Raw genomic sequence first — 41,825 nt, forward strand, 5'->3', positions numbered from 1 at the left:
GACTATTACGGAAACAATGACAGAGACGGTAACAGAGACAATTACAGAGACAATGACAGAAACCGTAACAGAGACGGTAACCGAGACGATAACGGAGACAGTAACCGAGACGATGACAGAAACCGTCACTGAAACAATTACCGAAACAGTAACCGAAACGATGACAGAAACTGTAACTGAAACAATTACCGAAACCGTCACGGAGACTGTAACAGAAACTATTACAGAAACTATGACGGAGACAGTAACTGAAACGATAACGGAAACTACAACTCCGTCCGTAACCGAAACAATTACAGAGACGGTAACAGAGACAGTAACCGAAACTGTTACTGAAACGGTAACTGAGACGATTACCGAGACAGTAACAGAGACAATAACAGAAACAATAACCGAGACTGTAACTGAAACGATGACAGAAACTGTAACGGAGACGATAACGGAAACGGCGACAGAAACGGTAACGGAGACAATTACAGAAACAATGACTGAAACTGTAACAGAAACAATCACAGAGACGATGACAGAGACGGTTACAGAAACGATAACGGAAACAGCAACTGAAACGGTAACGGAGACAATTACAGAAACTATGACTGAAACTGTAACAGAGACAATTACCGAGACGATAACGGAAACTGTTACAGAGACTGTGACAGAGACGATTACCGAGACGGTGACTGAAACTGTAACGGAGACTATTACCGAGACGATGACGGAGACAGTAACAGAGACGATTACGGAAACGGCAACTGAAACAATTACGGAGACTATAACTGAAACGGCTACGGAGACTGTCACAGAGACTATTACAGAAACGGCCACCGAAACTGTAACCGAGACAATTACCGAGACGATGACCGAAACTGTAACAGAAACGATAACCGAAACAGCTACTGAAACTGTAACGGAGACTATTACAGAAACGGCCACCGAGACTGTAACCGAGACGATTACAGAAACGATGACTGAAACTGTAACAGAAACGATAACCGAAACAGCTACTGAAACTGTAACGGAGACGATTACCGAAACGGCCACTGAAACTGTGACTGAAACGATAACAGAGACGATGACTGAAACTGTAACAGAGACGATTACAGAAACGGCCACAGAGACTGTGACCGAGACGATTACAGAGACGATTACCGAAACTGTAACAGAAACGATAACCGAAACAGCTACTGAAACTGTAACGGAGACTATTACAGAAACAGACACCGAGACTGTAACCGAGACGATTACCGAGACGATTACTGAAACTGTAACAGAAACGATAACCGAAACAGCTACTGAAACTGTAACGGAGACGATTACCGAAACGGCCACTGAGACTGTAACAGAAAGTATTACCGAGACTATGACGGAGACAGTAACAGAGACGATTACAGAAACGGCAACTGAAACAATTACGGAGACAGTAACAGAAACAGTCACGGAAACAGTAACGGAGACAGCCACTGAGACTGTGACAGAGACTATGACAGAAACGGTAACTGAGACTGTAACGGAAACAATTACAGAGACAATGACAGAAACGGTTACGGAAACGGTAACTGAAACAGCCACTGAGACTGTGACAGAGACGGTAACTGAGACTGTGACAGAAACAATTACAGAGACAATGACGGAAACAGTGACAGAGACTATGACAGAAACGGTAACTGAGACTGTAACAGAAACAATTACAGAGACAATTACAGAAACGGTTACGGAAACAATAACTGAAACAGCAACTGAGACTATAACTGAGACAATTACAGAGACTATGACGGAGACTGTAACAGAAACTGTAACTGAGACTGTAACAGAAACAATTACAGAGACTATAACAGAAACTGCTACTGAAACGGTGACTGAGACAATTACAGAAACGGCCACAGAAACTGTAACCGAGACAATAACAGAAACGGCTACGGAAACTGTAACAGAGACAATAACAGAGACTGCTACGGAGACTGTAACAGAAACAATAACTGAAACGATGACTGAAACCGTAACCGAGACGATTACAGAGACTATGACTGAAACTGTAACGGAGACAATAACCGAAACCGTAACCGAAACAGTAACTGAAACTATTACGGAAACGGCCACGGAGACGGTAACCGAAACTATTACAGAGACATCTACAGAGACTATAACCGAGACAGTTACGGAGACAATGACCGAAACAGTTACTGAAACAGCAACAGAAACGATAACAGAAACGGCAACGGAGACTGTTACAGAGACGATGACAGAAACAGCCACTGAAACGATTACAGAAACTGTAACTGAGACTATGACGGAAACAATGACCGAAACAGTAACTGAAACAGCAACTGAAACGATAACAGAAACGGCAACAGAGACCGTTACAGAGACGATAACAGAAACAGCCACTGAAACGATTACAGAAACTGTAACTGAGACCATGACGGAAACAGTTACAGAAACAGTAACAGAGACGGTCACGGAAACAATTACGGAGACTGCGACAGAAACCGTAACGGAAACAATGACAGAGACGTCCACGGAAACAGTAACAGAGACGGTCACGGAAACAATTACTGAGACTGCGACAGAAACCGTAACAGAAACAATGACAGAGACGTCCACGGAAACAGTAACAGAGACGGTCACGGAAACGATGACTGAGACTGCGACAGAAACCGTAACAGAAACAATGACAGAGACGTCCACGGAAACAGTAACAGAGACGGTTACGGAAACAATGACTGAGACTGCGACAGAAACCGTAACAGAAACAATGACAGAGACGTCCACGGAAACAGTAACAGAGACGGTTACGGAAACGATGACTGAGACGGCCACCGAAACCGTAACAGAAACCATGACGGAAACGGCCACTGAAACGGTAACCGAGACGGTCACGGAAACAATGACGGAGACAGCCACCGAAACAGTGACGGAGACGATGACAGAGACTGTTACGGAAACTGTTACAGAGACTGTCACAGAAACAATGACAGAGACGGCAACGGAGACTGTTACGGAAACTGCTACTGAAACTATGACTGAAACGATAACTGAAACTGCAACTGAAACAGCAACAGAGACGATAACTGAAACCGCGACTGAAACAGTAACCGAAACAATTACAGAAACTGCTACAGAGACAATAACAGAGACAGTAACAGAGACTTCCACGGCGACGCCTACAAATACTCTGTCCCCGACATTCACTGAAACTTCAACGCCTACAGTGACAGAGACGGATACGCCGTCTGCCACGCAGACAAATACAGAAACTGTTACTGCGACTTCCACGGAAACTAATACGCAGACAGTTACTGAAACGGTTACAGATACTGTAACGGCAACGAATACGCCGACCATAATGCTGTCGCCGACATCAACTCCTACGGCAACATCTACAAACACAATGTCAACTACGCCTACTCTTACGGCTACGGCCACTGCTACAGGTACTGCCACGGCGTCAAGAACTATGACCTTTACAGCCACGGCTTCGCCTACTGTAACGCTTACGCCGGCATTCTCGGCAACGGCCACGGTTACTTCGTCGGCAACTCTTACTGCTACAGCCACAGTGACAGAAACTAATACGCCGACATCAACGCCGACAGAGTCAGAGACATCAACTATTACCTCCACTTGGACCGCCTCGCCGACTATTACGGTAACGCCTACGGTAACACCTCTGCCGAATTATCAGATTACTATTAAGGTTTATAATTCCGCGGGTGAAGTGGTAAGAGAGCTTTCCAGAGAAGTTGAATACGGAACATATAATATGTTTAAAGACTTTACGGTGGAAAACCCGGTATTCAGCCCGGATGACGGCGGAACGGTAAGGCTTAATATTGAAGGTATGATAGTGGAATGGGACGGCAAGAACGAGCAGGAAAAGAGTGTTGAAAACGGCGTCTATTACATACATGTGGAATGCAAGGATGAATATGGTTTTGTCCACTCGGTCACAAAAGATGTCACTGTGCTTACCAACAGCGTGAAAATGCAGGTTAGAATATACAGCAGCGCAGGCGAAATTGTAAAAATAATACCTGTTGATATGACATATACGGCAACGGAAGATACTATTAAAATAGTTCCGGAGCCTCCACAGGCTTTTGTGCCGGGCGATAACAATCAGGTAAACTATGTGCAGATTGTATATAACGGGCAGACGATTCTCTGGGATGGAACCAATGATTTTGGCGTGATTGTGGGCAACGGCGTTTATACAGTGCAGATAGTAAACGTCAACACCAAAGGTTATAAGATTGTGGCTTCGACAAATCTGACGGTTCTTCATAACGGTTATGAAATACTGTCAAATATCAGAATTATACCCAATCCTATTGACCTTGCACAATACAGGACACTTACCATAAGATATGACGCTATGGCAGGCACACGCATAAAAGCTAAACTGTATAATATTGCGGGTGAACTGATAAAGACCCTTGAACCTTCTGCGGGCGCGCTGGAGATTAAGTGGAATATTATGGAATTTGATAAGCCGCTTCCTGCCGGCGTATATATAGTGGTTATAGAGGCAAGGTCCAATAATGGAATGACAAAGAATGCAGTGGAAAAATTTACCATGATCAGGTAATGTTTTCCGGTTTTAACCTGAGTAATTCATAACATTACAAAATCTAAAAAACAAATTCTGTAATTTGTCAGATTTGTTAAGGAAAATTATGCTTAGAAGAAAGGTGAGTGAGTTATCCGGAGGGGAAATAAATGCTTTAATGGTATATACGCACGACGGCAGAGAACTTGTAAAACGGGGTGTTGAAATAACCCCCTTGATAGCGGAAAAACTGAAAGAACAAAGAATAAGTTTTATTTACACGGAGAGTCCGGTAAAGGTATCTGAAATTTATGAACGAAATATTATAGCCGGTCTGCAAAAAGTTGTTAATTGTTTTGTTGAAACCGGCGGTAATAGCGCTGAAATTCTAAAACGTTATAATGACGCCGATATAAAAATATTTCTATCTACCAATAACGAATTGGGCAGGGCGATAGCTTATGGCCATATTTTAAAGTTTTACGCGGAAAAAATGTATGCGATGCTTTGCGGAAAATCTGATATTATTTATGATTTTATAGATTATAGAGGAAAAGAAAACTATTTTGTTTTTCATATGGTTAACACATGCTGCATGTGCATGGCGGCTGCAAAAAATTTTGGAATGGATAAAAGTGCGGTAATAGATCTGGGCATAGGAACGATGCTGTATGATTATCAGATGAAAAACATGACTTTTTCCTTAAAAAACAGTGTTTTAAAACCCGGCGAGATGGAAAAAATTCAGGAGCATACGGAAAAAGCTTATGAGTATTTAAGGTCTGTTTACGGAATGCCTTCAAGTTCTTCGGCGATAGCCCTTCAGCATCACGAAAGGTATAACGGAACCGGGTATCCGAAAAAATTGTCCGGCGATAACATCCTTATTTTAAGCAGAATAGCATCGGTGTGTGATGTCTATGATTCAATGGTTACAGAAAGGTTTCACAGGCCGGCTTATAATCCCGAAGAGGTTTGGGATTATATAAAAATGAATTCAGGAGTTATATTTGATCCTGAAATTACAGCGGTTTTTTTACGCACGATTCCCAGGTATATGCCTGGCGATACAGTGGAGCTTATCTGCGGGAAATATGGTGTTGTGGCGGAAAATCATTTTGAGAGGCCTGAAAATCCAGATATAATATTAATTGAAAAAACGGGTGAAAATGATATAATCGGGATGAAAACCGAAAAAAAATCAGGTACGGTTGCTGCTGAAGGTAATTTTCAGATAATCAGGACAGCCGGAAGAATAAGGTGAAAAGTTTTATGGGAAAGACTATAGCAATTGTTAACCAGAAAGGCGGCGTGGGCAAAACCACCACCACAGTCAATTTATCCGCTTATCTGGCGGCAAAAGGAAGAAAAGTTTTGCTTGTAGATATTGACCCGCAGGGCAATGCCACAATTGGGCTTGGCATAAATAAACACGCTGAAGAATCAAATATAAATGATGTGCTTATGGGCGATGAAAATATCGCCGCGGTTATAAAAAAAACATCGGTTGACGGCTTGTTTCTTGCCGCGTCAAATGTAAATCTTGCCGGCGCTGAAATACAGCTTGTGGAAATGCAGGAGCGCGAATACAGGCTGAAACAGGCGCTTGCTGAAATTAAAGAAGATTATGATTACATTTTTATAGATTGTCCCCCGGCGCTTGGGCTTTTAACCTTGAATTCCCTTGTTGCCGCGGATTCGGTGCTTATTCCGATACAGTGCGAATTCTATGCTTTAGAAGGACTTGCCAGGCTGCTTGAAACTGTGGAGCTGGTTAAGGACAGCCTTAACCCGGACCTTATGATAGAAGGGGCTCTTATCACAATGTTTGATTCCCGAACAAGCCTTTCGGTCCAGGTGCTGGAAGAAATAAAGAAAAAATTTAAAAACCGTGCCTATGACACCATAATTCCAAGAAATGTAAGGCTGTCTGAAGCGCCGGGTTTTGGCCAGACGATACTTCAATATGATAAAGGTTCCAGAGGCGCAAAAGCATACGAAAATCTTGCCGAAGAAATAATTAAAGGTGAAAAACACGCATCAAAAGAGAGGTTGGTAAAATGAGTTCAGGAAAAAGCAGGCTTGGAAAAGGCCTTGACGCGTTAATTCCGGGTTCAAGGGCCAAATTAAGCGGGCAGGCGCCTGTAGTTCTGTCCTCGGGATTGTCAGAAATAAATGTTTCTGATATTAAACCGAATACACTGCAGCCCAGGAAGACTTTTACGGCTGATAAAATGGAAGAATTAATACAGTCAATAAAAGAAAACGGCATTATAGAACCCATTATTCTTAATGAAACAGGTTCGGGTAAATATGAAATTATTGCCGGTGAAAGGCGTTTTATAGCCGCACAGAGGGCGGGTTTAAGAAAGGTACCCGCGGTTATAAAAAATGTCACCGCAATGAAAAAACTTGAATGGGCGGTTGTGGAAAATATAATAAGAGAAGATTTAAATCCCATAGAAGAAGCGATGGCTTACAAGCAGCTTATGGAAGGTTACAGGATGACCCAGGAGCAGCTTGCCGCAAAACTTGGGCGCGTAAGGGCGACTGTGGCCAACACGTTAAGGCTTCTTATGCTTCCGGAATCCGTACAGCAGTATGTGAAAACCGGGCGTTTAAATGAAGGTCACGGTAAAGTACTTCTGGGTATCGATGATAAAAGCAGGCAGAAAGCCCTTGCGGAACAGGCTGTAAAAAAAGACCTTTCTGTAAGGGAACTTGAAGAACTGGTTGCGGATATGCCCGGAAAAAGAACCAGAAGCGCTTCTAAGCCGGCAGACAATTCCGCGGAAATGAAGGATATTGAAAAGGAAATGAAGTTTAAGCTTGGAACCAAGGTGAATATTAAGGGCAGTTATAAAAGGGGTAAAATAGAAATAGAGTATTATAATAAGGAAGACTTTGAAAGGATACTGCAGGTTTTTAAAGATTAATTTAATAAGCCGAAAATTAAAAACGCACCCGATGGGGTGCGTTTTTTTATTTAATTGGGTTTCTTTTTATAGCCGGCGGCTTCTATCTCTTTTTGAAGCTGTTGAACCCAGGCGTTATATTCCGGTTCAATTTCCTTAAGCCTTTCGCGGGACTTTTTTACCCATTTGCTCTCAGGCGGAGTAAAAAGGTCCGTGACGGTCTGATACTGTACATAAGCGTTTTTCAGGGAATTGTCCTCCATCAGCATTCTGTACTGAGGTTCGGATATTTTCTTTTTTGACAGCTGTTCATCGTAATACTGTTTTTTTGCTTCCGCGTTTTTATAGAAAGAAAGGTGGCGTTCGCCTTCAAGGAATTCGCGTTTTGCCCTGCGTACCACTTCCAGCGGCGCCATTACAAAAAAGGCAATTATGAAAACTGAAAGCGCAAGGCCTGTGTTTATAAGAACTTTCTTTGTATTTTCTGTCATTTTAATGCTCCTTTGCTTATTTATGCCTTAATTTTAAGGTTAAACACGCTGTTTGTCAACATTATAAAAGTAGGCAGGGGCCTGAAATTTGACGGATGTGTTATCCTGTTGCGCCGGGCACCGGGGTATTATATAATAAAAATTCAAACTTTGAAAAGAGGTATAATATGGATAAAAGTTATGAGAAAGCCCTGAAATATTGCCTGAACCTGCTGTCAAAACAGGATTATCCGGAACTTGAACTTATAAAGAAACTTGAAAAAAAAGGCAATGATTCTCAGATAACAGAAAAGGTAATTAACTTTCTGAAGTCAAAGAATTACCTGAATGACAGGGCGTTTATGGAAAGGATTATTGAGAAATATACGCTGATAGAGCCGGCGGGCAGGCTTTTTATAGCGGCAAAACTGGAAGCCAGGGGTTTCGCGGAGAAGGATTATACCGGAATACTAAGCGGGCTTGATGAAACAAAGCTTGCAAAAGCGGCGATGGCATATAGAAAAAAGAGCAGGCCTAAAGATAAAGATAAGTTCAATAATGCCCAATATTGGGGCAAATATCTTGCTTTAAGGGGCTTTGAGTATGATATAATTGAAAAAATCACAGATGGAATGAAGGAGGAATTTTAATTGAAAAGCGCTGAATTAAGAGAATTATACCTGCAGTTTTTTGCGTCCAAAGGGCATCAGATAAAACCAAGCTGGTCTTTAATACCTGAAGATCCGTCACTGTTATTTACGGTGGCCGGAATGGTGCCTTTTAAAAATTATTTCCTTGGCAAAGTTCCGCTGACGTTTACAAGGGCTACCACGGCACAAAAATGCATAAGGACCAATGATATAGACAATGTGGGGCGCACCAGAAGGCATCACACTTTCTTTGAAATGCTTGGGCATTTTTCATTCGGCGATTATTTTAAAGAAGACGCCATAAAATGGATATGGGAGTTTTTAACCGAAGCCGTAAAATTACCTAAAGACAGGCTTTATATAACTATATATCTTGATGACGATGACGCTTATGATATCTGGGTGAAAAAGATGAAAATTCCCGAAGACCGTATTTTCAGGCTTGGGAAAGACACTAATTTCTGGGAAATGGGGCCTGTGGGCCCGTGCGGCTACTGCAGTGAAATATATTTTGATTTTGAACCGGATAATAAATCTAAAGTGACGGCGCAGGATATAGAGACTAACGATAACCGTTTTCTTGAAATATGCAACAGCGTTTTTACGGAATTTGACAAGCAGCCGGACGGAAAGCTTCTGCCGCTGGCACAGAAGAATATTGATTTTGGAATGGGGCTTGAAAGGCTTGCGGTGGTTTCCCAGGGCGTGCTATCCAATTTTGAAACCGACCTGTTTATGCCTATAATAACACAGTGTGAAGAGATTGCCGGCGCCAAATACGGCAAAGATGAAAAGACAAACATATCCCTGCGCGTAATTGCGGATCACGCCAGGGGTGTTTCTTTTCTTATCGGCGACGGCGTACTTCCGTCAAACGAAGGGCGCGGTTATGTATTAAGAAGGATAATAAGGCGCGCCGTCAGGCACGGCAGGCTGCTGGGAATTAAAGAAGCTTTTCTTCATACGCTTGTACCGACTGTGGCTGAAATTATGAACGGCGCGTACCCGGAAATTTCACAGAGAAAAGATTACATTATGCAGATTATAAAAATGGAAGAAGATAAATTCGCGGAGACAATGGATAAGGGAATTGAACTTCTTAACCATGAAATAAAAGGCCTTAAAGATAAAGGCGAAAAGCATTTATCGGGCGAAGCCGCATTTAAACTTTATGATACTTTTGGCTTTCCTATTGAAATAACAGAGGAGATTCTGGCGGAAAACGGCATGAACGTCGATAAAGACGGTTTTAAATCTTCAATGGAAGCGCAGAGAGCAATGGCAAAAAAAGCGTGGAAGGGAATTAATTCCGAGCTTGGCGAAAAAATGCCAAAAGGGACCCTTGAAAAACTTAATGTAACAAAGTTCACCGGTTATGAAACCATAAATGAAGACGGGTGCAAAGTTCTGCTGCTTGCCGCGAAGAAAGAAAAAGTGCAGTCAGTTGCCGCGGGTCAGGAAGCATTTGTGGTGCTTGATAAAACCCCTTTTTACGCCGAAGGCGGAGGCCAGGTGGGCGATAGCGGAATGCTTTATTTTGACGGCGGCGAAGCAAAGGTAAAAGACACGCAGAAAATGGATGAAAAATTCATTCACATCATAAAGGTAATAAAAGGCGAAATTAAAGAGGGAATGACAGTTAAGGCGCAGGTTGATAAAAATGAAAGAGACGCAACGATGAAAAATCATACATGCACCCACCTTCTTCAGGCGGCTTTAAGGCTTGTATTGGGATTACATGTAGAGCAGGCAGGTTCGTATGTGGGACCCGACAGGTTAAGGTTCGACTTTACGCATTTCGCGCCGCTTACCGAAGATGAAATAAAAAAAGTGCAGTTTATCATGAACGGCTGGATACAGGAAAGCTATGACGTAAATGTTGAACTGCTTGATTTTCATCAGGCAAAAGCAAAAGGGGCCATGGCGCTTTTTGATGATAAATATAAAGATAAAGTCAGAATGGTTACAGTCGGTGATGTCTCGCTTGAGCTGTGCGCCGGGACGCATATAAGCAATTCCGGAGAGATTGGTATGGTTAAGATAATCTCGTATGGTTCCACGGCGGCGGGAGTGCGCAGGATAGAAGCCGTAACCGGAAGGGGCGCTGAGGCGCTTTTTGGGGAATATGATGATTTTATAAACGGCTTAAAAGAGCAGTTTAAGGTATCGTCTATAGATGATATAAAGGAAAGGCTGAAAAAACTTGCATCTGAAAATAGAGAGATGGAAAAAAGTATTTCTGAATACAAAAAAGCTGATGTGTTAAAAAATGTGGAAAGTTACCTTGATTCTGCCGTGGAGATAAACGGATATAAGCTAATAACTGTTAAGTTCGCGGATGCCGATAAAAAGGCTGTAAGGGACCTTGGCGATATTTTAAAGGCAAGGGTAAAAAAAGGAGCGGCTTTAATAGCGAATTCCGTAGAAGGAAAAATTTCTTTCCTGTGCGTTGTTTCTGATGACGCATCAGGAAAACTTGATGCCGGAAAGATAGTTAAAGAGGCGGCTGCCGTATGCGGCGGCGGCGGCGGCGGAAGAAAAGACATGGCCGAAGCCGGAGGCAAGGACCCTTCAAAAGTGGATGAAGCCATAAATAAAGTAATAGAATTAATAAAAACTTTGACGGCATAAAACAACAGGAGAATCACATTGAGAATAATGGCATTTGATTCAGGTACGAAAAGGATAGGCGTGGCATCAAGCGATGAAACCGCTTTAATAGCGGCGGGAATAGGCTACATAGAAGTAAACGAGAAAACGGATGAAGAAATTAAAAAAGTGGTGGAAGAAAGAAAACCGGGCAGGCTTGTAGTCGGCAGGCCTTTAAATATGAACGGGACGGATAATCCCAAGACAACGTTTGCCAATGAACTTGCGGAAAGGTTAAAAACGCTTTTTCCGGAAATGGAAATAGTGATGTGGGATGAAAGGCTTACTTCTATGCAGGCTAATAAAATGCTTATTGCCGGCGGTATGAGGCGCGACAAAAGAAAAGAAACCGTGGATAAAGTGGCTGCGGCTCTTATTCTGCAGAATTACCTTGATTTTCTTAAAATGAGGGAGCGCAATGTCTGAACGCAAAAAAACTTTAACGGCGGCGGTTAAATTTGTGACTGTTTTTTTTATGGCGTTATTATCAGCCGTAATTTTCTGTTTTTTTATACCGGTTCATCCGCTGTCTGATGATAAGGTAAATGTATATATAAATTACGGTTCAGGAATAAGGGCTATTTCCAGGGAATTAAAAAATGCCGGTGTTATAAGAAACAGGACGGTTTTCAGGGTATATTCAATTATTTCAGGCAATACCACAAACCTGAAAGCCGGAGAGTATGAATTTGGCTATAATGAAAACATAGCGGGTATTATAAAAAGAATGGCAATAGGGGATGTTATCAAACACCCTGTTACCGTGACCGAAGGCATGGATGTATCCGAAATAGCCGCGGCGCTTGCGTCAAAAAGTATGGCTGACCCCGCGCGCTTTATGGCTTTGTGCAGGGATCCGGAATTCCTTAAGAAAAACGGATTTCCAAGAAACAATGCGGAAGGTTTTCTTTTTCCTGACACTTATAGCTTTGTAAAAGGGGAGACAGAAGAGCGCGTTATAGCGGCCATGTACGCGCGGTTTAAGCAGAAAGTTGCCCTGAATATAGATGAAAATTATGTAATCAACGGTTATAAAATAAACGGATACGGAATTTTAAAACTTGCCTCTATAATAGAAAAAGAAGCGCAGCTGGATTCTGAAAGGCCCAAAGTGGCTTCTGTATTCTATAACAGGTTAAAGTCGGAAGAAGCATACCTGCAGAGGCTTGAATCCTGCGCCACGGTAAGGTACGCTAAAAATAAGAAAAAAGGCGCGCTTTTATACAAGGATCTCAGATTCAATTCTCCCTATAACACATATATAACTATCGGATTACCCCCCGGGCCGATATGCAATCCGGGAATTAAAAGTATAGAAGCCGCAATGGCTCCGGCAGACACAAAATACAGGTACTTTGTGGTAAAGGCTGACGGGGCGCATACTTTTTCTGAAACTTTAAATCAGCATAACGCGGCCAAACAGCAGTACAAGGACAATAAATGAAAAAATCACTGTTTGCCGCAGCCCTGTTTTTAATTCAGGCCGCGTGTGTCTGCGCTTTTACCGCGGATTCTGGCGCGCCCGTATATACACAACCCTATTACCTGCAGGCCGAATATACGGAAAAATATTTTGAATATAAAAGTTTTTATATTATTCAGGGTGAAGACAGTTACTATAACAGGCTTCTTGAAGGGCTTACCACGCAGGTGATGACCGGAATGTCGCAGTCTTTCAGGCTTTCAATAAACCTTCCGGAAGATTATTCCGCGGGGATAAGTGTTCTGCATGTCCTGCAGAAAATGGGTGATTATAATTTAAATAATTTTCAGTCGCTTACAGTGGCAGCGGACAGGAAAATAGGGGATATGTTCAGCGTGGGCGCCGGAATAAGGGTGCCTTTAATTGAAAATCTGCCTGACGATCCAAGGCTTCTGGATTATAGCGATAAACTGAATCTGATATTAAGGGCGCAGGCGCGTATGCCTTTATGGCTGCTTAGGTTTTACGCGGATGTAATATTTGAACAGAACCTTAAAAATGTAATGTATAAAAATGAAATTACGGCAATGGCGGGGATGGGTGTTGAAGTGTTTAATGACCCGGAAAAACAGAAAATTACGCTTCTGTGTGAAGCCGGCGCGCAGTATTGGATATATGGCGAATATTTCTCATATATATGGAAAGCTGTGCCGCAGGCTGTACTTTCTTTTAACGGCGGATTTGACCTTGTGTTTTCCGTGGATTTTTTACTGGATGCTTACAGGGTGTATGCAAATGAACCGGATGATATTTTATTTTCCGTAAAAGCCAATTATTCTTTTGACCCGCTGCCTCATCCCAAAGAAGGACAGGAAGGCGGCGATGACAATTCGGGAGGCACCACAATTTATTACCCGGAGCCGGAAAAAGAGCTAGAGTAATTGTTTAATACCATATGGGGGAATAGTGAAAAGGAAAAATGACAGGCGCAAGGAAGTAACCGTTGAATCAGTTCTGTCGGTTATCAAAGAAAAAGGCATTTCTGTTAACGTGAAAAGTGTCTTAATTGCTCTTGGGGCGCCAAAGACGGAACGTTCCAAAATAAAAAAAATATTAAAACAGCTTGCCAGGGAAGGCAGCATAGAAAAATCAAGAAACAGGTTTGCCGTATCCGGCGCTTTTGAACGGTCTAATACGGTGCAGGGCAAAGTTGACCTTAAAGCGGATTTTGGTTTTCTTCTTGTGGAAGGCGGCGAGGATATTTTTCTTGGAAGGCGCACTGTGGCGGAATTATTGCCCGGCGATGAAGTGGAAATCTATGTGAAAAAGAGCAGGGTAGGCGCGAGGGAAGGGACGTTAAAACGGATAATTAAACGCGGGGATGGTCCTTTTATGTGCAGGGTAAAAATGGTAGGCACGCGCCTTTATGCCTCTCTTGTATTTAAAGAAACGCCCTTCATCAAACTTAAAAAAAGCGATTTTGAGCTGAAAATTAATGATATTGTGCTTATTGAAATTTCAGAGACGCCGGACGGATTAGCGGGTGAAGTAATTTCCCATCTTGATGATACGGATAATGTGGAAATGCATAAACTGTTTATTCTGAATAAGCGCGATATAAGGCAGAAATTTCCGGACGAAGTCCTGGCAGAAGCGGACAAACTTGAAATTCCTAAAGATGTAATTGCCGGAAGGGTGGATTTAAGAAAAGACACCATAATTACAATAGACCCTTTTGACGCCAAGGATTTTGATGACGCCATATCTTTATACACCGAAAACGGGAATTATATGCTTGGGGTGCACATAGCCGATGTCACGCATTTTCTGCACGAAGGCACCGCAATGGATGAAGAGGCTTATGAACGTTCGGTAAGCACTTACCTTCCGGGCGAGGTAATTCCAATGCTTCCGGAACGTCTTTCCAATGACATGTGTTCGCTTGTGGAAGGCAAAGACAGGCTTACTTTTTCCGTCTTTATGGAAATCAGCCCTGAAGGCGAAGTTATAAAGTATGATATTAAGGAAAGTGTTATTAGAAACAGCAAAAGATTCGCGTATGAACAGGTGGAAGATATAATAAAAGGAAGATTGGAAATTAAAGACAGGAATATCAAAGAAATGGTTTTTTTAATGGCTGAATTAAAGGACGTGCTGCGCAAAAAGATGTTTGAAGGCGGCATGGTCGATTTTGATCTTGGCGAACCCATTCTGCTTATGGGCGACGGATTTCAGGTCAGGGACATAAGAAGAAAGATGGGCCTTGATTCCCATAAACTTATAGAGTATTGCATGATATACGCAAATGTCTGCGCAGCTGATTTTATTACAAAAAATTACTCCGCGGGTATGTTCAGGATACACCCTCAGCCGGTGGAGAAAGATATTATGGAATTTAATGATTTTGCCGCTGCCATGGGGTATACGGTAAGGATAAAAAAACCGGAAAGTAAAGAGTTTCAGGCTGCCGCTGAAAAAATTAAAGGGACGGAAAAAAGCATATTCCTGGAGCGTAAACTGCTGCGTGCCATGCAGCTGGCAAGGTATTCAGAGGTTAATCAGGGCCATTTCGGGCTGGCGCTTAAAAAATACACTCATTTTACGTCTCCTATCCGCCGTTATGCCGATGTTGTCGTCCATAGGCTTATAAAAAATAAACTTGGGACACAGTTTATGAAGGATACGGATAAGGCATATTTAAAAGGTTCGGCGTATGATATTTCCACGCACGAAGAAAATTCGGAAAAAGCGGAAAATGATATTTTTAGATTGTACGCGCTTAATTTTTTAAAGGAAAAGCTTGGTGATACGCTTGAAGTTATTATCACCAGAATAACCAAGAACGGTTTTGTGGTGGAACTTTCGCAGTACCCTGTGGAAGGGTTCATGAATTTTGACGCGATGCGCGATGATTATTATTTGTACGATGAAACAAGGCAGATGGCTGTCGGCAGAAGGACAAAGAAAATATTCAGGCTTGGCGATAAAATATCTGCTATAATAGTAAAAATAACGCTTGAAACCCTTAAAATGGAGCTTGAAATTGATGATGAAGACCGCGCTTAAGGTATTTTTGCTGTTTGTGCTGCCTGTGTCGTCTTTTGCCACAAGCGCCGGAGTCACTTCTTTATTTGACATCGGCATGGGTGTAAGGGCGCAGTCAATGGGATGCGCGTTTATAGGCGGCGAAGGCGACAGCAGCAGTATAAAAGCAAATCCGGCAGCCCTTTTTACATTGGAACGGCTGGAGATACAGGCAGCTTACACGCCTATGTATTTTGATACTGCGTATAATTATATCTCGGCGGCATTACCTACAACCGATTTTGGCGCTTTTGGAGTCTCCGCGGCTATGATGTCAACGGAAGATATAATTCAGCGCGATGAAGACGGGGCAGAGGCCGGTAAAACATCACAGCTGCTTGCTGAATTCACGGCGGCGTATTCCAATAAACTGTATTTTGAAGGGCTTCTTGGAGGCATATCTTTTAAAGTGGACCACCATGGAATTGCAGGGTATTCGGATACTTCGTTCGGCATTGATGCCGGGCTGCAGTATTCAATTAAACCTGATGATAAAAGCACGGTAACTGCAGGGCTGCTGTTTAGAAATCTGCTGGAACCCTCAATAAATCTTGACGGCAATGCGGATATTTACCCGCGCCAGGTTCTGCTGGGGGCGGGTTATTCACGCAAGTTTAAAAATGTAGTGGTTTCAATTTTTGCCGACGGGTCGGTGCCGGTAGGCACGGAATTTGAATTCATGGCAGGGGCGGAACTGGGAATACTGGAAATATTTTTTGTAAGGGGCGGATATAATTCTTACGGCATAATTTCTTTTGGCGCAGGAATATCGGTGATGGAAAACTACATGCTGGATTACGGTTATTTTATGAATGATATAGAAGGGCAGCACAGGGTATCCGTCAGGGCAAGATTTGGTGAAAATGTAAGCGATTTACGGGCAAGAAAAGAGGAAATTGAGAATAAAAAAGTTGAAGAAAAGGCCAAAGCAATGGCTTCAAAAGAACTTCAGGAAATGAAAAAGACAATTGAGTCCATTAAAAAAGACTCTGCCAAACTGGAATATTTTAAGGCGTCGCATTATACCAAAGGGCTTGAGGCCTACTATGAAAATGATTATCAGAGGGCGGTCCTTGAATTTGAAACGGTTTACAGGGCTGACATAAATTACCTTAATACCGCGTATTATGTATCCATGGTAAAGACTATTTTAAGAAAGTCCAAGGAAGAAATGTACAGCGACGCCGTGCTTAAGCTTTACAAGTCCGGCGTTGATAAATACATGAATGAGGATTACACGGGCGCTAAAAAAGAATGGGAAAAGATACTTGCCATTGACCCGTATAATAAACTGGCGCTTGATAACTTAAAAGAAGTTAATTCAATGCTGCTTGGCATTGAAAAAATAGAAAAATAGGCGGGAAAGATGCTTTTTAGTAATAAGGTGATTTCAGAAGAGAAGTTCACATTTCCGGCTAAAGCGCCGGCAGTTGCCGACATAAAGCTGAAGCTTGGAGCTATATTTAAACAACATAACTTTTCCTACAAGGACATGAACAATATGATGGTTGTCCTTGATGAAGCGTGTTCCAATATAATCAAACATGCCTATAAAGGCGCGGAAGGCGTAATTGATTTTGAAGTTCAGATAAAAGAAAAAGGGATTTATATAACCATAATTGACCACGGGCAGAGTTTCAACTGGAAATCTTTCCGCACGCCCAACCTTAACCACTACGTGGACATAGGCAAGAAGGGCGGCCTAGGCGTGTGGATTATCAGAAAACTTACGGATAAAAGCGATTATAACATAACTCCGCGCGGCAACGAACTTACGCTTGTTAAATACCATTCCAAACCCTCTATTCTTAACAGGTTTCTTGCAATTTTCTCCACGGGCCGAGGGATAAAGGAAAAATTCGCGCTTGCAACCACCATGTTTATAATAATTCTAATGGGCGGAATTTACTGGTATTTTCTTCAGCACGAAAGGCAGGTGCTTAAAGAAAAGTACATACTGAATTCAGCGGAAACGGTAAGAAGCGTGGGGCAGTATGCTAAAGACAGGATGATAAAAGGCAACGCCCTTCCTATAATAAAACTTGTACAGCAGATAAAGAAAAACACTGAAAATGTCAGGGAAGTAATGGTAATAGATAATACCGGAAAAATAATTGCCCACAGCGACGTGCAGAAATTGTACACAAAGTTTGAAATGAAGGACACGGTAACGGGTTCCCGCGCGGTTTCGGATGTGCAGCTTGTCACTTTTAAGGATGTGCGCGGCGAAGGTTACCGGCTTATAGAGCCTATTACCTATCAGAATATTGATATAGGCGAAGTGCATATTGTTATAGGCGCGGAAGACGCAAGGCGTGTAATGGAAGGCAAGAAAGCCAATATAATTTTTGTCACTCTTGTGGTATTTGCCTTGTCTGTGCTGGGTATTTATATGCTTCTGGGTGTTATTATGAAACCGTTAATGCAGTTAAAGGACGGTGTTATTGCAATAGGCGAAGGGCGGCTTGATCATAAGATAGAACTGGACGGCAAGGATGAATTTACGGATATTGCCAATGCCTTTAATGATATGGCCAAAAAGTTTAAGGGTGTTCAGGCCGAACTTGTGGAACAGGAAAAGGTGCAAAAGGAAATACAGGTGGCAAAAGAGATACAGACCACCCTTCTTCCAAAAGACCTGCCCGAAACCGAAGGGTTTGATATCGCCTCTTTTTACAGGGCGGCGCGTGATGTGGGCGGGGACTATTATGACGTGATGAAAGTGGGCCCCGGCCTTATAGGCGTAATTGTTGCGGACGTATCCGGAAAGGGTGTTCCGGGGTCGCTGGTTATGACCATTACAAGGACGGTAGTTAGGCTTGTGGCAAATCAGAACCGTTCCGCGAAAAACGTGCTTGTCAAAGTGAACAATTTTGTCAAAGAAGATATGAAAAAAGGGATGTTTGTGACCGCTTTTTACCTTGTGCTTGATTCGTTAAGCAGAAAAATCAATTTCGCATGCGCGGGGCATGACCCGCTTCTGATATACAGGGCAAAAGAAGATAAAGTGTACTGGGTAAAACCAAAAGGTTTCCCTCTTGGCATAAGCCTGCCGGATGACGACCTTTTTCGCACGGTTATGGCGGAAGAAACCATAAAACTGCAGAAAGATGATTTACTGCTGATTTATACCGACGGGGTCACGGAAGCCATGAACGGAAAAAGGGAGCAGTTTGGCGAACAGCGTTTTGTTGAGGCGGTAAAAAAGTACGGCAAACTGACTTCCAAGGAATTCATAGCCAATCTTGAAGAAGAACTGAAAAATTTCACTCAGGGTTACCCGCAGAATGACGACATAACTCTTGTGGCTGTAAAAGAAAAAAAGAGCGAGAGTATGGTATTAAATAAGGCCGGAAAAGATATAGAAAGGTTAAAGAAGAAAGGTATGACAGGCAAAGAAATAGAAAAGAAACTTGGCATAAACATTCAGGCTTTTGATAAACTTAATAAAAAACGGAAAGAAAAGGGCAGGGAAAAAGAGGGTATTAAATTCTTAACCTTTGAGCAGAAAAAAGACCTTATGAAATATATACTGGAGAAGCCGGAAGAGGGCGTCAGGTACTATACAGAACAGCTAAGTGAAAAGTATAAAACTGCCATAGATTCAAAACTTATAAAGAATGAACTTAAAAGGACATATCTGGCAACTGTGGAGGCCAGAAAGGTATATTCACAGGACAGGAAATAATAAAACTTCCGGAAATTACAGGAGAGAATAATGATAAAGCGTTTTGCCTATACAAAAAACAATGATGCTGAAATAAAAGAGTATCTTAAAAAAATTGACGCGTTTTCTTCAAAAGTGCCGGATTCGGTCCTTGAAATTATTGATGATGTCAGAAAAAACGGCGACGCGGCGCTTTTAAATTATGCGGCAAAGTTTGACAAAGCAAAAATTAAGTCTCTTAAAGTCACGGATGCGGATATTAAAAAAGCGTATTCCCTTATAGACAAAAGCCTTATAAAAGCCATAAAAGCGGCGGCAAAAAACATATCTGATTTTCACGGACTGCAGAAAGATAATATTAAAGGATATACATATAAAAATGAAGGTTATACTATTGAGCAAAAGTATCTGCCTTTGGATTCCGCGGGAATATATATCCCGGGAGGCCAGGCTCCGCTGTTTTCAACGGTTTTGATGGCGGGAATACCGGCAATTACAGCGGGGGTTAAAAGAATATGTATTGTATCACCGCCGCGTTATAATTCTGAAGTAAACCCTTACGTGCTTGTCGCGGCAGACATTATAGGAATAAAAGAAATATACCGCGCCGGCGGCGCGCAGGCGGTTGCAGCGCTTGCTTATGGTACAAAAAGCATTCCAAGAGTTAATAAAGTGGTTGGGCCGGGTAATATTTATTCCACCGGCGCGAAAAAAGAGCTTTTTGGCACTATTGGCATAGATTCCATTAACGGGCCGTCAGAAGTTACCGTAATTGCGGATGAAACAGCAGACCCGCAATTCATATTATTTGACCTTTTAGCGCAGGCAGAACACGTAAACGGGCATTCAGTCTTAATTACAACTTCCAGAAAACTGGCAGACTTTATTGAAGCCGGGCTGAAAAAGGAAAGCAAACTGAATATTACCGCGGTTATAATCACCGTGAAATCGCTGGAGCAAGCGGCGGGAATTGCGAATGAAAAAGGGCCCGAGCACCTGACGGTAATTACAAAAAAAGATAATGCCGTAATTGACGGAATTACAAATGCTCCGGCAATATTTGCCGGCAATTATTCGCCTGTGGCTTTTGGCGACTATATGGCAGGCGCTAATCATATACTTCCCACCAACGGCACCTCCAAATTCTTTTCCGGACTGTCAGTGCTGGATTTTATGAAACACACGCATATTGTAAGGTGTACTAAAAAAGCAATTGAAAAATTCGGGCCGCTGGCAGAGCAAATGGCGGAAACTGAAACCCTTTTAAACCACAAGAGAAGCATTGAAATAAGGCGAAAAAAATAACAAGGAAGCATGATGAAAATACCACCTAAAAGCAGTATCGCTGATTTAAAAGCTTATGATCCGTGCCTTTTTAAAGGCAGGTATAAACTTGATGCCAATGAGAATCCTTATGGAATTCCTGAGGTGCTGGCTAAAAAGATTCTTGCCAAAGCGGCGTCGCTTGATCTAAACAGATATCCGCAGCCGGGAGCCCCGTCTTTAAGAAAAGTTCTGGGTAAGAAACTGAAAGTACATCCGGATAACATAGTTGTGGGCAACGGTTCTGACGAGCTGCTGCTTTATCTTATGATGGCGTATCTGGAGCGTGGCGATGGTGTAATTGCCCCGGTGCCGTCTTTTGAAATGTACGGGCTGATAGGAAAAGCGTTAGGCGGAAAGTTTATACCCGTACCGCTGGATAAGGATTTTGACCTTGATGACGCAAATATAATTAAATTAAGCCGTAAGAACAAAACCAAATTTATATTTATCACTTATCCTAACAATCCCACAGGGAACTGTTTTTCACGTGAACGGATAATAAATATCCTTGATAACACTTCGGCGCTGACAGTTATTGATGAAGCTTATTTTGAATTTTCAGGAAAGACCTTTCTGCCGCTGTTAAAAAAATACCCCAATCTTATAATAACCAGGACATTTTCAAAAGCGTTTTCAATGGCAGGATTAAGGCTTGGCTACATGGCGGCATCCAAAGAAATATGCAATAATGTCAACAAAGTGAGGCTTCCTTATAACATTAATTCACTTTCCCTGTTTATTGCAATGGAAGCAATGAAGAATGACAGGCAGATGAAGAACACGCTTGATATAATAAAGAAAGAACGTGAAAGGATGTTTAAGGTGATTGAATCAAAATATACAGCCGTTAAAAGCGACGCGAATTTTATATTTCTTAAATTAAATAATGCTAAAAAAGCGAAATTTGCCTTTGAAAAAAGCGGTATTTCTATTAGAATGTTCAGCAAAGGATCTGCTGCCGGCTGGGCAAGAATAACAGTCGGAAAACCCGCTGAAAATACGGCGGTTCTTAAAATTCTTAAAAGAGGTGTTTAATGGCAAAAAAAGCGGCCATAAAAAGAAAGACAAAAGAGACGGATATAGACCTTTTGCTTGGTGTCAATAAAAGCGGGGCGTATAAGATAGACACGCAGGTGCCTTTTTTAACGCATATGATAGAACAGTTATCAAGGCACAGCAATGTGGACATTGTCCTTAAGGTAAAAGGCGATATTCAGATAGACGCGCACCATATTACTGAAGACACGGGCATTGTAATAGGCAAAGCGCTTGCAAAAGCGCTGGGCGATAAAAAAGGCATTGCCAGATTCGGTTCGGCATGCGGCGTCCTGGATGAAGCGCTTGTAAGGGTGGTTTTAGACCTGTCAGGAAGGACGTATTGCGAGGTTAACCTTGACCTTAAAGAAAAGAAAACAGGAAATTTTGATACGGAATTAATTGAAGAATTTTTTCACGGGTTCGCGCGCGGAGCAAATCTTACCCTGCATGTTGACCAGATAAAAGGAAAGAACACGCATCATATCGCGGAGGCGGCATTTAAAGGGCTGGCGCTTGCGTTAAAAGATGCTTTAAAAGTTGACGGAAAAACCGTAAAAAGCACAAAAGGAAGTTTATAAAATAAAATGGGCAGAATCGTAATAGTTGATTATGGAATGGGAAATCTTCACAGTGTAAGCAAGGCTTTTGCGCACATTAAAGCGTCCGTAAAAGTATCTGATAAACCTGAAGATATTAAAAAAGCGTCAGGTTTGGTCTTGCCCGGGGTGGGTGCTTTTGGCGATGCCATAAAACAGCTTAAAGCAAGAAAACTTTATATGCCGGTTAAAGAAGCGGGCAAAGCGGGCAAACCCATACTTGGGATATGCCTTGGTATGCAGCTTTTAATGGCTCACAGCGAAGAATTTGGCAGCCATAAAGGTTTTGGTTTTATAAAAGGCAAAGTGGTAAGGTTTGCCGGTAAAATGAAAATACCGCATATGGGCTGGAACAATATAATGATTCAGGATAAAAGTAATCCGGTGATTAAAGGCATTAATGATAATGCGGAAGTATATTTTGTACACTCTTACTATACGCTGCCGGAAGATAAAAAAGATACCCTTTGCGTGACGGATTACGCGGGCGTTAAATTTGCCTCGGCGGTTAGCCGCGGAAATATTTTCGGGTTTCAGTTTCATCCGGAAAAAAGCGGCGAAAAAATGCTTAAAATCTATAAGAATTTCAATAAATTTGTTGAAAATCGGGAAAGGTGAATTCATGCAGATTATACCGGCAATTGATTTAAGGAAAGGCAAATGCGTAAGGTTAATAATGGGGGATGTAAGGGACGAAACCGTATACAGCAAAGAGCCCGTGGCTATGGCCAAACTTTGGCAGGTTAAAGGCGCGCGCATGATACACGTGGTTGACCTTGACGGCGCATTTTCCGGAAGGCCCAAGAATATGGAGCTTATCATTAAAATGATAAAAGCTTTAAGGGCAAAGGTGGAAGTGGGCGGCGGAATCAGGACGGAAAAAACCATAAAAAAGTATATAAGGGCGGGAGCCAGAAGGGTGATTCTTTCCACGTCCGTAATAGGCAGCGACAAATTTCTTAAAAAAATGGTGGAAAAATACGGCGATAAGATAGTAATAGGCGTTGACGCGAAAGACGGAAAAGTGGCGGCAAAAGGTTGGAAAGACATCACCAAAATAGACGCGATTGATTTCATAAAACAGCTGGAAGCAGCCGGCGCCAAGATGATTGTTTACACCGACATAAACCGCGACGGAGTTTTAAAAGGCCCTAATTTTAAGGGTGTGGTAAATGTCCTTAAAAATACAAAGATGAAAGTGATAATATCCGGCGGTATTACAAGAATGAAAAATATTGCCCGCTGTATTGAACTTTCAAAGAAGTATGACAATGTGGAAGGCGTTATAATAGGAAAGGCGCTTTACACCGGCAACATTGACCTTAAAGAAGCGGTAAAGCTGGTAAAGGATTAACCGATGCTGACAAAAAGAATAATACCATGCCTGGATGTCAACAAAGGCAGGGTGGTAAAAGGCGTAAAGTTTTTAAACTTAAAAGACGCGGGCGACCCTGTGGAAGCAGCGGTCAGGTACAATAAAGCGGGGGCGGACGAACTGGTATTTCTTGATATCACAGCGTCTCACGAAGTAAGAAAGACAATAATAGATGTTGTAAGAAAGACCGCGGAAAAAATCTATATTCCTTTTACCGTGGGCGGCGGAATAAGGGAAGTTTCAGATATGGAACTTATCTTAAAAAACGGCGCGGATAAAGTCTCTGTTAACACCGCTGCTGTCATAAATCCGGCTCTTATAGAAAAAGGCGCAAGAAAGTTTGGAAGGCAGTGTATTGTGCTTGCTGTGGATGCCAAAAGAAAATCCAAAGGAAAGTGGGAAGTATATACGCACGGCGGAAGGACCGCCACGGGTATTGACGCGTTAAAGTGGATAAAGCAGGCGGTAAAGCTTGGCGCGGGCGAGATATTGTTAACCAGTATGGATGCCGACGGCACAAAAGCGGGCTATGATATTCCGCTTAACCTTGCCGTGTCAGAAGCGGTTGAAGTTCCTGTAATAGCCTCAGGCGGCGCGGGCGGACCCGAACATATGCTTGAAGTGTTAAAAAAAGGAAAAGCAGACGCGGTGCTTGCAGCTTCTATTTTTCACTATAAAGAATATACGGTAAAGTCGGTAAAACAGTATTTAAGGGCTAACGGAATAGCGGTAAGGTTGTAAAACAGGTAACAGGTTGCAAGTAACAAGTAACAAGTAACAAGTAACAAGTAACAAGTAACAGGTAACAAGTAACAAGTAACAAGTAACAGGTAACAGGTAACAAGTAACAAGTTGTAGGTTAAAAGTTACAGCGCAAACAGAATAAATCTAAAATAAAATGAACAGTATAACCGGGGAGAAGTTTATGAAAAAAACAATCATTTTAATATTTGCAATGTTATTTGCATGTATTGCCTGCGCGGATGAGAAAGAAGCTGCGGGAATATATGTAAAAGGAAATAAAATATTCGCGCCGGACGGGGAAGAAATAATATTGCGCGGCGTGAATAAGATGTTTGTCTGGACGGACAAGCAGGGAAATTCAATTCCTGAAATAGCCAAAACGGGCGCCAATTGCGTGCGGATTGTCTGGACTATGAAAGACGGAAATTATAAAGAATTGGACGAGCTTATAGAGAAATGCGCCGCGAATAAAATGATACCCATAGTGGAACTGCATGATGCCACCTGCAAATGGGATGAAAGTTTATTTAAACAGCTTACCGCGTGGTGGACAGTCCCTGAAATGATTGCAATTGCAAAAAAGCATCAGAAATACCTTGTGATAAACTATGGCAATGAAATAGGCGACTGGAAAGTCACCGTGGCGGATTATAACAAACAATATATTTTGGCCGTAAAGTCCATGCGAAAAGCGGGAATTCACGGTCCTATAGTTATTGACGCGGGCAAATGCGGGCAGGACATGAATAATTATTATGCCGGCGCGGAAGAAATACTGAATGCTGACCCGGATAAGAATATAATTTTTTCCATCCATATGTGGTGGACGGATAATGATGAAAACCGTGTTAAAGACGCGCTGGAATCGGTATCATATACAAATGCGCCCTTAATAGTGGGGGAGTTTGCTGCTTATGGGATAGGGTGCGTTAAGACTATTGCCTATAAAGCCATAATGGAGCACTGCGCTAAAAATAATATCGGCTGGCTTGCATGGTCGTGGGGGCCGGGAAACAGCGATTGCGCCGAAATGGATATGACCAAGGACGGTAAGTTTACGGGGTTATATGGATGGGGAAAAGAAGCTGCTATGGACGGCGAATACAGCATTAAAAAGACCTCTAAAATACCGAAATTTATGGCAGAATAAACCGTAACGCATAACCGGCAAAAAACAGGGTATAATTTGGGGAATCTTTTATTTCTCTTTGACTTTTGGTATTTTTCGTTTATTATACTAAAAAGCGGGATTACACCCGTTCTTTAAATTAATGGAGGTTTTATATGGAAAAATTTGAGATTGGTAAAGTGAAATTTGACGAAAAAGGGCTGTGCGCGGCAATTGCACAGGACTATAAAACAGGTCATATCCTGATGATAGCCTGGATGAATAAAGAGGCGCTTGAATTAACCCTTGCCACCCGCAAGGTGCATTATTGGTCACGCTCGCGGAACAAACTGTGGTTTAAAGGTGAAGAGTCGGGAAACGTTCAGGAAGTTAAGAATATATACATAGACTGCGACATGGACGCGGTTCTAATTAAAGTAAACCAGATAGGCGGGGCAGCCTGCCATGTCGGATATGAATCATGTTTTTTCAGGGAAATTAAAGAAAACAACGACATGGAAATACAGGGCGAAAAAGTTTTTGACCCGGAAACGGTTTACAAAAAAAAGGGATAAAAAATGGAATTCACCGATATAAAAGAGGTTTTAAAACTTTCTAAGAAATTCAATGTAATACCGGTTTATAAAGAAATGCTGGCTGACCTTGAAACGCCGCTTTCCGTGTACTTAAGAATAGATAATCCCGAAAATTCATTTCTGCTTGAAAGTATTGAAGGCGGGGAAAAAACGGCAAGGTATTCTTTTCTTGGACGCCGGCCGTATCAGACCTTTACTTATCAGAACGGCAGGGCAATACTGGAATATAAAGGCAATAAAAGCACGATTGATACAAAGGACCCTTTTTCCATATTAAAAACCATATTTAAATCATACAGAGCGGCAAAGATACCGGGCCTTCCGCCTTTTTGCGGCGGTGCTGTGGGGTACGTGGGGTATGACACAATAAAATTGTACGAGAAAGTTCCTGACAAACCCAAGACAGACAATCTGAAATGGCCTGACATTTATCTTATGTTTACAGATATTCTCATTATCTTTGATAATGTTTATCACAAGATAAAAGTGGTGCATAACATACTTACGGATGAACACGACACTGAAAGTGATATCCGTAAAAAACACGCAGCCGCGGTTAAACGGATAGACTTAATAATAGCGGATCTTAAAAGGCCGTTAAAAAAGTTATCGTTTAAAAAGCATAAAGGCGCAATTGCCATAAAGAACCATACAAAAAAAGAAGTGTTTAAAAAGGCCGTGGCAGATACCGTGGCGCTGTTAAATAACGGCGAGGCAATTCAGGTTGTGCTGTCCCAGAGGTTTTCCGCCCCTTTTAACGGCGACCCCATACTTCTTTACAGGGCTTTAAGGACAATTAATCCATCGCCTTATATGTTCTTTATCCGTTTTGGGAAAAGGTACATAATAGGCGCGTCGCCGGAAGTAATGGCAAATCTGTCAGGCAGGACAGCGGAAGTAAAGCCGATAGCAGGCACCAGAAGAAGGGGTAAGACAGAAGAAGAAGATAAAGCGCTTGAAGCAGAACTGCTGGCAGATGTTAAAGAGCGCGCGGAACACGTGATGCTTGTAGACCTTGGCCGCAATGACCTTGGGCGCGTATGTGAAACAGGCACTGTAAAGGTAAATGATTTTATGGCAATAGAACGCTACTCTCACGTGATGCACATAGTGTCTGATGTCACGGGAACAGTAAAAAAAGGGCTGGATGCGTTTGATGTATTTAAAAGTACTTTTCCCGCGGGTACGGTATCGGGCGCGCCAAAAGTAAGGGCGATGCAGATAATAGATGACATGGAAAATGTAAAGCGCGGCCCCTATGCGGGAAGCGTGGGCGTGATAGGTTTTAACGGGGATATGGAAACGTGTATTTCTATCAGGACCATTTATCACGAAGGCAACAGGGCATACTTTCAGGCAGGCGCCGGAATTGTGGTGGACAGCAAGCCGGAATTTGAATACAAGGAAAGTATGACAAAAGCGGCGGCTGTATTAAAAGCGGTTGAAATGGCCGCGAAAGCGGAGGAAATGTAATATGGTGCTGATGATAGATAATTACGACAGTTTTACATATAATATAGTCCAGTATATGGGCGAGTTTGAAAAAAATATTGTGGTTTTAAGGAATGACGAGACAACGATAGAAGAGATAAAGAAACTTGACCCGACGCATATAGTAATATCGCCGGGGCCTTCATGGCCCGAAAACGCGGGGATATCAAAAGAGGTTATAACAAGTTTTATGGGGAAAAAACCCATACTTGGTATCTGCCTTGGCCATCAGTGCATGATAGAAGCGCTTGGCGGCAGGATAGTCAGGAACCACAGAATTATGCACGGCAAGGTATCGCCGGTTTTTCATGACGGCAAGGGTATCTATAAATCAATGCCCAGCCCTTTTAACGCGACACGTTATCACTCGCTTGTCGGTGTAAAGAAATCACTGCCAAAAGAACTGCTTGTCAGCGCGTGGACAAAAGAAGGGGAAATTATGGGGGTAAGGCACAGGGAGTTTAAGATGGAAGGCGTGCAGTACCATCCGGAATCTATACTTACTGAAGGCGGAAAGTCGTTACTTAAAAACTTTCTGACATGGAAGTAAAAAAGGTGAATATGAAAAAAACAATATTATGTCTGGCGGCTGTGTTATTGCCGTTTTTTGCTTTAGCGGAAGATGTGCTTACATCAAAAACTGATGTTACTCCGGAAGTTACGGCAGAAGTTGTGCAGACTCCGCAGGCTACAACACCGGTCACAACACCGGCTACAACACCGGTCACAACACCGGCTACAACACCGGCTACAACACCGGTCACAACACCGGCTACACCGCCGGCTACACCGCCGGTCACAACACCGGCTACGCCGCCGGCAGTTTTAAAAACGCCGGAGGTTCCAAAGCAGGGAATTAAGCCGGTTAATCTTATTTTTGATGACACACAGCCGTATAAACTTAAATTATCCTGGGACGCGCAGATAAAAGACGGGGTAAATTATAACGTTTACAGAAAAGATAACGGCGATAATTATGAAAAGATAAATCCGGCGCCTTTTTCGGGAACCGCCTATACGGACATAACGGTACAGCCGGGCGGTAATTATACGTATAAGGTTGAAGCTGTAAAAGGGAAGGAAAATAAAGAATCGGGGGAATTAAATGTCACGCTTAAAGAGATGGAAAAATCAGTACCCGATGTGCTTTTGTTTGAAAACCATGATGTTTCAAAAGCTGTTATAAGATGGACGCCGTTGAAGGAAGGGCTGTCATACAATATTTACAGAAAAGAAAAAGAAGGCGCTTTTGTGATGTTAAACGAGGCCCCTTTTACGCAGAGCGAATTTACCGATGAAACAATAAGGCCCGGCGCTGAATATGTTTACAAACTTGAAGCGCTGGATGAAAGCGGATTTAAAAGTTTATCGGCTGAAAATGTTTTTAAAGCCGCGGAAGTAACCCCTGCGGGAAAACCGCTGAATTTCAGGGCGTATCAGGATGTGGAGCGTATTATTCTTAAATGGGAAACGCCCATAAAAGGTTCTTTTGACATCGCCGGATACAATATTTACAGAAGCACAAGCCCCGCAGGGCCGCAGATGTATAAATTTGTTGAGGCCGGCAAAAATTCTTTTAATGATGAAGATGTAAAAGGCGGCATAAAATATTACTACTTTGTTAAAGCAAAGGACGTAAAGGAAAATGAATCAGAACAGACAGCTACCGAACCCTGTATTGCTTTTCCAGGGCCAAGGACCGGGCTTATCCTTATGCCGACAGCTTTCAGAAATGATATTTTTGATAATTTTGGGGTAAACGCGGACATGGCGTTTTCTTATTACATAGGTTCAATCTACGGTGAACACGATATAAATACGCGCAAAGGCAATGATTCGTTTACCAAGATAGGCGTGTGGCTGTTATCCGCGGACATACGTCTTACCGCCCTTAACGAAACCGCAAACATCCCTTCTGTGGGTGTTGGTTACACATATTCCATAATGCTTCAGGATAGCATAGGCAGTTCGGACACCACGGGAGTCGGAGTTACAATCGGCAGCAATGACAGGGATTCCTTAAAGTCCATGATGGGCACATACGCGGTGGTAAGCAAGGAGTTATTCTGGGATTTTACGTTTCATACTGGATATGTATTGGGTGATTACGCTTCTTTTATACCGTATCTTACGCGCTATGCCGATACGGACAGAAGAAATTATAACTCTTATTTCCTGGGTTTTGGGCGGCCGCTTTTCTCTAAAATGGGAGTGGAAGTGGAATATGTGGTGCCCGCGAATTTAAACGAAAATCCTTTTATGCCGGACACATATCTTATAAACACGCATATAGACAGGTTTATAAATTTTGATGTGGCATATCTTAAATATCCGGGCGGGTACGCCTGGCTGGGATATATTAATTTCAGGTTCACAATTTTCCCTAATCCTTATAAGGTTCAGTAGGTAAAAATATGCTGTGCCCTCATTGCGGATCACAAATAAGCGATTATGCGAATAACTGCGGAATGTGCGGGAATTGCATTGACAGGGAGCAACTGTACATACAGTTCATGAAAAAAGGCGATGACGCGATTGACCATTCGCCGGAAGCGGCTGTGGTTAACTACAGAAAAGCGCTGGAATTTATAGCGGATAAACCTGAAGGTTATATTAAATACGGAATTGCCCTTGAAAAAAAGGGCGACCGTAACGCGGCCAATATGTTTTTAAAAGCCATAGGGCTGGACTTCAAAAACGACCTTGCGCACAATCACATTATTTCCCTTTATGACCATTATGGTAAACTTCAGGATATCAGGAACTGGTATGAAAAAAACAGGACAGCGGCAAATTCTGAAATTATAGACAGATACCTCAAGATAATAGCGGGGATAGAGCGGTTTAAAGGTAATGATGCGATTAAAATTAAGGAACAAAAAGGAGGGGAGTTTATAAACGACCTTGCTTACAGTATGAAATCCTATTCAATGTCCAATATGGTGCTTCTTATAGTGGCGGGGCTTGGCGCCGCGGCGCTGGCAGGGCTTTTTATTTTTAAAATGGACACAACTTTTATAATGCTTTTTGCAGGCGCTTTTTTTACTGCGGGGCTGGGCACGGTTATTTTTGCAAGGATGAAAAAGAAACCCGGAAAAAACAGGGCGGACGAAGAATTAAACCTTATGCTTAAAGAATACGGCAAAAAGAACGAAGAAGATATCAGTTAATAAGTGATTTCAGTATGGCAAGCTGTTTTTCCACGTTAACCTTTTTCGCGAATCCAAGATATTTACTTGAAAGGGTATAAACCTTTGACTCGCTTAATGTCTGATGAAACCCGGATTCTTTTTCCATTTTATCTTCCAGCAGGGAAAAGGAATACATTGAAATTAAAAGGGCGAAAGAAATTATAAGCGCGGCACCCAATGCCCTGTCAACAAAAGACAGCGCGAAGAAGTCAAAAGCCTTAACCAGCGCCATAAAAAAGAAAACCACCGCGGTGCTTGCGGTAAGAAATAAAAGTGTATAAGAAAGCAGAAGCCTTTTTTCCGGATCGCTTACAAAGTTGAGCATTTCGGAGAAAGGTTTATATCCCAGATTGGCGGTAATTATACCCGCCAAAAGCGCGAAGGGAACCATCATTACAATCATACCGCGGGTTTTCCAGCCGGCAAGAAAACCGAAAAAAATAACGATACAAAGTATTATGTCTATGTAGTTCACGCCTTGCTCCCTTTATTTATTTAATAAAAGGATAATATCATAAATGGGTTTATACGTCAACGATGGTGATATTTACATATGTTTTGTAATCTGCCGGCGGCATTAAAAGACTCTTTCCGGCGACGCTGTCCGGAATTTTTGTTATTGTATATTGACTATAAGTATACAAAGTGTATACTGTATGTATACAAAAACTTTAGTCAAAAGGCGGAAAAATGGAAGCGGCAGAGAAATTATTGGTGCTGGGAGAAAGCGCGAAGTATGATGTGTCGTGTTCTTCCAGCGGTACTGACAGGGCGGGGATTAAAGGCGGTATTGGCAGCGCCGCAAAAGCGGGGATATGCCACACTTTTACCGCCGACGGCAGGTGTATTTCACTTCTTAAAGTTTTGCTGACCAATAACTGTATTTATGACTGCGCGTACTGCATTAACAGAAGAAGCAATGACATTAAGCGCGCGGCGTTCACGCCGCAGGAACTGGCGGATATCACCATTAATTTCTACAGGCGTAATTATATAGAAGGATTGTTTTTAAGCTCCGGTGTGGTAAAGAACGCCGACTACACAATGGAACTTATGGTGCGCGCTGTCAGGATATTAAGGCAGGAATATATTTTTAATGGATACATTCATATTAAAGCCATTCCGGGCGCGTCATCCGCTGTATTGGATGAAGCCGGGCTGCTTGCAGACAGGCTAAGCATAAATATGGAGCTGCCAAGCGATAACGGGCTTAAACTGCTGGCGCCGGATAAAAGAATGTCTGATATCATTTCTCCTATGGGGCATATTAAAGAAAAAATTCTGGAATCAAGGCAGAATAAATTCAGCAGAAAAAGTTTTGCTCCGGCAGGGCAAAGCACCCAGCTTATTGTCGGCGCCACGGGCGACACGGATAAACAGATAATTTCTTTAAGCGAAAATATGTACAACGGCATGAATTTAAAAAGGGTGTATTATTCCTCATACATCCATGTCAATAGCGACAGCAGGCTTCCTGTTCCCGTCAATTCGCCGCTTTTGCGGGAACACCGGCTTTATCAGGCGGACTGGCTGTTAAGGTTTTATAAATTTAAAGCGGATGAGCTGCTTGATGAGGAACACCCAAACTTTGATACGCGGTTTGACCCAAAGGCGGCGTGGGCGCTAAGGCATATGGAACAGTTTCCGGTGGAAGTAAACACAGCGCCGTACGAAACACTGTTAAGGGTGCCGGGTATTGGTGTGCGCTCCGCGCAGCGCATTGTTAAAGCAAGAAGGGCGTGCGCGATAGGCGTGGATGACTTAAAAAAACTTGGGATAGTGATGAAACGGGCAAGGTTTTTTGTGACGGCAAAAGGCAAAAGTGCGTTTGAAGGAAAGTTTTCAGGCAGGGTAATTTCCATGCGCCTGCTTGACGCTCCAAAGCACTCTTATGAACAGCTGTCGCTTTTTAAACCTGAATCAATTTTATTGCCCGCCCCGGAAGATAACCTGAAAAGCATAACAGGGGAGTTATAAATGCAGAAAAGTTATTTATATGACGGAACTTTTGAAGGTTATTTAACGGTGTTGTATGATATTTTTAAATCAGGCGATGAACCTGCGTCTATCTGCAGAGCTAATACCGGGAGCGCTACCTTAAACCTTTTTTTTGATGAAAAACACACTGCCGCTGAAGAAAAAAAGTATCTGCTTATGAAAAAGGCAATTGTTGAAAAAATAAGCAGCGAAACTTTTGAAAACACGGTGCACGCTTTTCTATCTGAAATGCCTGATATTGAAATGCACATTTACAGGTATATAAACGCCGGCAGGGAAAAAGGCAGTGATGTTAATAAACTTCTTGCGGATGATAATGTGATACCCGTCCTGCGTGCGGCGCAGCGGGTTATGCGTGAAGGCCACAGAATGCTGGGATTTGTGCGGTTTGCCGACGCGGGCGGTATTTACTACGCGAAGATAAACCCGGATTGTAATGTGCTGCCCGTGATTATCCCTCATTTCAGGACGCGGTTTGGCTCGCAGAAATGGATAATACACGATGTGGTAAGAAATCTGGCGGCGTTTTATGACGGAAAAAGATGCGCCATAAAGCCGGTGGAATCGCTGGAATTAAACGGCGCCGCCGATGACGAGATAAAGTACGCGGATATGTGGAAGGCGTATTTTCAGGCGATGGAAATAAAGTCCAGGCACAATATAAAACTTCAACGGCAGCTTATCCCAAAAAAGTACAGGGACAATATTACGGAGTTTAAGTAGGGGGCAGATTTATTGGGTGAGGCAGCTTAGGCTGCAAAAACATAGAGGGGGTAATAAAAATGGAGGATGTATTATTTGTGGATGAAAGGGAATTAGAGGTAGAACGGCTTGTTTTTAGAGAGAATTTGCTTTATACTCAAAGCATGACTAAAAATGCTACTATCAAGAAACCAGAGCCGTTTTTAAAATGGGCGGGAGGCAAAAGCCAGCTTTTACAGCAATTTTCTGCTTTTTTTCCTGAGTCCTTTAATAATTTCATAGAAGCCTTTACGGGCGGTGGCGCTGTGTTTTTTCATTTATTTGCTTCCGGTAAGCTGAAAAATAAAAAGATAACTCTTATTGATACAAATGAAGAACTTACTAATCTTTACGAGGTTATTAAGGATAAAAAAACATTAAATAAGTTAATCAGAACGCTAAATAACGGGGAATTTATGAATAATGAAGTTACTTTTTATAAAATAAGGGCAATAGAACCAAAGGATGAAGTAAGCAAGGCTGCAAGAATGTTGTATTTAAATAGAACCTGTTTTAACGGCCTTTTTAGGGTTAATTCCAGCGGTAAATTTAACACTCCTTTTGGCAGGTATAATAATCCGCAAATATGCAACGAAGATAATCTTGAAAGTGTTCATGACGCCTTGAAAAACGTTGAGATTTTGAATAAAGACTTTACTGCTGTTTTAGATATTGCAGAAAAAGGTGACTTTGTATATTTTGATCCCCCATATCATCCGGTCAGTAAAACTGCAAGTTTTACTTCTTACACAAAGAATTCTTTTGTACTAAAAGATCAGGTGCGGCTTGCAAAGACATATAAGGAACTTGATGAAAAAGGCTGTAAATTAATGTTAAGTAATTCGGATGTAAAGGCTATAAAGGATTTGTATAAGGGTTATCAGATTAAGCTGGTTCAGGCAAAGAGAAGGATAAACTGCAGAGCATCAGGTAGAGGCGTTATAAACGAACTGGTGATTCTAAATTATTGAGGTGTGGTGTTGAAAATAGTAACCAGGGCTAATGCGATTAAAAATTTAAAGAAGTATATTGGTAAAGATTTATCTGATTTAGCATTGAAGCATGGAGTAACTGTATATTTAAAAGGAAAACAAAACAAGGGTTGGAAAGGTCTTGTTCTTGAAAAGTTAGCAGGCTTGGATACAAACATATCTAAAGCGCCTAATGGCTTATCGTATGAACTTAAATCGGTGGCGTTTTATAATAAAAAAGGAATAGTATCCCCGAAGGAAACCATGGCAATTACAATGATTAACCCCACCGAATTAATAAGAGATTCATTTTTTAAAAGTCATTGCTGGAACAAATTAAAATCTATGGTGTTTTGTGCTGTTGCATGGGATGGGAAAAATGCAAAGACTGCGCGGTTGATAAGTGTTGCAAGTCTGGATTTTGCTGAGGATGATGAATTAATAAGAGAAATAGAGGCTGACTATAACTTTATCAGGAATAAATTAAAGGTAAAGGGTTTTAAGAGTTTAACCGGTAAAGATGGTAAGTGGATACAGGCAAGGACTAAAGGTGCAGGACATGGCTCTACATCAAGAGCTTTTTATGCGAGAAAAGCATTAGTGAAGAAAATATTTGATATTGCGAAATAAAAAAAGTATTTACTGAAAAGTGGAACATGTAAAATTTGCTTGAAAATTCCGATCTTTGTTATTAAAAGTACATGGGCAATATTACGGAGTTTAAGTAAGATAATATTTTTTGGTATTATTTAATGCTTATTTTATTTATCTTTTTGGGATATAAATAGTTATTGTTGTAAAGGAAAAAAAGAATGCAAAAAAATGTTATTTTCAGAATGAAGGTTGACAAAGATGTGCGTGACCTTGTGAAAGACTTTTGCCGTTCAAGGGGCTTAATAATGAAATCATTTATTGAAAAAGCGATACTTAATGAAATTGAAAAGGAAGAACTTAAAGAAGACCTGTTAAGTATTCGGGATTACAGGCGTAATGAGAAGGATAATACTATAAAGTTGAAAAACGTTGCTGGAGAATTGGGCCTTTACGGCAAAAAGAAGCATGTATAAAATTGAACTTTCAAGAAACGACATAAATGGCAGAAATCAGCGCCGCTGTCGATGCCGGAGTTTGCATCCGTGAAATATACAGGAATATTTAGCCCGGCATAAAATCCGGGTAATAAACTTCTAAACCCGGTGAATTGTTACACACTCTTAAAATACCCTTGAAAATTCCGCCCTTTGCTATATAATAATCCTGTCATTTTTTTCCATACTTTACTGCAAGGAGAATCCGGAACATGGCAAAAGTTAAAATTTATGTCACTCTTAAAGAAGGAATCCTGGACCCACAGGGAAAAACGATCGGCAATGCGCTTGAAAAAATGGGGTACAAGAACATCGAAGAAGTTAAAGTGGGCAAGTTTATTGAAATAGAGACAAAGGACGCAAAGTCAGCCAAACTTGAAAAAGAAGTGGATGAAATCTGCGATAAACTGCTTGCAAATCCCAACATTGAAAAATACACATTCAAGGTAGAATAATACCCTAAGGAGCCTATAATGCCGGCAAAAGTGAAGTTTGGTGTAATAGTATTTCCGGGTTCTAACTGCGATGCCGACTGCAAATGGGCGGCAGAAGAACTTAACCAGAGCGTTGAATACATCTGGCACGATTCAAATAAATCCGCGTTAAACAAGTATGATGTAATAATAGTGCCGGGAGGTTTTTCTTACGGCGATTATTTAAGGTCCGGCGCCATTGCAAGGTTCGCGCGCGTTATGGACGGCATGAAGGATTTTTCGGAAAAAAAAGGAAAGTATGTAATAGGCATCTGCAACGGATTTCAGATTCTGCTGGAAGCGGGAATTCTGCCCGGCGCCATGCTTGTAAATAAAAACCTTAAATTCATATGCAAATATATCAACCTGTCGGTTGAAAATACCGACACCCCTTTTACAAATAAGTTTGCCAAAGGGCAGGTAATAAAGGTTCCTATAGCGCATCAGGAAGGCAATTATTTTACTGATGACAAAGGCTTAAACGGGCTTATAAAAAATGATCAGATTGCTTTCCGCTATTGTGACGCAAAAGGTAATATTAACGAAGCCACAAATCCCAATGGTTCGGTTTACGGGATTGCGGGAATAACCAATAAACGCGGTAATGTGCTTGGAATGATGCCTCATCCGGAACGGGCAATGTCAGTTCAGCTTGGTTCCACGGACGGCAGGCTGGTTTTTGAATCCATCGTAAATTACATCAAGAAAGCCTAAGGAGACCAAGATGGCGCGGAAAAAAGCAAAGAAAAAAACAGTAAAAGAAAAAGCCATGCAGATAGAATATAACGGTTTTGAAATAACGCCGGCTATAATAAAAGAACACGGGTTCAAGGAAGGCGAATACGAAAATATCCTTAAGATAATGGGGCGCACCCCCACTTATGTTGAACTTGGTATCTTTTCCGCTATGTGGTCAGAACACTGCAGCTACAAACACAGCAAGACCACTTTAAGAAAGTTTCCGCATAAGGGAAAATACGTAATTCAGGGCCCGGGAGAGAACGCGGGCATCATAGACAGCGGCACTGACCTTGCAGTGGCATTTAAAATAGAATCGCACAACCATCCCTCCGCAGTAGAGCCTTTTCAGGGTGCGGCCACGGGAGTGGGCGGAATATTAAGGGATGTATTCACAATGGGCGCAAGGCCTGTGGCGAATTTAAATTCGTTAAGGTTCGGCAGCCCGCAGTCAAAAAATACCCAGCGCCTTCTGCCGGGAGTGGTTAAAGGCATCGCGTTTTACGGCAACTGCGTGGGCGTGCCCACTGTTGCCGGCGAAACGGTATTTGAAGACTGTTATGAAGATAACTGCCTTGTAAATGCCATGACAATAGGTGTGGTGGAAAAGAAAAAAATAATTAAAGCAACTGCAAGAGGGGTAGGCAACTCGGTAATGTATATAGGCGCGGCCACCGGCCGCGACGGCATACACGGCGCTACTTTTGCGTCTGCTGAACTTACGGCTGAAACCGCTGAAAAGCGCAGCAATGTTCAGGTAGCGGATCCATTTATGGAAAAACTTCTGCTTGAAGCGACCTTAGAACTGATTGACCTTGATATAATGGAAGGCATTCAGGATATGGGCGCTGCGGGCTTGACTTCCAGCGGCACAGAGATGGCTTACAGGGGCGGCGTTGGAATAGAGCTGTGGATGGATAAAATACCCCAGCGCGAAAAAAACATGAACGCTTATGAAATAATGCTTTCTGAATCCCAGGAGCGCATGCTTCTGGTGGCCAAGAAAGGCAAAGAAAAAGCGGTTGAAAAAGTTTTAAATAAATGGGGGCTTCACGCGGTGGTTATTGGAAAGGTTATAAAAAAGCCTCATCTTGTAATTATTGAAAAAGGCAAAATGGTGGCGGACATGCCTAATTTCCCGCTGACAGACAGCAAGCACCCGCTTTTTCCGCTTAAACATCAGAAAGGCGTAAAACCAAAATACCTTGAAACCAGCAATATTAATCCCGATAAAATACATTCGCCGGAAGACCTTACAGGCACGCTTAAAAAACTTATCGGGTCGCCCAACATAGCTTCAAAAGCGGCAATCTGGGAAGAATATGACCACATGGTGCAGACAAACACGGTGACACTGCCGGGTTCTGATGCCGCGGTCATAGATGTAAAAGACAGGGATTTTATGATAGCCACGTCGGTTGACTGCAACGGCAGGTATACATATCTTGATCCGTATAAAGGCGGTGCGATTGCAATCGCGGAATCCGCAAGAAACGTAAGCTGTTCCGGCGCGGAACCGGCGGCATTTACCAACTGCCTTAATTTTGGCAACCCGGAAAATCCGGAAATTTTTTGGCAGTTTGAAAAAGCGGTGGAAGGCATGTCTGCTGCTGCAACAGCATTAAAGACGCCTGTAATTTCCGGCAATGTAAGCTTCTATAATGAAAGTCCAAGCGGCGCCATTTACCCCACCCCCACAGTGGGTATGGTGGGATATATAAAAGGAAAAGAAAAAAAATATGTGAAGCAGTACTTTAAGGGCAATGACGACGCCATACTTATGATAGGTCACACCAAAGACGAAATAGGCGCATCTGAATATTTAAAAGTGGTGCACGGCCTTATAAAAGGGCCTGTGCCTGATATTGACCTTGACCTTGAAGTAAAGGTGCAGAAAACAGTGCGCGACGGAATAAAGGCAGGTTACGTAAAATCAGCCCACGATATTTCCAAAGGCGGCCTTGCAGTAACCCTTGCTGAATGCTGCATAACAGGAAAGATACACGGAGACCCAATGATAGGGGCGTATGTGGACCTGCAGAGCGACATGAGGCCGGATTCGCTGCTGTTCGGCGAGACACAGTCCAGAATAATTGTAACGTGCGCGAAAGCGGACGTGCACAAATTAAAAAAGCTTGGCGCAAAAAATAATGTGGTGATAAGCGAGCTTGGTAAGACCGGCGGCGAAAAGCTGATAATTAATATTGACTGGGCGGCCAAATCAAATTCAAAGAAAATTTCCGTGTCAGTGGAAGAGCTTGAAAAAATATGGTCAAACGGAGTAAACCAATATGTGTGATTGCATGGATCATCCTAAAGAAGCCTGCGGCATCGTGGGCGTATACGGCCACCCGGAAGCATCTACTTTAACTTATCTTGGGCTTTACGCGCTGCAGCACAGGGGGCAGGAAAGCGCCGGAATAGTGACTGTTGATGAAAACAGCAGGGCGCGCGAAATAAAAAGCATGGGCATTGTCGCGGATATATTTGACGAGAAAAAACTGTCGTTTTTAACCGGAAGCATGTCCATAGGCCACGTCCGTTATTCAACAACCGGTTCATCCGTTATTGAAAATGCCCAGCCTATAAAGGTGGAATATGTAAAAGGGCCGCTGGCTGTTGCGCACAACGGCAACCTTGTTAACGCGGATGTAATAAAGGGCAAACTGGAAGAAGACGGGTCCATATTTGAATCCACAGCGGACAGCGAAACGCTTGTGCATTTAATCGCAAAAAATAATAAACTGGAATTTGTGGAAGCTGTAAAAAGATCCCTTGCGGAATTAAAAGGCGCTTTTTCTTTTGTGGTTTTAAACAAAGACTGCCTGATAGCCGCCCGCGACCCAAACGGGTTTCGCCCGCTTGAAATAGGAAAACTTGACGGCGCGTATATAGTGGCGTCAGAGACCTGTGCGTTTGACCTTATGAACGCGGAGCATATAGGCACAGTAGAACCGGGAGAAGTGGTAATTTTTGACAAAAACGGAATGAGGTCGGAAAAGTTCGCGGAGCGCGGAAGAAGCGCAATGTGCATCTTTGAATTTATATACTTTGCAAGGCCGGATTCATATATTTTCGGCAGAAACGTGTCTGATATCCGCAGGGAACTTGGAAGGCAGCTGGGCCGTGAATCGCACGTGGACGCGGATATTGTAATACCGGTGCCGGACTCGGGAGTTTCAGCCGCAATAGGTTATTCTGAAGGCACGGGAATAAAGTTTGATATGGGGCTTATAAGGAACCATTATGTGGGCAGGACTTTTATTGAACCGTCGCAGAATATCAGGGATTTTGGCGTCAGGATAAAATTAAATGCCGTTAAACCGCTGCTTAAAGACAAAAGGGTTGTGGTTGTGGATGATTCAATAGTCCGCGGCACTACAAGCAGAAAGATAATAAAGATGATAAGGAATGCCGGCGCGAAAGAGATTCATTACAGAATATCCTCTCCGCCTATCTATAACCCATGTTTTTACGGGATGGATTTCCCCACAAAAACAGAACTTATAGCCAACAGCCATACATCTGAAGAGATAAAAAAATACCTGCGCGTGGATTCTTTCGCGTACTTAAGCATGGACGGGCTTGTAAAGTCAGTGTCCGGTAGAAAAGACAAGTTCTGCATGGCATGCTTTGATGGCGATTATCCCGTAAGCCTGGATGTGTCAGGGGATGTGGATAAGATTAGATTTGAAAAGTGCTGATAAGCACTAATCTTTATAATAATCTCTTGATTTTGTAGGGATAGCGCTCCCGCGCTGTCCGTGTTTTTTGTTTTAAAGAATAATTTGCAGTGGGGTTCTGCGTTTACGGGCAAATATGCGGTTATCTCCTTTTTTTGTGTAATTATGTAATTAATTGTTTTGACAAAAAAATAAATTCTGGTATTATAAAAATGATTTTTTTTATTTTTTTAATAAGTGGCGAGGGGTTTAATTGAAAAGACAAAAAGTATTTACAAAGCTAAACAGGTATTTATGTAATTTTATACTTGTTCCTGTATTTGTTTTTCTTGCACATTCCGGTGCGTATTCATCTGACTTTGCCATTGGGTATAATACTGATTGTTTTATCGGAAGGATGTATTGGAATTCATCTCAGCTGCATACGGATTTGCTGGTTAATTACAGTTATTATGAGAAAAAAGATAATGAAAGAGGCACTTCTGAAGTAATAAACAGGTTTAAAATAGGTATTAACCCGCTTAACTTAAATGTATTTAAAAATGAATATGGGACAATTGACCTTGGATTTACGGTTTTTGCGGAATTTTCTGATCAAAAAGATGCTTATATCCCCACATATTCGGTAATCTTAAATATACCCCAGCTTGGACTGACAATTCCCGGAATGGAAAATATTATTCTGTTGTTTAATTTGGGATTAATCTACAGGGGAAACGATGAAGGACTTCTGGAGGAAAACAAAATTGAACTGCTTGATTTTAAAGAAAGCGTGGGATTCCTGATAAAACTATGAAAAAAATATATTTAATGCTTATGTTGATAATAATGCTGCCTTTTTGCGCGTATTCTGTGGAATTTGAAGCTGGGTATTATAAAGGGGTATGCGTAAAAACAATGATTTTTGATAATATTGGTTTTGAGGTGTTTGGTTCTATGGGCGTTGACAGTATTGTTTCTGGCCTTGATTATATTACATATGGAATTTCGCCCCTGATTCTAAAAGTATATGATAACAATACGGTAAGGTTTTCAATTGCCCTTCAGTATAAGTATGACAATACCGAGGAAATAGTAAATACTTTTTATAGCATAGTTTTACCCAGATTAGAGTATCGTTTGCCGTATTTTGACAATGTATGGGTAAGGATTTTTGAGTTGAATATTGACTATATAAAAAAGAGAAAGCCTGGATATGAAGCTAATATAGGTAATGAATTTATTTCGGGTATTAGTTTAATATCTGGAATTATGTTCGAGTTTA

37 protein-coding genes are annotated in these 41,825 nt (G+C 42.0%); 35 read left to right on the forward strand and 2 right to left on the reverse strand.

Going from position 1 to position 41,825, the window contains the following annotated elements; all coding sequences use genetic code 11:
• From JXR81_03290 to JXR81_03305, 4 genes are all read left to right on the forward strand, one after another.
• A partial coding sequence (locus JXR81_03290; GenBank protein ID MBN2753873.1) for a hypothetical protein occupies positions 1 to 4,585 on the forward strand: 4,585 nt, incomplete at its 5' end.
• Between the two features lie 103 nt (positions 4,586 to 4,688).
• The gene (locus tag JXR81_03295) at positions 4,689 to 5,810 is read left to right on the forward strand and encodes a hypothetical protein (GenBank protein MBN2753874.1); all 1,122 of its coding nucleotides are present in this window, start codon (positions 4,689 to 4,691) and stop codon (positions 5,808 to 5,810) included.
• Between the two features lie 8 nt (positions 5,811 to 5,818).
• Positions 5,819 to 6,610, forward strand: coding sequence for a ParA family protein (locus JXR81_03300; protein ID MBN2753875.1), 792 nt, complete (start codon positions 5,819 to 5,821; stop codon positions 6,608 to 6,610).
• On the forward strand, positions 6,607 to 7,482 hold the full coding sequence (locus JXR81_03305; protein ID MBN2753876.1) for a ParB/RepB/Spo0J family partition protein: 876 nt from the start codon (positions 6,607 to 6,609) through the stop codon (positions 7,480 to 7,482). Before JXR81_03300 ends, JXR81_03305 begins: the two co-directional genes overlap by 4 nt.
• A 50-nt stretch (positions 7,483 to 7,532) precedes the next feature.
• Here JXR81_03305 and JXR81_03310 read toward each other — a convergent pair whose 3' ends face one another.
• Positions 7,533 to 7,952 (reverse strand): hypothetical protein, encoded by a 420-nt coding sequence (locus JXR81_03310; protein MBN2753877.1) that lies wholly within the window; start codon positions 7,950 to 7,952, stop codon positions 7,533 to 7,535.
• Positions 7,953 to 8,119: 167 nt separating this feature from the next.
• Between JXR81_03310 and JXR81_03315 the strand changes: the two genes are divergently transcribed.
• From JXR81_03315 to JXR81_03410, 20 genes are all read left to right on the forward strand, one after another.
• Positions 8,120 to 8,581 carry a regulatory protein RecX gene (locus JXR81_03315; protein ID MBN2753878.1) on the forward strand — a complete coding sequence of 154 codons (462 nt, stop codon included), beginning with the start codon at positions 8,120 to 8,122 and terminating at the stop codon, positions 8,579 to 8,581.
• Positions 8,582 to 11,212, forward strand: coding sequence for an alanine--tRNA ligase (gene alaS / locus JXR81_03320; GenBank protein MBN2753879.1), 2,631 nt, complete (start codon positions 8,582 to 8,584; stop codon positions 11,210 to 11,212).
• Positions 11,213 to 11,230: 18 nt separating this feature from the next.
• On the forward strand, positions 11,231 to 11,656 hold the full coding sequence (ruvX, locus tag JXR81_03325) for a Holliday junction resolvase RuvX (protein ID MBN2753880.1): 426 nt from the start codon (positions 11,231 to 11,233) through the stop codon (positions 11,654 to 11,656).
• Entirely contained in the window at positions 11,649 to 12,674 is a 1,026-nt protein-coding gene (gene mltG, locus JXR81_03330) for an endolytic transglycosylase MltG (GenBank protein MBN2753881.1), read from the forward strand. Before ruvX ends, mltG begins: the two co-directional genes overlap by 8 nt.
• Positions 12,671 to 13,594, forward strand: coding sequence for a hypothetical protein (locus JXR81_03335; GenBank protein ID MBN2753882.1), 924 nt, complete (start codon positions 12,671 to 12,673; stop codon positions 13,592 to 13,594). Before mltG ends, JXR81_03335 begins: the two co-directional genes overlap by 4 nt.
• Before the next feature lie 25 nt (positions 13,595 to 13,619).
• The gene (locus JXR81_03340) at positions 13,620 to 15,719 is read left to right on the forward strand and encodes a VacB/RNase II family 3'-5' exoribonuclease (GenBank protein ID MBN2753883.1); all 2,100 of its coding nucleotides are present in this window, start codon (positions 13,620 to 13,622) and stop codon (positions 15,717 to 15,719) included.
• Entirely contained in the window at positions 15,697 to 17,094 is a 1,398-nt protein-coding gene (locus JXR81_03345; GenBank protein ID MBN2753884.1) for a hypothetical protein, read from the forward strand. The genes JXR81_03340 and JXR81_03345 overlap by 23 nt, the downstream gene beginning before the upstream one ends.
• 9 nt (positions 17,095 to 17,103) lie before the next feature.
• On the forward strand, positions 17,104 to 19,425 hold the full coding sequence (locus tag JXR81_03350) for a SpoIIE family protein phosphatase (protein MBN2753885.1): 2,322 nt from the start codon (positions 17,104 to 17,106) through the stop codon (positions 19,423 to 19,425).
• A 30-nt stretch (positions 19,426 to 19,455) separates the two neighbouring features.
• On the forward strand, positions 19,456 to 20,709 hold the full coding sequence (gene hisD / locus JXR81_03355; protein ID MBN2753886.1) for a histidinol dehydrogenase: 1,254 nt from the start codon (positions 19,456 to 19,458) through the stop codon (positions 20,707 to 20,709).
• A 12-nt stretch (positions 20,710 to 20,721) separates the two neighbouring features.
• Complete coding sequence (hisC, locus tag JXR81_03360; GenBank protein MBN2753887.1) at positions 20,722 to 21,765, forward strand: histidinol-phosphate transaminase; 1,044 nt, start codon at positions 20,722 to 20,724, stop codon at positions 21,763 to 21,765.
• Complete coding sequence (hisB, locus tag JXR81_03365) at positions 21,765 to 22,346, forward strand: imidazoleglycerol-phosphate dehydratase HisB (protein ID MBN2753888.1); 582 nt, start codon at positions 21,765 to 21,767, stop codon at positions 22,344 to 22,346. Before hisC ends, hisB begins: the two co-directional genes overlap by 1 nt.
• Positions 22,347 to 22,352: 6 nt before the next feature.
• Positions 22,353 to 22,982: an imidazole glycerol phosphate synthase subunit HisH gene (hisH, locus tag JXR81_03370; protein MBN2753889.1), complete on the forward strand. Its 630-nt coding sequence runs from the start codon at positions 22,353 to 22,355 to the stop codon at positions 22,980 to 22,982.
• Positions 22,963 to 23,718: a 1-(5-phosphoribosyl)-5-[(5-phosphoribosylamino)methylideneamino]imidazole-4-carboxamide isomerase gene (gene hisA / locus JXR81_03375; protein ID MBN2753890.1), complete on the forward strand. Its 756-nt coding sequence runs from the start codon at positions 22,963 to 22,965 to the stop codon at positions 23,716 to 23,718. Before hisH ends, hisA begins: the two co-directional genes overlap by 20 nt.
• Before the next feature lie 3 nt (positions 23,719 to 23,721).
• A complete protein-coding gene (hisF, locus tag JXR81_03380) occupies positions 23,722 to 24,480 on the forward strand; it encodes an imidazole glycerol phosphate synthase subunit HisF (GenBank protein ID MBN2753891.1) in 759 nt (252 codons plus the stop codon).
• A gap of 184 nt (positions 24,481 to 24,664) precedes the next feature.
• Positions 24,665 to 25,633 (forward strand): cellulase family glycosylhydrolase, encoded by a 969-nt coding sequence (locus JXR81_03385; protein ID MBN2753892.1) that lies wholly within the window; start codon positions 24,665 to 24,667, stop codon positions 25,631 to 25,633.
• 134 nt (positions 25,634 to 25,767) lie between these two features.
• A complete protein-coding gene (gene hisI / locus JXR81_03390) occupies positions 25,768 to 26,166 on the forward strand; it encodes a phosphoribosyl-AMP cyclohydrolase (GenBank protein ID MBN2753893.1) in 399 nt (132 codons plus the stop codon).
• A 3-nt stretch (positions 26,167 to 26,169) separates the two neighbouring features.
• Positions 26,170 to 27,660, forward strand: a complete 1,491-nt coding sequence (gene trpE, locus JXR81_03395; GenBank protein ID MBN2753894.1) for an anthranilate synthase component I — start codon at positions 26,170 to 26,172, stop codon at positions 27,658 to 27,660.
• A gap of 1 nt (position 27,661) precedes the next feature.
• On the forward strand, positions 27,662 to 28,228 hold the full coding sequence (locus JXR81_03400; protein ID MBN2753895.1) for an aminodeoxychorismate/anthranilate synthase component II: 567 nt from the start codon (positions 27,662 to 27,664) through the stop codon (positions 28,226 to 28,228).
• A gap of 11 nt (positions 28,229 to 28,239) precedes the next feature.
• Positions 28,240 to 30,084 carry a hypothetical protein gene (locus JXR81_03405; protein MBN2753896.1) on the forward strand — a complete coding sequence of 615 codons (1,845 nt, stop codon included), beginning with the start codon at positions 28,240 to 28,242 and terminating at the stop codon, positions 30,082 to 30,084.
• A gap of 107 nt (positions 30,085 to 30,191) precedes the next feature.
• Positions 30,192 to 30,848, forward strand: coding sequence for a hypothetical protein (locus JXR81_03410; GenBank protein ID MBN2753897.1), 657 nt, complete (start codon positions 30,192 to 30,194; stop codon positions 30,846 to 30,848).
• Here the strand turns inward: JXR81_03410 and JXR81_03415 are convergent.
• Positions 30,841 to 31,344 (reverse strand): CvpA family protein, encoded by a 504-nt coding sequence (locus JXR81_03415; GenBank protein MBN2753898.1) that lies wholly within the window; start codon positions 31,342 to 31,344, stop codon positions 30,841 to 30,843. The genes JXR81_03410 and JXR81_03415 overlap by 8 nt on opposite strands.
• A 215-nt stretch (positions 31,345 to 31,559) precedes the next feature.
• On the opposite strand from JXR81_03415, the gene JXR81_03420 reads away from it, so the two are divergent.
• The 11 genes from JXR81_03420 to JXR81_03470 form a co-directional block, all read left to right on the forward strand.
• Positions 31,560 to 32,846 carry a putative DNA modification/repair radical SAM protein gene (locus tag JXR81_03420; GenBank protein ID MBN2753899.1) on the forward strand — a complete coding sequence of 429 codons (1,287 nt, stop codon included), beginning with the start codon at positions 31,560 to 31,562 and terminating at the stop codon, positions 32,844 to 32,846.
• On the forward strand, positions 32,847 to 33,590 hold the full coding sequence (locus JXR81_03425; GenBank protein ID MBN2753900.1) for a TIGR03915 family putative DNA repair protein: 744 nt from the start codon (positions 32,847 to 32,849) through the stop codon (positions 33,588 to 33,590).
• A gap of 143 nt (positions 33,591 to 33,733) precedes the next feature.
• A complete protein-coding gene (locus tag JXR81_03430; GenBank protein ID MBN2753901.1) occupies positions 33,734 to 34,579 on the forward strand; it encodes a DNA adenine methylase in 846 nt (281 codons plus the stop codon).
• A 9-nt stretch (positions 34,580 to 34,588) separates the two neighbouring features.
• Positions 34,589 to 35,209: a hypothetical protein gene (locus JXR81_03435; GenBank protein ID MBN2753902.1), complete on the forward strand. Its 621-nt coding sequence runs from the start codon at positions 34,589 to 34,591 to the stop codon at positions 35,207 to 35,209.
• Positions 35,210 to 35,478: 269 nt separating this feature from the next.
• Positions 35,479 to 35,646, forward strand: coding sequence for a hypothetical protein (locus JXR81_03440; GenBank protein ID MBN2753903.1), 168 nt, complete (start codon positions 35,479 to 35,481; stop codon positions 35,644 to 35,646).
• Positions 35,647 to 35,879: 233 nt separating this feature from the next.
• Positions 35,880 to 36,122, forward strand: coding sequence for a phosphoribosylformylglycinamidine synthase subunit PurS (gene purS / locus JXR81_03445; GenBank protein MBN2753904.1), 243 nt, complete (start codon positions 35,880 to 35,882; stop codon positions 36,120 to 36,122).
• A gap of 30 nt (positions 36,123 to 36,152) precedes the next feature.
• On the forward strand, positions 36,153 to 36,854 hold the full coding sequence (gene purQ, locus JXR81_03450) for a phosphoribosylformylglycinamidine synthase subunit PurQ (GenBank protein MBN2753905.1): 702 nt from the start codon (positions 36,153 to 36,155) through the stop codon (positions 36,852 to 36,854).
• Between the two features lie 10 nt (positions 36,855 to 36,864).
• Complete coding sequence (purL, locus tag JXR81_03455; GenBank protein MBN2753906.1) at positions 36,865 to 39,177, forward strand: phosphoribosylformylglycinamidine synthase subunit PurL; 2,313 nt, start codon at positions 36,865 to 36,867, stop codon at positions 39,175 to 39,177.
• 4 nt (positions 39,178 to 39,181) lie between these two features.
• A complete protein-coding gene (locus JXR81_03460; GenBank protein MBN2753907.1) occupies positions 39,182 to 40,582 on the forward strand; it encodes an amidophosphoribosyltransferase in 1,401 nt (466 codons plus the stop codon).
• Between the two features lie 232 nt (positions 40,583 to 40,814).
• Positions 40,815 to 41,357 (forward strand): hypothetical protein, encoded by a 543-nt coding sequence (locus tag JXR81_03465; protein MBN2753908.1) that lies wholly within the window; start codon positions 40,815 to 40,817, stop codon positions 41,355 to 41,357.
• A gap of 56 nt (positions 41,358 to 41,413) precedes the next feature.
• Positions 41,414 to 41,825 (forward strand): hypothetical protein (locus tag JXR81_03470; protein ID MBN2753909.1); only part of this gene is annotated, 412 nt, incomplete at its 3' end.

The organism is Candidatus Goldiibacteriota bacterium (assembly GCA_016937715.1).
Classification (GTDB): domain Bacteria; phylum Oederibacteriota; class PGYV01; order PGYV01; family PGYV01; genus PGYV01.

What these genes read in the sequence shown, in the direction of transcription:
- JXR81_03300 (MBN2753875.1), top strand. Translation starts at nt 5,819, where the DNA reads ATGGGAAAGACTATAGCAATTGTTAACCAGAAAGGCGGCGTGGGCAAA.
- JXR81_03305 (MBN2753876.1), top strand. Translation starts at nt 6,607, where the DNA reads ATGAGTTCAGGAAAAAGCAGGCTTGGAAAAGGCCTTGACGCGTTAATT.
- JXR81_03310 (MBN2753877.1), bottom strand. Translation starts at nt 7,952, where the DNA reads ATGACAGAAAATACAAAGAAAGTTCTTATAAACACAGGCCTTGCGCTT.
- JXR81_03315 (MBN2753878.1), top strand. Translation starts at nt 8,120, where the DNA reads ATGGATAAAAGTTATGAGAAAGCCCTGAAATATTGCCTGAACCTGCTG.
- mltG (MBN2753881.1), top strand. Translation starts at nt 11,649, where the DNA reads ATGTCTGAACGCAAAAAAACTTTAACGGCGGCGGTTAAATTTGTGACT.
- JXR81_03335 (MBN2753882.1), top strand. Translation starts at nt 12,671, where the DNA reads ATGAAAAAATCACTGTTTGCCGCAGCCCTGTTTTTAATTCAGGCCGCG.
- JXR81_03350 (MBN2753885.1), top strand. Translation starts at nt 17,104, where the DNA reads ATGCTTTTTAGTAATAAGGTGATTTCAGAAGAGAAGTTCACATTTCCG.
- hisD (MBN2753886.1), top strand. Translation starts at nt 19,456, where the DNA reads ATGATAAAGCGTTTTGCCTATACAAAAAACAATGATGCTGAAATAAAA.
- hisC (MBN2753887.1), top strand. Translation starts at nt 20,722, where the DNA reads ATGAAAATACCACCTAAAAGCAGTATCGCTGATTTAAAAGCTTATGAT.
- hisB (MBN2753888.1), top strand. Translation starts at nt 21,765, where the DNA reads ATGGCAAAAAAAGCGGCCATAAAAAGAAAGACAAAAGAGACGGATATA.
- hisH (MBN2753889.1), top strand. Translation starts at nt 22,353, where the DNA reads ATGGGCAGAATCGTAATAGTTGATTATGGAATGGGAAATCTTCACAGT.
- hisF (MBN2753891.1), top strand. Translation starts at nt 23,722, where the DNA reads ATGCTGACAAAAAGAATAATACCATGCCTGGATGTCAACAAAGGCAGG.
- JXR81_03385 (MBN2753892.1), top strand. Translation starts at nt 24,665, where the DNA reads ATGAAAAAAACAATCATTTTAATATTTGCAATGTTATTTGCATGTATT.
- hisI (MBN2753893.1), top strand. Translation starts at nt 25,768, where the DNA reads ATGGAAAAATTTGAGATTGGTAAAGTGAAATTTGACGAAAAAGGGCTG.
- trpE (MBN2753894.1), top strand. Translation starts at nt 26,170, where the DNA reads ATGGAATTCACCGATATAAAAGAGGTTTTAAAACTTTCTAAGAAATTC.
- JXR81_03400 (MBN2753895.1), top strand. Translation starts at nt 27,662, where the DNA reads ATGGTGCTGATGATAGATAATTACGACAGTTTTACATATAATATAGTC.
- JXR81_03405 (MBN2753896.1), top strand. Translation starts at nt 28,240, where the DNA reads ATGAAAAAAACAATATTATGTCTGGCGGCTGTGTTATTGCCGTTTTTT.
- JXR81_03410 (MBN2753897.1), top strand. Translation starts at nt 30,192, where the DNA reads ATGAAAAAAGGCGATGACGCGATTGACCATTCGCCGGAAGCGGCTGTG.
- JXR81_03420 (MBN2753899.1), top strand. Translation starts at nt 31,560, where the DNA reads ATGGAAGCGGCAGAGAAATTATTGGTGCTGGGAGAAAGCGCGAAGTAT.
- JXR81_03425 (MBN2753900.1), top strand. Translation starts at nt 32,847, where the DNA reads ATGCAGAAAAGTTATTTATATGACGGAACTTTTGAAGGTTATTTAACG.
- JXR81_03430 (MBN2753901.1), top strand. Translation starts at nt 33,734, where the DNA reads ATGACTAAAAATGCTACTATCAAGAAACCAGAGCCGTTTTTAAAATGG.
- JXR81_03440 (MBN2753903.1), top strand. Translation starts at nt 35,479, where the DNA reads ATGAAATCATTTATTGAAAAAGCGATACTTAATGAAATTGAAAAGGAA.
- purS (MBN2753904.1), top strand. Translation starts at nt 35,880, where the DNA reads ATGGCAAAAGTTAAAATTTATGTCACTCTTAAAGAAGGAATCCTGGAC.
- purL (MBN2753906.1), top strand. Translation starts at nt 36,865, where the DNA reads ATGGCGCGGAAAAAAGCAAAGAAAAAAACAGTAAAAGAAAAAGCCATG.
- JXR81_03460 (MBN2753907.1), top strand. Translation starts at nt 39,182, where the DNA reads ATGGATCATCCTAAAGAAGCCTGCGGCATCGTGGGCGTATACGGCCAC.